Here is a 57,671-nt window from a genome sequence, read left to right as displayed (position 1 = left end):
GAATGGTTTCAGTGTCAACGGTTTCGAAGAAGCCCAAACGGTTCAGACGCGCTTTAGACTGCTCAACTTGCGCAGAGTTTAACCAAGCCCCTTCCATCTGACGCAACTCACGGCGCATCACTTCATCTTTAGTCACTGTATTACCAGTGAAGTTAATCGCCCGCACGTAAACACGTTTACCCGGTTTGATATTGATGTTTAAGGTGACTTCTTTAGTCTTATCATCAATTTCAGGGTAGGTTTTCACTTCAGGGTAAGCATAACCGAAGCGGCCTAAATACTTGCTGTACATTTCTTCGGTGAAAGTTACATCACCGCCGTTGTACATATCACCCGCTTTGATTGGCAGAATTGATTTCATCAACTCTTCACGGCCCATCAAATCACCCGTCAGGTTTACTTCTTTAACTTTATACTTCTCACCTTCATCTACGTTGATGGTGATATATAAACCTTTACGGTCAGGCGTCATGGCCACTTGAGTCGAGGTGACTTCGAAGCGGATATAACCTTTATTGTGATAATAGGTTTTGATGGTCTCGAGATCGGCCTGCAGTTTTTGCTTCTGATAACGACGCTCACCAAACAGATCCCACCAAGCCACATAATCTTTAAGTTCCAACATGCCGATCAGTTCAGCATCGGTGAACTCTTTGTTACCGACCACGTTAATTTGGCGGATTTCGGCCGCTAAACCTTCGGTAAACTTAAATTTCAGCTCAACCCGATTACGGGGTAAGTTAATCACTTGGGCTTCCACTTTCGCGCCGTATTTACCCACGCCGTAGTAGAAATCCTGCAGACCCTTTTCAATACCAGTCAACATAGTACGATCGAGCGACTCACCGACTTTAACGCCAGAACCGTCCAGACTTTCCTGTAACTGTTCGTCTTTAATGTCTTTGTTGCCATCGAATGTCACGGCACTGATAGTTGGACGTTCAGTGACTTTCACCACTAATACGCCGCCATCTCGGCTCACGGAGACATTTTCAAAGTTAGTCGATGCATACAAGCTTTTAATCGCTTGCTGGATTCTTAACTGGTCAACAGTGTCACCTACTTTTACTGGTAAGCTTAACAAGGCAGCACCGAGTGCAACTCGTTGCAAACCTTCAACTTGGATGTCGGTCACTTCAAACGGTTGGAAAGTATCAGCCAACACAGTCCCTGAAAACGACGCACCGACGAATAACATCGAGGCAAAAAGTTTATTCAATCTCATAGAGCACTTCTAATTATTAGTCTGTCCTTGCTCAGAGTCGGGCAAAATCATTGAAAAGCGCAACGCTCATCAACATCAGCAGTATTGCTGCCCCAAATCTGAATCCTATTTCCTGCACCTTTTCAGGTACAGGTTTACCAGTTATTACTTCAATAAAGTAATACAGCAGGTGTCCCCCATCGAGCACAGGTAAAGGCAGCAAGTTAATGATGCCTAAATTGACGCTGATGAGCGCGAGGAACCCGAGAAAATAGACCAAGCCATAGTTTGCACTACTGCCCGCACCCTGTGCGATCGAAATGGGTCCACTCAGGTTTTTCACCGACACATCGCCGGTAAATAATTTACCAATCATCTTAAAGCTCACAGCAACAAGTTGCCATGTTTTATCCGCTGCTATACCGAAAGAATCGATTGGTCCATATTCAAGTTGTAAACGCATATTGTCTGGCCATTGTGCTTGGGTCGGGCTCACTCCGAGCATACCTATCTCTTGGCCATCGGCATTTTTACTGCTTAAGGGTGTCACTGCCACATTAAACTGTTCGCCATTGCGACGCACAGTTAAACTCACAGGCACATTGGCAGAATGTTGAATAATGTCAACAAAAGCCTGCCAATCGGTGTAATTTTTACCATTTATTGCGACTAAGGTGTCACCGACTTTTAGCTCACTATTCGCAGCGGCACTGTCAGGACTAATCGCAGCAATGGTGGGGACGATTTCGGGACGATAAATCCCTAACCCTAATGCCGTAATCGGGGATTCTTTTTCAGGGTCAAAACGCCAATTACGCGTATCTAAGGTGTAAGACCGCGCACTAGAATCCAAACCTTGCAAACCATTCAATGGCATCAGCGATACACTCAGACTTTCATCACCTATGTGGCCGACTAAAGCTAAATTCACTTCTTCCCAGTTACGCACTGCCTGACCGGAAATGGCCGTTATTTGCATTGGCTCTGTGATTTGAATTTGCGCAGCAGCAGTCCCGGGGGTCGTCGAGGTGATCACAGGCTTAAGTGATGGCACACCAATCAGATACATAAAATACAGGGCAACGATGGCAAAAATAAAGTTAGCAATTGGACCAGCGGCCACAATCGCAATACGTTGCCATACGGTTTTACGATTGAACGCTTGATCTTTTAATTCATCGGGAACGTCTTCAACACGCTCATCGAGCATTTTGACATAGCCGCCAAGGGGGATCATGGCTAACACATATTCAGTGCCGTCTTTACCAACACGGCGCCAAATAGCCTTACCAAAACCAATGGAGAAACGTTCGACTTTCACGCCACAACGTCGCGCGATATAGAAATGGCCGTATTCGTGGGCAGTAATTAACAGACCCAGTGCAACGATGAAAGAACCTAAGTTCCATAAAAAATCTAACATCCCACTCCTTACGTTATAAATTTAATCACTCAGCTATTGCTAAGCGATGCTTGCTAATGTCTCACACGCATAGACGCGGGTTTGCGCATCTAAGGCTAAAATATCTTCTATGCTGCCCATAGGACGTTTAGGCACAGTGACTAAACAAGCCTCATTCACTTTTGCAATTTGCGTAAAACCAATTTGCCCCTGCAAGAATGCTTCAACAGCGACCTCATTGGCAGCATTTAATACGGTTGTTGCCTCTTGGCCTTGGGCACACGCCTCCATAGCCAAAGCCAAACAGGGGAAACGTTCAAAATCAGGTTCATAAAAGCTTAACTGTCCGACTTTGAAAAAATCTAAAGGTTCAACGCCCGAATGAATTCTTTGCGGATAAGCCATGCAATGGGCAATCGGTGTGCGCATATCTGGGTTACCCATTTGGGCGATAACCGAACCATCACGGTACTGCACCATAGAGTGGATCACGCTTTGCGGATGAATAACCACTTTAAGTTGCTCAGCCTGAGTGTTAAACAACCACCGCGCCTCAATGAACTCTAAACCCTTATTCATCATAGTGGCGGAGTCAACAGAGATTTTAGGTCCCATGGACCAATTAGGGTGTTTACAGGCTTGGGCAGGCGTCATGGCCGCAAGTGTCGCAAGATCCGACCGCAGGAAAGGTCCGCCAGAACCGGTTAACAAAATATGGGATATACCCGACGCAGCTAAATCGCAACGGCCGAGGTTAGCCTGCACTTCTAGGGGTAAACATTGAAAGATAGCATTATGTTCACTGTCCACGGGCAAGAGCACAGCACCAGAGCGCTTAGTCGCCTCAATAAACAACTCACCCGACATGACTAAAGCTTCTTTATTGGCCAGTAATACTCGCTTTCCCGCCTTCACGGCTTCAAGGGTTGGTACTAGCCCTGCCGCCCCGACAATCGCTGCCATTACAGTATCCACTTCGGCAGCCGTCACTAAACCGAGTAAATCGTTCATGCCAGTAGTGACTTGGATATTGAGCGCAGCGGGTAAAACGGCGCGTAACTGTTTCGCAGCCTCTTCATCCACCATATGCGCGACTTTCGGTTTATGGGCTACACACAAAGCCAGCATCTTATCAACGCTCGCATTGGCCACCAATCCATAGATGCTATAAGCCAATGGATTAGCCGAAATCACGCTTAAGGTACTAGCACCAATTGAACCGGTAGCACCCAAAATCACCATATTTTGCATAGCGTTACATCCAGAATGCAATGTAGATCAGGGTAAACACCGGCAAGGCTGCAGTCAGGCTGTCGATGCGGTCGAGCACGCCACCGTGACCGGGCAAAATAGTGCCAGAATCTTTAATACAGGCCGCACGCTTAAACATACTCTCAGATAAATCGCCCAGCGCTGACACTAAAGCAACAAATAAGGTCACTGCCACAACTAAACCCAGTTCTTGCTCTGGCGAATAATACATAACACCTGCAACCACGAGCATAGTCGTCACTAAACCACCAACTAGGCCTTCCAAGGTTTTAGCAGGGCTCACTGCAGGCATCAGTTTCGTTTTACCTATCGCTTTACCGACGAAGTAAGCCCCAGAATCTGCGGCCCACACAATCAACATCACTAACAGTACTAACACTGGGCCGTAATAGGGAGAAGTTTGTGAACTAATGGATTTGAGCGCGATAAGAGCAACAAAGCAAGGCACTAAGGTTAACTGTCCAAACATGGACTTAAACATAGGATTCTTTTGCCAGAACTTAGCGCTTTTAGGATAAGTTACCACTAATAATAGTGATGCTAACCACCAGAATGCACCAATATAGAGAATGGCCAAATAGATAGGATGTAACTGGTGGCTTAACCAAACGGCATCAATTGGCACAATCAGATTAATTGCCACCAATAAGATACCAACTGTGAAGGTAAAGCTCCACTGAGTGACATCACACTGATTATCGATAATTCTTCCCCATTCCTTTGCTGCAATAAGGAAGACGGCAACTAAGGCCCAGGCGAAGTAGCTGGCAGGGAGCAAAAATATCGCCCCTAAAACTAATGGAACTAACCAAGTTGCTGTTATTATTCGTTGTTTTAGCAAAAAAAATCCCTCATGAGGTTTTACAATGCACGCATCTCATCAATCTGACTTCCAGTCAGACCAAAACGGCGCTGGCGACTTGCAAAAATGGCTATCGCTTCATGAAAAGCCTGTTCATCGAAATCAGGCCAAAGGGTGTCGGTAAACACCAATTCTGCATAGGCCGCCTGCCACAGCACAAAATTGCTGATGCGACAGTCCCCGCCCGTGCGGATCATTAAATCAACTTCACTCTGATTTTGCATGCACAAATGTGCACTTAAGGCTTCTTCGGTGAACTGACTGCTGGTCATTTCGCCAGTTTCGACCTTTTCCGCTAATTTTTGTGCTGCTTGAAGTATGTCCCAACGGCCACCATAGTTAGCCGCAACATTTAGAATCAAGCCAGTATTGCGAGATGTCTTCTCTTGAGCAGCAGCAATTTGCTTCTGTAATCGCGCCGAAAAGCGGCTGATATCGCCAATAATGTTGAGCTTAACCTGATTCTTATCCAGCAATTTAATTTCGCGCTGTAATACGGTAAAAAACAACTCCATCAGCAAGCTGACTTCTTTATCGGGTCTACGCCAATTCTCGCTAGAAAATGCGAATAAGGTTAGCGATTCAATGCCTAATTGGCTTGCCGTGCTTACGGCTCTTCTAACGGCCTTAACACCAGCCTTATGTCCCATCACTCGTGGTTTACCTTGGGTTTGTGCCCAACGCCCATTGCCATCCATGATAATAGCAACATGCTTAGGTAACGACTGTTTCACGAGTTCGGGTAATTGTCCCGGCAAGGTCGTTTGAGTGTATAAATCACTCTCACTCGTCCTAGGGTGCGGATCAAGTTCCACTGTGGATGACATCTAATACAGCCCTTTAAAATAGACAAACGCCGTGTAGTATACCCCTACACGGCGCATCAACTCTAGCTTATCGAACTGAGATTAGACTTCCATCAACTCAATTTCTTTGGCCGCTAAAATCTCATCGACCTTTTTAATGTGAGCATCGGTGAACTTTTGCACTTCTTCTTCACTGCGACGCACATCATCTTCAGTACAAGCTTTAGCTTTTTCAAGCTTTTTCACTTCAGAAATCGCATCACGACGCACGTTACGGATAGCAATACGACCGTTTTCAGCTTCGTTACGCACCACTTTGATGAAGTCTTTACGACGTTCTTCGGTCAGCGCGGGTAATGGAATACGTAATGTCGCGCCAGCTGACATAGGGTTCAGACCTAAATCAGAGCTCATAATAGCCTTTTCAACGGCTTGGATAGCACTACGGTCAAACACAGTCACAGACAGAGTGCGTGAATCTTCAACGCCCACGTTAGCCACTTGGTTTAGTGGCGTCATAGTGCCGTAGTAAGAGACTTGAATGGAATCCAACAGGCTTGGGTGGGCACGACCGGTACGCACTTTTGCCATTTGGTTTTTAGTCGCGTCTACGCATTTACCCATACGCTCTTGCGCATCTTTCTTAATATTCTCAATCACGTTAAATGTCCTTCTTGGTCATTAAATAACTTTTTTCGCTCTGATCAGCGTGCCTTCTTCTTCACCCATGATAACGCGGCGTAGAGCGCCAGGTTTATTCATGTTGAAGACTAAAATAGGCATGTCGTGATCACGCGCCATAGTAAAGGCGGCTAAGTCCATTACTTTTAATTCTTTTTCCAGAATTTCCGCATAAGTCACTTCATCATACTTAACGGCGTCTGGGTTCTTCATTGGATCTTCGGAGTATACACCGTCGACTTTAGTGCCTTTCAATACGACTTCAGCTTCGATTTCAATGCCGCGTAAACAGGCCGCAGAATCGGTCGTGCAGAAAGGATTACCTGTACCGGCAGCAAAAATAACCACTCGGCCAGATTTTAGCAAGCTGATCGCTTCAGCCCAATTGTAATCATCACACACACCCTTTAACGGGATAGCTGACATCAGACGAGCATTAACATAGGCACGGTGCAGGGCGTCTCGCATTGCCAAGCCGTTCATAACCGTTGCCAGCATACCCATGTGATCGCCCACCACACGGTTCATGCCTGCTTTTGCTAGGCCTTCACCGCGAAACAGATTACCACCACCAATAACCACACCCACCTGAATACCCAGCTCAACCAGCTCTTTCACTTCCTGAGCCATGCGATCTAATACTTTAGGGTCGATGCCGAAGCCTTCGTCGCCCATCAGTGCTTCGCCACTTAATTTAAGAAGAATGCGTCTAAATGCGGGTTTTGGATTGGTGCTCATAATTTTTATCCTGGTCATAACAAGACCGCAGCTATTGCCGCGGTCTTGGGGGTATTTAGCGTTGGCGATTAAGCCTTTTTAGAAGCAGCGATTTGAGCAGCAACTTCAGCCGCGAAATCTTCTTCTTTCTTCTCAATACCTTCACCCACTTCTAAACGAATGAAGTTAGTGACTTTAGCGCCTTTCTCTTTCAGAATTTCGCCAACAGTTTTCTTTGGTTCCATGATGTAAGCTTGACCAGTCAGAGAAATCTCACCAGTAAACTTCTTCATACGACCTAGAACCATCTTCTCAGCGATCTCTGCCGATTTGCCTTCGTTCATTGACATTTCGATTTGCAGAGCTTGTTCTCTTGCAACGATTTCTGCAGGAACATCTTCTGGGTTCACGTATTCAGGCTTAGAAGCAGCAACGTGCATTGCGATGTGCTTTAAGGTTTCTTCGTCAGCTTCACCGGCAACAACAACGCCAATGCGCTCACCGTGACGGTATGAAGATAGGTTTGCACCATCGATGTACTCAACACGACGAATGTTGATGTTTTCACCGATTTTAGTTACCAATGCAACGCGTGCATCTTCAAACTGTGCTTTTAAATCTTCAAGAGTCACTTTAGATGCAGCAGCGGCATCTAATACTGCGTTCGCGAATGCTAAGAAGTTTGAATCTTTAGCAACGAAGTCAGTTTGACAGTTAACTTCTAATAGCGCAGCGAAACCTTCGCCATTCTTGATCAGAATTGTACCGTCAGCAGCGATGTTACCCGCTTTTTTAGCCGCTTTAGCAGCGCCAGACTTACGCATGTTGTCAATTGCTAACTCCATGTCGCCGTTAGCTTCTGTCAGAGCGTTTTTACAATCCATCATGCCTGCGCCAGTACGGTCGCGCAGTTCTTTAACTTGGGCAGCAGTAATTGCCATTGTTAAATCCTCTATAAAAAATCGACTAATTTGCAGATATAAAACAGGGGCCGAATGGCCCCTGTTAACCAATCAAAAATCTTGGTTAATAAGGGTGATGATAATCATCCCGCCTTATTATTATTCGGCTTCTACGAAACCGTCTTGCTCAGCTTGAACAGCCAAATCTTGACCACGGCCAGCTTTTGCAGCAGCAGCAACAGAAGAAGTGTACAGGCGGATAGCACGCATAGCGTCGTCGTTACCAGGAACGATGTAGTTAACACCATCTGGCGCAGAGTTAGTATCAACAACTGCAACAACAGGGATACCCAGGTTGTTAGCTTCTTTAATAGCGATATGCTCATGGTCAGCACCAATGACGAATAATACGTCTGGCAGGCCGCCCATGTTTTTAATACCACCTAAAGATTTTTCCAGCTTTTCAAGCTCACGAGTACGCATCAGCGCTTCTTTCTTGGTCAGCTTGTCGAAAGTACCGTCTACTGATTGGCTTTCCAGTTCTTTCAGACGTTTGATTGACTGACGAACGGTTTTCCAGTTAGTCAGCATACCGCCTAACCAGCGGTGATCAACATAGTACTGGTCACAAGACAGAGCAGCTTCTTTGATCGCTTCGCCAGCAGCACGTTTAGTACCAACGAATAATACTTTACCTTTCTTTGAAGCTACGTTGCTGATGAAAGCTAGCGCTTCATTGAACATTGGCACAGTATGCTCAAGGTTGATGATGTGAACACCGTTGCGAGCACCGAAAATGAATGGCTTCATTTTTGGGTTCCAGTAACGGGTTTGGTGACCGAAGTGGACACCGGCCTGAAGCATATCGCGCATTGAAACTGTAGTCATTTCTATTACCTTAAAATTTAGGGGGTTAGACCTCCACGTATCCCATGTCTTCGACCCCTTATATAACAACTGAGGGCACCCCGAAGAATGTGTCGACACGTGTGTGATTTAGTATTTAGACAAATAGCCATGTATAATGACCGCCATCTTTAGTCTTGCAAGTATCAAAGCAGCGCAAAAGCTGGCTTGGACAATTCATCAAGACTTAAACATAACGGCGCGCTTTATACCATAAATAGCCCTAAAGCACAAATTTTTGCATTAGGTTGCGTGGCCAACAGACATTAAAGACACAAGAGAAAACGCAATGAGTATAGTCATCAAGACCGCTGAAGAAATTGAAAAAATGCGTGCTGCGGGCAAACTAGCCGCACAGGTATTAGAAATGATCGCGCCGCATGTTAAACCGGGCGTGACCACCAATGAGCTCAATGACCTCTGCGCCAAATATACCGAAGAGCAAGGTGCGATTTCGGCGCCGCTTAACTACCATGGTTTTCCTAAATCCATTTGTACTTCTGTAAACCATGTGATTTGCCACGGCATTCCAAACGACAACCCACCATTGAAAGAAGGCGATATCCTCAATATCGACATCACAGTGATTAAAGACGGTTATCACGGCGATACCTCGATGATGTTTTTAATCGGTGAAGTGAGCGCGAAGGACAAACGTCTGTGCCGCATTGCGCAAGAAAGCTTGTATTTGGCTATTCGTAAGGTGCGTCCAGGTTTAAAACTGGGTGAAATTGGCAATACTATCGAAAAATTCATCAAAGCAAGTAAAACAGGCCTTGAGAAATATTCCATCGTGCAAGATTATTGTGGCCACGGTATTGGCTCGGGTTTCCATGAGGAACCTCAGGTTATGCATTACCGTAACGGCGATAACACTGTATTACGCCCAGGCATGTGTTTCACCATTGAACCTATGATCAATGCTGGTCGCCACACGACCATACTCGATCGCGATGATAAGTGGACGGTAACGACCTCCGATGGTAAAAATTCAGCCCAGTGGGAACATACCTTACTGGTGACTGAAAAAGGGGTTGAAGTACTTACCCTGCGTGAGGATGAGGATTTCCCACGTATCATCAATCACGAGCGATAGGCCATACTAACAAGCATAAAAACAAGGGACTCGATGAATATAGCTCTGCTCGCTAAACAATCATTAATCGAACAGAATCAGATTCTTTTGGCCAGTTTTAAGGCTAAAACCCCGATTGAAGAGCTCGTCACGCAGCGCTGTCAATTTGTCGATGCCCTTGTCAAGCAAGCTTGGGAACAGCACGGTCTAAGGGAATATGATATTGCCTTGATTGCCGTGGGCGGCTATGGCCGTGGGGAGCTGCATCCCCACTCAGATGTCGACTTGCTGTTCCTGTTTAATGATATCTTGTCACCCGCCGCCGAAGCGGCACTCAGTCAGTTTATTGCCTTTCTGTGGGATGCCAATCTGGAAATCGGCCACAGTGTCCGTACGTTAAACGACACGATTATCCTCGGCCGTGAAGACATCACCATAGCCACCAATCTGTTAGAGGCACGATTGCTCGAAGGGCCCGAATTTTTATTCGATCAACTTTATGATGCGATTCGTCAGAGTGACTTTTGGACTTCAAGCGATTTTTTTATCGCAAAACGGGATGAGCAAAATGCCCGCCATGCCAGAGCCAGCGCCTTCGATTTAGAACCCAATATCAAGAGTTGTCCCGGTGGTCTTAGGGATATTCAAACCATTGCTTGGGTAGCCATGCGTCACTTTGGCGCCGCTCGCCTCGAAGAATTAGTCCAATACGACTTTTTAGAGCCTGGTGAGCTAGAAGAGCTGCTCGAATGTCAGCACTTTTTGTGGAAGATACGCTTTGCCCTGCACATGGTGGTCGGTCGCGATGAAAATCGCTTACTCTTTGATGTACAGCGCCAAGTTGCCGAGCTAATGGGGTATGAAGACGCCACCCAGCTTGCTGTTGAGCAAATGATGAAACGTTACTATCGCACGGTACGCCGAGTGATGGAGCTAAACGAAATGTTGCTGCAGCTGTTTAAACGGGCAACATTAGGCCATACAAAAGCTTTAGAAATTCAATCGATAGATAAACACTACCAGCGCCGTGGCACTTTTATTGAAGCGCTAAGCGATGATCTTTTCGATAGCGGCGAAGAAATTGTCCGGCTGTTTTTGTTAGTCGCTAAAAACTCCAACATCAAAGGCATTTACGCACCAACGCTGCGTTCGCTGCGCCGAGCAAGACGCGCACAATCTCAAGCCTTGCAAGAAAACCCGCTTTGTCGCCAAGCCTTTATGGAAATTCTGCGCCACCCTCGCGGCATTGTTGCTTTGTCTTTAATGCATAAACACGGCGTGTTATCGGCCTATTTACCCGCATGGCGAAATATTGAAGGCCAAATGCAGTTCGACCTGTTCCACGCCTATACGGTCGATGAACACACCCACAGATTACTGCTCAATATCGAGCGTTTTTCCCAAGCCGAACAAAAAGAAGAATTTCCCTTAGGCTCGATTCTCATCAACCAACTGCCTAAAAAAGGTTTACTCGTATTAGGCGCTATCTTCCACGATATCGCCAAAGGTCGCGGTGGCGATCACAGTAAACTAGGCTCAAGCGATGCCCTCGCCTTTTGTAAGCTGCACGGGTTAAACGATCACGATGGCCGTCTAGTCGCTTGGCTGGTTGAAAATCATCTGGTGATGTCTGTCACCGCCCAGCGCCGCGATATTTCCGATCCCGATGTGGTGGCCGACTTTGCCAATAAAGTCCGCGATGCCGTGCATTTAAGCTATCTGTACTGCTTAACCGTCGCCGATATCTGCGCCACCAACGAAAAAACCTGGAACAACTGGAAAGGCTCACTGCTGCGCGACTTGTACTTTTCGACCCAAAGAGTGCTCGCCCGCGGTAAAGAAAAACCCGTCGATATTCGTGCCAGAGTGCGTGAATACCAAGCCAAGGCAAAAAAAGAGCTGCTGCGCCGCGGATTGAAAGAGAAAGATCTCGATGCCCTGTGGCAACGTTTTAAGGCAGATTACTTTTTACGCCACCAGCCAAATCAAGTCGCGTGGCACGCCGAAGCGATTTTAAAGCACAAACAACAGGATGAGCCCTTAGTCTTAGTGTCCAAACACACCACCCGTGGTGGTACTGAGCTATTTGTCTATTGCCAAGACAGACCTAAATTGTTCGCAACTGTGATGGCGGTACTCGACAATAAAAATATCAACGTCCATGATGCCAACATCATGACGTCAAAAGACAATTATGCCCTCGATACCTTTGTGATCTTAGAGCAGGATGGTGAGCCCGTTAGCCAGCTTTCACGCATCCAAAGTATCCGTAAGGCGCTTGAGAAGGCCCTGTCGAGCGACAGTCCAAAACTGCCGCGCTTTAGAAAACTATCGCGCAAGATGAAACCTTTTAATGTGCCGACACAAGTGAGTTTCCTCGAAAGCAGTCGTCATGGTACAAGTATGATGGAGCTTATCGCCTTAGATTCGCCAGGATTACTGGCAAAAGTCGGGGATATCTTTTACCGTTGCAACACAACATTACTCGCGGCCAAAATCACCACCATTGGTGAGCGAGCCGAAGACTTTTTTATGCTGCAGACCAATGACGGCTTGCAACTTAACGAAGCCCAAGAGAATGCCCTCAGGGACGCTTTAATCAGTGCCCTGAGTGCAAAGAATATCGAATCAGTTAATTAACGAGACCAGTGGGAGAAGTAAATGGAGGCTTTACGCCAACGTATTGAAGCGGCTTTTGAAGCGCGCGCCGACATCACACCAAGCACAGTTGACGCAGGTGTGCGCAGCGATGTGCAACATGTCATCAATATGCTCGATAAAGGTGAAGTCCGTGTCGCCGAGAAAATCGACGGACAATGGCATGTGCACCAATGGCTGAAAAAGGCGGTATTACTGTCCTTCCGTATTTTCGATAACGTGGTTATCGATGGCGCCGAAACCAAATACTTCGACAAAGTGCCGTTAAAATTTGCCGAATATGATGAAGCTCGCTTTAAAGCGGAAGCCATTCGCGTGGTGCCTTCGGCTACAGTGCGTAAAGGCTCATTCATAGGTAAAAATACCGTGTTGATGCCATCTTATGTGAACTTAGGTGCCTATGTTGATGAAGGCACTATGGTTGACACTTGGGCGACAGTTGGCTCATGTGCACAAATCGGTAAAAATGTGCATTTATCTGGCGGCGTAGGTATTGGTGGCGTACTTGAGCCATTACAAGCGGGCCCAACCATCATCGAAGATAACTGCTTTATCGGTGCGCGTTCTGAGATTGTTGAAGGCGTGGTGGTTGAAGAAGGCTCAGTGATTTCCATGGGCGTGTATATCGGCCAAAGCACTCGAATTTACGATCGCGAAACTGGCGAAGTGCATTACGGTCGTGTACCAGCAGGCTCTGTTGTTGTTTCTGGCAACTTACCATCAGCCTGCGGCAAGTACAGCCTCTATGCCGCTATTATCGTTAAGAAAGTGGATGCAAAAACCCGTAGTAAAGTGGGTATCAACGAATTACTGCGTATTGTTGATTAACAGTCACAGCATTTGTTCGATAACATGAGTTCCATAAAAAGATGCCTAAGGGCATCTTTTTTATTGTCGGTAAAATTTAGCCTACGGTTGCGCTGTCATTATCAGGCTTAAAAATAAAGTGTTTAATAAGACACTTAAATCAAACGCTCTACTTCACGGAATGCATTTCTCGTCATTGCAATGGCCCGCCAGCCGATAATCCCCAATGGCTGCTGCGCTTTGTTCACCACCACAAGATATTCTGAGTCTAGTAAATTCAACTGCAGTAATGCATCTTCCGATGTGGCCACCTCACTGATAATAGGCACTGAATGCTCCATGATCTGATGAGCTTTTTTATGTAAAGATGCCCTATCCAGTTCACGCTCAGCCGCAGTGCCAAGTAATGGGCTAAACCAATGTTCCAGTAAGCGACTCGTGATCACCCCTAGTATCTTATGTTGCTCATCCAATACCACTGCCACCTTAGCATGGGCAGTCGTAAGTAAACGCTTAATATCAACTAACTCATGGTCGAGTGAAATCGTGACTAAAGGTTCAAGCGGCGCAGCACCAATATGATCGCTAATACTCAACTCTCGATTAATCAAAATCGCTAAACAAGTTTCGACTATCTCAGGATCAAAAAGAGTCCCTTTACCTGCACGCAGCACTTCAGTCATTTTCTCCAGCCCTAACGATGGGCGATAAGGCCTATGGGACAATATCGAATCGGCAACATCGGCGACGGCAATAATTTTCGCCTCATATAAAATCGCCTTATCCTTTAAGCCCGCGGGATAACCTGAGCCATCGAGCCGCTCATGATGCTGTAAAATCATCTCTTTAATGGGCCAAGGAAACTCCACATCCTCAATAATTTCAGCACCATGGAGCGGATGGGTCTGTATTAATGCGTATTCTTCTTTTGAAAGTTTTGACGGTTTTGTCAAGATCTGCGATGGAATCGCTAACTTGCCGATATCATGGACTAAGGCACCAATCTTCAGCCCTTCTAAACGCAGCGGGTCTAAACCTAATTTCTCACCAATCAAATAACTTAATTGCGCCACCGACTTTTGATGCCCTGCGGTATAGGCATCTTTCAGTTCTAATGCCTCAGAAATAGCACTAATAAGCTGGGTTAACGATTGAGATAATTGCTCTTTTTGCGCTTTAATGATTTTGGACTGGCGGGATACCGCGCGCAATGTGCGTGGTAGTTCAATGCTGTGCCATAAAATGCTGGCAAAAGTCAGTAATGATCTCGCATCATTACGACTATAAGGCTCGTTACGGTCGACCACGCACAGCATGCCCACTAAGCGACTGCGAAATAAAATCGGCACCGCCAAGTAACGCCCTCCAAGTAGCAGTTTATCTAAGGGCAAATCCCCTAAGCGCCTTTGGGAGTCGGTTTGATTTTGGATAATCGGCTTATAATCTCGCACACATTCGAGCCATACGCGGCTTTCAAGTTCTGACACTTGGGTATTATCTTCAACAAAATCGGCTTGATTAGCCTCTGCGTGGGGATACTCAGAACGCGCAGCAAGTGTGAGTGTTTTTAACTTTTCGTTATGCAACAGAATAAAGCCATATCGACTGCCAGTGAGCGACATAGCCTTAGAAACTGCGACTTTAAATACTTCTTCTTGGGAGGATTTAATCACATCTTCTATGTGTTGCAACCAAGCATCGCTGGCTTGAATCGCTCGACGATAATCCGAGTGCAACTCCTTCATCTGCGGATCTTCAAAATTGATGTCGGATAGAATCAAGTACCATCCCATTTCAGGCAAAGAATGCAGCGCGAGATGCACACGTATGCCGCGATGATCTTGTAATTGAAAACCGATTTCTTGGCCGCGCCGCCTCACTATATCGGCGCATAGTTCAGCATTAAAAGCACTAAACAATTGGCTAATGGGTTGATTAATGATTTGCGCCGCAGAGCGTTTGCACCTGCTGTAAAAGGCTTGGCTCATCCGTAGCACACAAAACTGCTCATCTAGCTGTGCCCAAGATAAATTCAAACTATCGGGCAAGTCTTTCATTCCAACGATAAGGCTTTGACGAGTTGACATCCAGCACTCCGACCTGTAATTCGAGCATGGGTAATACACTATACCGCTATGTTCACCCCAATGTGAGCACTATAAAATCTCCAATAAACATAATGATAGCTGATTTCATGACAGACGCGGGTTAAAATAAATGCCGCTGAATGTCATGCCATTGCCACGACTCACCTACATCTTAGAAAACGATCGTTTTATTGCCGTACACGACCACTTGTTCGTTGAGCACTAATTGCAGCGCTTTACTCAATACACTCTTTTCAACATCGCGCCCAGCACGCGCCATTTCTAAGGCACTATAACTGTGGTCGACGGGAATCACGTCTTGCTTGATGATCGGCCCTTCATCGAGGCAATTATTCACAAAATGCGCCGTCGCACCGATAATTTTCACCCCGCGCTCCCAGGCTTGGCGATAGGGTGCTGCGCCGATAAAAGCAGGTAAAAAAGAATGATGGATGTTGATGATGCGATTAGGATATTGCGCCACAAAATCTGGAGTTAGCACCCGCATGTACTTAGCCAACACCAGATAATCTGGCTCATATTGCGATACCGCAGCCAACAGTGCTTGCTCGTGTTGAATTCGGTCTAAGCCTTCGTGGCTCACCAGATGAAAGGGGATGTTAAACTTCTCTGCCAATTCACGTAGTGCATCATGGTTGCCCACCACAGCGGCAATCTCGACACTTAAACCACCGTAATAGGCTTTCATTAACAAATCGCCTAAACAGTGCGCTTCCTTTGTGACTAACACCACAATGCGTTTTTTACCCGCGCTAACTAACGTCATATGATTTTGCGTAGGCAGTACGTCACGCAGATCCTGCAATAACTGTTCGCTGTTAAAAATGCCCTCTAACTCAGTTCGCATAAAGAAACGCCCTTGGGCATTATCCACAAACTCACTGTTTTTGATGATATTCAGTTTATGAGTAAAACAAACACTGGTGATTTTAGCGATGAGGCCTTGGGCATCAGCGCAATCCGTCAGTAAGATTTTACGCTCTATGGATGGCGAAGTATTACCGCGAGTTTCAGTCATTTGTTGCAAAGTTGGCTCTCCTATATTGTCCCTACATCGAGTTTGCCATAGCAAATCATGCTGAACAGTATGAAAACCCTATAATGCGAAAATAAAAATGATATTTCAGAGGCTTGAATCAATAAAATGTAAAAATTAAGCAGTTAATTTTGTAAAAACACAATCCTAGCGGCGAGTATCTAAGTAACGCTGCAATACTTTACGCAAAGTTTCGGCCTTAGTGCCGTAAACCACCTGCACACCTTTGCCCATAACGATCACGCCCTTAGCACCCAACTGACTCAAACGCACCTTATTGACTAACTCAGGCTTGTGCACGCTCAAGCGTAACCGTGTCAAACAAGCATTAAGTTCAACGATATTTTCACGCCCGCCGAGCGCCGCAATAATCGCCCGTAAACTTTCTTTGGGTCCTTTGCTGTCATTATGCTCAAGCCTACCGGGAGTTTTCAAATTAAAGGCTAAAATACTCAGCCTAAACAACAGGTAATATATTATGGCGGTTAAAGGCCCAAGGAAAATAAACCAGCTGGCATTACGGGACAATGGAAATAGCAGCGTAAAGTCCACCAGCCCTTGGGAGAATACTATGCTGTGGTGAATATCCAGCATAATACAGACAAAATAAGCGAGCCCAGTGAGTAAGGCGTGAATAATAAATAGAATCGGCGCCACAAACATAAAAGCAAATTCGATAGGTTCAGTCACCCCAGTTAACCAACTTGCCGCCCCCGCCGAGAGCATAATACCCGCCACGCGATTCCGCTCTGAGGGATCAGCACAGCGCCACATTGCCAGTGCAGCCGCCGGTAATCCCCACATTTTAATCAGATAACCACCGGCAAGGTTTCCCGCCTGCGGATCGCCCGCTAAATAGCGCGCCACCTCACCACGAACGACTTCATGTCCCAATAACTGATATTGGCCCACCTCTAAGTAAAAAGGCGCATTCCAAATATGATGTAAGCCAAGGGGAATAAGTAACCGCTCTAATGCGCCATACACGCCAAAAGCAATGGCTGGTTTTTGATAAACCGCCCAGTCAGATACCCGCTCAATCAATAAAGCTAAGGGTGGCCACACATGGACGAGTACATAACCTAGGCTCATCGCTAGGGGAATAATAAGTAAAGATGCACTGCGACGTCCCTCGAAGAAAGAGAAAATCGCAGGCAAGCGAATATATTGACTCCAACGGACTGCGAGGCAAGTGATACCACCGAGCATCATGCCACCTGCAATTCCAGTATCTAAGGTATCCATTCCTAATAAAGGTTGGGTTGGAAGTCGATACAAATCGGCCAGTGCGGCTAACGTCGCCGTCATCACCCCATAACCAAACACTGCCGAAAAGGCGGCAATGCCTTGATCGCGGCAAAAGCCAATAGCGACAGCAACGGCAAATAACATCGGCATAATGGCGAAAATGAGTTTGCCTACCGCCAGCATCAGCACTGTCAGCTCTTCGGGCATAAAAGGAATTGGACTAACGGTTAAGCCGAGCATAACCCCAGCGGCGGGTAAAATGGCAATAGGAATAAGCAGCGCTTGGCTTAAGCGCTGGGCAAATTTAAACCACTGTAGATTGACGAAACTACCTAAGCGACGAGCTCGGTTTTGACGACTTGATTCCAGCGTTTTAGCCATTTTATCGCTTCAACCTCAGGTTCCATGGTTTCACAGGCATCAATTTCAAGTAATTCCACCAACGGCTTAGCGCCAAGTTCACTCAAGAGTGCATTTACAGACTTACCTGCACCGCAGAAAGTCTCATAACTTGAATCACCTAGAGCTATCACACTGTATCTAAGCTCAGGTAAATAGGGTGCTAGATGTTTAAGATTATGGTACCAAGACTGAATATCATCGGGTAAGTCCCCTTGCCCGGTCGTCGAAGTCACCACCACTAACAATTCATCCTGAGGAGGAATAAAGCTTGCTACCTCATTAGGTTGCCACAATGTGACATCATAACCTAAAACTTGCATTTCTTTCTCTAGGGTTTCAGCGGCAAATTGTGCACTACCATATACAGTGCCAAACACCAGATTCACCTTTTTCATGATACACTCCACATCGCGTTGCAAACCTTATTAGGCTGACCTTACTTTATTGTTCAGCGTATGAGCAAGCTAAGGCGCAAATTTTTTATAAATCAAGCCATTGAGCGTGAGAAAATATCTAATGCGACAGTCCACCCGCCAAAAACACCTCAAGCAGCACCACAAAACAACCCATATTCGACGTAAAAACTACTTCCACTCCGCCCAGCAAAATCTCATATTGCCACTTGCACTCACGTCTGGATTCTCAACCTTAGCCGTTATGATGCAAGAGCTGCGGCCACAAACAGCACAAACGCCACAACTCCTCGATTAAGCAATCCACCTCGTTTTAAATTCGATGACTTTAGTTTCAATAACAAAACAAAGTGAATGCTCTTAATTTTATTCACGCGGCTAAGTTGATATCACCATATCAAGCATTGGCCGCTTGCTGTTCACGCCTCTTGGGCGATGAATAACTCTGCTTGCTGACTCAAGGTCGCCTCGTCCCAACCTAGCTCGGCAAACACAGTTTCCCACTCGGACTCGAGCTCGGTTTCTATGCTGAGCCGAGTTTGAGTTATAGGGTGTGTAAAGGTGAGTTTTTTTGCGATAAGCCACAGGCGATTAATACCGAAATGCTCACGAAAAAATGCATTTTGCTTACCATCGCCATGGGTGGTATCACCGACGATAGGGTGGCGTAAATGCGCCATGTGTCTTCTGAGCTGATGCTTACGCCCCGTTTTAGGACTCAAGCGTACCAGTGCGAACCGGCTAGTGGGATATCGACCTGACGGATACGGAATTTCAGTATTGAGTAACGGCTCATACGCCGTCACAGCCTCCTGCGCGGCTTTGTTAGGATCGGCATTCTTATCGCCTAATTCATCCAACTCAACCTTAAGCGCATAATCTAAAACACCGCTCTCATGCATATTACCGCGCACTAAAGCCAGATATTGTTTTTCAACCGTATGGGAGGCAAATTGCTCACACAGAGCATTGGCCACTTCACTACTCTTGGCAAACAAGAGCACGCCGGATGTCGGCCTGTCGAGACGATGTACAGGAAACACATGGCAGCCCACTAAGTCACGGGTCAGCTGCATGGCAAAAAATCGCTCCCGACGCGCTAAATAACTGCGGTGGACCAATAAGCCTGCGGGTTTATGAATTGCCACTAAATGCTCATCTTCATAAAGAATTTCAATCTCAGGCGCCTGCTCTTCTGAATCATCCTCTTGGGATACATTCACTGCATTTTCAGGCGTTTCAAGCCAGATATCATCTTGATTCATTTAACAACATATCCAATTCATTCAATACGCTAATTAAAGTTTGGCGCGGAGGCATATCCTGCCAAACATGTTCAGCCATAGGGGCAATCGCAATTTGCGTCGGCAATGGCGCACCCGTTTCGATTAAAGTCTGCATTTTAGGCAGCAAAATAAACTGCAGCCACTGCTCAAGGGGCATAAGATCACAGGCAAAAGGTGCTGTGCTTGCCATTGCAGCGGCAGAAGGCGCTTGCTCAGACCACAACTCGGCCGCTTGCAGCGCGTGGGTAATCTGAGCCAATTTAGCTTGGGTTTGACTGTATAACATAACTTTCAGATCCATTCTCATATTAGCCCTGTGTGATTCGAAAACTTCCCACAATTCACTGGCCGAATAGGTAGATTAAAGTGCCGCAATCATACCATCCAGACGCACTTCCCCCTATAATGGCGCCAATTTATTGAGCCTCTTTGATTGATATGGCAGCCAAATGACTGAAATTACTACTTTAAGCCAGTTTTTAACCACAGCCAAAACCCAGTTCCAAGTGTATGATCTTGGCCGTAGGGTGCAACATATTGATATGCTCGCGTTTCACCAAATCGAATCTCTGTCAGCCCCTTATCCTTATCCCATTCAAGGGCATGCACAATTTGCTATTGTCTTTTGGGATGCTAGCCAGCAGCACTTTATTTGGTTTCTAAAACTGGCGTTAGATGAGCAAGGATTACTGTCGCCCGCGCCTCGCTCACAATTTATCGAAATGATATTAGCGGCACTAGGGCAAGATCCCACTCAGCCGCTCAATGATGAGCAGCAAGAACGACTCGCAAATAATCCCTTTAATTTCAAGCCAAGCCAGGAAAAACTGGCCGTATTTAACGCACTCGTTCGTAAACAACTTGGCCAACGCGCTTCATCACAATACGAATTTGCCGTGCAATATCTGTCAGGCCAAGTTGCCCCATCACAATGGCAACATATTGGGATGCAAGGCATAGCCGATGTGTGTGTACGCGCAAAAGAATTTGATCATGAGCAGCACTTGGTATCGAGTTTTAATACAGCCGCCATTGAAGTGCAAATCGCCCTATGCCAATGTCTTGAACACTTACTGATTAGCGACACTCTCGCCGATAAGATTCTCGCGAAACTTCAAGAAGCAGCGCCAGAACACCAAGCCTATTTCCTTCGCGCTTTGGCTTCTAGCGCCAAACACAGCCAAAAAGCGTTTGCGCATCTACACGGCCAATCCTCTTTAGATACCAATGCCCTCATCAGCATTGCCGGACGTAACTGGTCGGTATTAAAACAAGATTCAAGTCGCAGTCTTTACTTAGAAGCTCTGGCACTGCAGCCCCAAGCCTTTTTTAATCAGGTCTTTGCTGATATTGTGGCAATTCCTAGTTTGCGCAATCAACTACTAGGCGAATTAAGAAATCCCAATCGAAGTGTTCAACTATCACAAGCCATAGGTGGTTTGTTTAAGGCAGCTAGCAAATGATGTCAGATTTACTGTTAATTATTGGCCTCGTCGTGATTGCCGCATTCTTTTGGCAACTACGCCAAATGGCAGAGTTGAGCCGTATTTTTGCCGAAAAAGAATGTTGGCGACAAAAAGTTCAACTGTTAGCCATTGCCATGGAAACTGCCCGCCCTAGCATTGGCGGCACGACGGGGATCTGCTGGAAGGCGAAATATTTATTTGAATTCAGCACCGACGGCATTAACCAATACCGTGGCCATATTTGGATGCAAGGCAAGAAAATTCAAAAGATTGAATGGCCTATCTTCCCTGAGCCCGAATGGCATGAAGCGCCGACGTCACAGGGTAAGTTTGGCGGGTGTGGTACGCAAAGTGGTTGTAACTCAGGCAAATGCCATTAAGCTTTTATCGACAATGTTGGCTCAAATAAAATGTGAGCCAACATTGAGAATAATCAGTCATTCTCTGGTGCTACAAAATAACTCACTGTAAAAGTTAAAAAAGAAAGGGCGCGGCCCTAAAGCCACGCCCTCCTATTCTCTGTTAAGCTATCCCGCTATTTTTGTGCTCCCTGCACCATCCATGCGTCAATCTGCGTCCTGCTTCATCCCTGCTCAATCCTTGAGGTCCTTGTACTCATGTACTTCCCTATCTCTTGGTCATCCAGTCCCAAGCTTGCTCTTTCCTGAGCGGTTCCATCATCATCCATGAAACGGGTATTGCATCCATTCAATTGCACTCCCTGTGCCATTGCCATCCTATGCAATGAGTCTATCAATCCTTGATAGTCTCCCTTCCTTGGTATTGGCTCTCTTTCATCCTGAAAGGCCTATATCCCTATCTTTCCTTAAGTCACATTCCTTAGTCACTGTTCGATCATCCTGATCGCCAACATCCTGTTGCCCGCAATTCCTTCTACAAGATGAATTCTACGCCAACCAACGAAAGTACTCATTGTGGATTATTTAAAATGTTAACGAAGATGGTGAGTTCAACTGACAAAAAATAGACTAACTTACTGATATAAGTAAAAATAATAACCAGCCACAAGACGTAACCACCCTTTTGACTTACAAATTACTTACATACTTGTGAGAGATATCTTACACGGAGGATGGCAATTCAAATCAAAAGTAAGCAAAGCGCTAGATGTTCTCCCCTGAAGGACTTATGCATAAACCGCTATCGCTCAAAATTCGACAAGCATTCGGCGCATGACCAAAACACAGTCAACACAGAGTAAATCATTGGGCAATAAGAGAAGTAAGACTGGTAAACATGTTTTACGGTGAGAAGTCTTTAAGCAGCGTTAAGATAAAGTCTGTGTGAATAGCGTTATAGCGTGAATAGCGTTATAGCTTGGCAAAGCCAGATTAATGCTGAAAATGAACCAAAGAAAAGGGCGCAACTAAAGTGCGCCCCATTTATCCTTTGTAAGCCGTCCTGCTCGATTTGTGCTCCCTGCACCATCCATGCGTCTGCTTGAGTCCTGCGTCGTCCCTGTAATCCCTTTTCGTCCCTGTGTATCAAACTTACGTGAGATAACACTCAGTCCCTTGACCTGTAAATCCTTTTTACAGAGCCTGTCACTTCCTATGACGTATTCCTATTGCATCCTGCAAAATTTATTTTCCATAGATTAGTACAAGCTGTTCACCCTTATACTTTATCCTTATCTCGACACATCCTGTTTCGAGTTCATGCTTAATCCTTAAGCGTGTCCTGTATTCTTCCTGAAATTCATCATCCTGACGATACAACTCACTGTCCCTAATCATCCTTGAAAAGCAATCCTGCTTTTCCTTAGCCTATCCCAAGCGAATGACAGTTTTCCTACCGTCAGCGATTTCAACCTTGAAATCTTAATTCGTTGCTTCTTGCGTCCCTTTGGCCTGTTTCGCTTTCCTTGCTATCCATTTGCTTTGGCCATGAGTGAATTCTACGTTAACCCTAACTTTTTTGTTCGGCTCAAAGAACGGACTACAAAATTAATTACGGACCAACCAAAGGAAAATAAATACAACCCAATGATTCTATTTAAAATTAAATGTCGCAGAACAAAAAACAATCAAAAAGAAAACATTATGTCCTACAACGTTTGTAAGCGATCTCTCACACGGGCATGGGCATCTCACTCTGGCAATTTTTTTAACGTTTAAAAAAGCGGCGGATCATCTGCGCAAACATCACCCAATCTGCCATCAAACTGTAAAAAGGATACTGAAATGTCGCGGGTCGATTCTTCTCAAATACGAAGTGTCCCACCCACGCAAAACCATAACCAACAATAGGAATGAACCAACATAGCCACCAGGCTTGTGAAACCAAGGCAATGCCAATCAGCAGCAGAACTAAACAACTGCCAACAAAGTGTAATTGCCGACAAATCGGGTGCTGGTGTTGGGATAAATAGAAAGGATAAAAATCGGCGAAACGTTTATAAGAGTTAGTCATCTTGTTGAACCGAATAGAATAAAAGTTGGCCATGAATACTGCCAATACTCAGCTCGCCTATGGATACAAAGTCATGCTGAGTAAACAGTTGCAAGTGGTTCTCCTGAGCGATAAACACACCAATGCCATCCAAATCAGGCTGCTCATCACACCAACTCACCACAGCTTGTACTAACTTATGTCCAAGTCCTTTGTGCTGTTCATTTGGTGCAAGAGCAATAAACTGCAAAATACCGCAGTGCTTACTGGGTAAAAGTTCAATAATACTGGACTCTTTGTTCATTAGCGCTTGAGTCGATTGCCAACCTGTACCTAACAACATCTTTAAGCGCCAATGCCAATAACGCCCTTCCCCTAAAGGCACTTCTTGAGTAACTACACAGGCTAACCCAAAGAGTCTTTCATGGTCGAATAAACCAATGAGGGCTTGTTTTTGTTGCCATAACGTATTGAGTTCTTCCCTGATTGCGGCGCGCAATTTTTGCTCATAAGCGGCTTTGTCTGAGGTAAAGAGTGAATCGACAAAAAAAGGATCATCATGGTAAGCGTTATAGAGAATAGAAGCGGCAATGCGTAAGTCTTCCGCGGTCAAATAGACTGCGCGGCAGTCCTCCAGAATTTCATTGTCCATCGTTAGCATTCCTTGACTTAGCTCACACTTTTTTATGCGTAACTGTTAATCTACCAAGGAAACTAAAAAGTGCAAATTTTAATCATAGATTGCATTTTTCAATCAGGCGCTTACTCTAAACGAAGGCACTATACTGAAAAGGAAATAATGATGGATACAACTCCAGTAGACTTAAGCCACTTGTTTGAGCAACTCGGTTTAGACAGTAGCGACGAGGCCATAGCGCAGTTTATTGCAACCCATGATATCGACCATCACATCCATTTAAGCCAAGCGCCCTTTTGGACCCCTGCCCAAAAGAGCTTTATCATTGAAGGTTTAGAAGCCGATGCCCTCTGGACTGAGCCCATTGAGCAATTAGACACTCAGCTACGTAAACGATAAGACTCGTTGGTTCAGATTTTACCGTAAGCCGTTTCACCCCAACCCACTAAGGCATTGTTGCTCAGCACGATAGGCGTGCATTCATCCTTAGTGGTTTTTCCATCGCCATTATTACGCTGGGTACGATAAAACAACACTAAGACTTCTTTATTGGCTTCACCTTGTTGAGCACTTTGTTGAATATAGGCTTCACTAAAATCAGCGGTGCCCATTAAGATTATCACTTGGTCTTTAGGCATGCCTAAGCTCAGCTTGGTTAAGTTAGTACGATTTTTATCCTGCACTTTCTCCCAAGATTCGCTGCTATCCCAGCCCGATTCTCCATCACCGACATTGACCACGCAGCCGCTAAGACCTAAGCTTGCGAGCCCTAAAAAAGTGATGGCGATAAGTTTGTTATTCAATTTATGGTTCATCATGTGACATCCTGTGTAATTATTATTGAAGCTTAATAAATGGTATTTCGGCTGGACAATAAGCAAAATAAATGCCACAAGACAACACACTGTTTTTAAATGAAAAAATTAATTATTATTTTAAAATTGGTTTAAACAATTCAACAAATTAAGGAATTTTGCTAATTATGAGTCCCCTTGACCAAGTATTAGCGGCCGCACGTTCGCTCGAAGCTTGCGGTAAAGTACCGAGCCTTGCCTTAATTAAAACCCGTTTAGGTAGTAGCCTACCTTTACCGATATTAATCCAAGGCTTGCAACAATTTAAATCTATGCCTAAGGCGGATCGCGAGCGTTTAGCTGAGTTGCAAACTATCAGCCCTACAACTGACGTTCCCGCAACTAACGATACCTTAACCCTTGCAATGCTCGCCGAGCGCCTGCAGATGCAACAGGCGTATTTTGAACGTCATGCTGAGCAGCAAAAAACAGAAATAATGCAATTAAAAAACGAACTGCTTGAACTTAAACAACGCATCAACTTATTAGAAAGCCAAGGAAAAACAGCTTAATGTTTGTCACTGAACTGCGCTTCGAATGCTTCGCCGACACCACGATATCTGCCGCCGAGAAGGCCATTAATCAGCTCCTTGAAGCCTATCGAGCTAATGGCCAAATCTTAGGGCGAGAATTTGCGGTCGCCTTTAATGACGGTGAGTTTAGAGTGCGTTTATTGATGCCAGAGAAAAGCAGTTTAGCGCACAAATATCACAGCCCTTGGGTCAAAAAAGCCTTAGTAGAATTAACCGACGCTAAACTACTCGCGCCGCGGGAAAAGTTTATTGGTCAGGATATCAATTCTGAAGTAAGTAATACCGAAACACCCAGCTGGCAACTGCTATACACCAGTTTTGTGCATATGTGCTCGCCCCTACGCAGCGGCGACAATTTATTGCCCATTCCCCTGTACCGTATACCCGCAACCTTTAATGGCGATCATAAACGTATTATCCGTTGGCAGAGCGAATGGCAAGCCTGCGACGAGCTGCAAATGGCGGCGGCCACTAAGGCAGAATTTGCCGCGCTAGAGGAATTATCGAGTCCTGACAGTGATTTATTTCGCAGAGGTTGGGATTTGCGCGGTCGTATCGAATATCTCACTCAGATCCCGACCTATTACTACTTATATCGCGTTGGCGGCCAAGATTTAGCCACAGAAAAAACGCGACCTTGCCCACGTTGTGGCAGTCATGATTGGAAACTCGATGAACCTTTATTGGATATGTTCCATTTTCGCTGCGAGCCTTGCCGCATAGTGTCGAATCTGTCTTGGGATCATCAATAACACCTGTTTATCCCCTTGCAGAACTCAACCTAAGATAAGCCACGCTTAGGTTGAGTTAATACTTAGGTTGATAATAAAAATGTCGCTCACAGAAGTTAACGTTTACCGAAAAGGTTTTGCCACATACGTTTAAAACTGGCGAAAATACCAGGATGTTCTAATGCGGGCATAGGTAATTCTTCATGTTTAACGGGTGGTGCTATCCGTGGCGATAATGCTTCGATAAACGCAGTCAAACTCGAGGACAATTGCTCAGATTGCACTTCACCAGGGATTTCAATCCATACGCTACCATCACTGTTATTGATGGTGAGCATTTTATCTCCCTCATCTAACAGACCGATAAACCAAGTCGGTGACTGCTTCAGTTTTTTCTTCATCATCAGATGACCAATCAAGTTTTGTTGCAGGCAGTTAAAATCGTCATCATTCCAGACTTGCAGTAACTCCCCAGTGCCCCACTTAGAGTCAAATAATACTGGGGCGGAGAAATAATGACCGTAAAAATCATTGATCTCTGGCCATAAAGTTAACTCCAGTGCATGCTCTACATTGGCGAAACTGCCTTCAACTTTGCGTTTCACTGGCTGCCAAGAAACAGCCTGTTCAAGATCGGGTTGAAATTCGCCTTGAATACACACAGAAGGCTCACCCTGTGGGTAATAACGCGGTAGTTCACCTAAACTCGTTAAGTAAGCTTGATGATAGTTTTGCAAAAATTTATCGAGTGCGGGCAGACAAGACACTTAAGCACAATCCAATTTCAGGTATAATGTGCGCCTATTTTGACATGGAAACAGTATTGATGACACAGAATCACGATCCCTATAGTGATGCGCAAGCGCTTGTTGGCCTGACTTTAGGTAAAGCCACCGACTACCAAGCCGAGTATGATGCGTCGCTGCTGCAAGGGGTTCCACGCTCACTAAACCGTAATGCTATTGCACTCACTGGGACGTTACCGTTTCATGGTGCCGATATCTGGACGGGTTATGAGCTGTCTTGGTTAAATGCCAAAGGTAAGCCTATGGTGGCCATAGCTGAATTTCATTTAAGCTATGAAAGCCTGAATCTGATTGAGTCGAAATCGTTCAAACTATATCTCAATAGCTTTAATCAAACCAAGTTTGATAGCCTAGATTCACTGCAAAAAACCTTAGTGCAAGACTTAAGTCAGTGTGCTCAAGGTGATGTTAGCGTTAAGATTATCGAGCCCAAAAGCTTTGGTATTCAGCGTATTATTGAGTTACCTGGCACTTGTATTGACGATCTCGATATTGAAGTCAGCGATTATAGTTTTAATCCTGATTACTTAGTTAACAGTACAGACGATAAGCAAACGGTCGCGGAAACGCTTAATTCAAACCTGCTGAAATCCAACTGTTTGATCACTTCGCAACCCGATTGGGGCAGCGTGATGATCCGTTATCAAGGCCCTAAAATCGATCGCGAGAAACTGCTGCGCTATTTGATTTCTTTCCGCCAACATAACGAATTCCACGAGCAATGTGTCGAGCGAATTTTCGTCGATTTAAAACGTTTTTGCCATTGCACTAAATTGACAGTTTACGCCCGCTACACGCGTCGCGGTGGTTTAGATATCAACCCTTATCGCAGTGACTTCGAGCAACCTGGTGAAAGCCACAGACTCGCAAGACAGTAATGACCTTCTTAGGCGATTAGATTAACAATCTGAGATAGAAAATAAGGTTTAAAAACTGCAACAAAGCTCTGAATCGCTAGCCCTAGCTGCTCGCTAGATTCAGAGCTTTTTTATTCACAGTGTTTGCACTCGCATTGAGCAATAAACGCCGTAGCCATTGGTGGCTCGGGTTTTGGGTATATTTACTGCTCCACACCATATACAAATCAATTGGCCGAGTTTTCAGAGGCATAGGTAAAATCTGTAAGCCGAACATCTCAGCGTACTGACTGGCGTACCGCAAAGGCGCTATGCCTATCGCCTCACTTTTGCCAACAGTTGCAAACATACTCAATAAAGATGATTGCTCACTGTACATTTTGCGCCTTGGTAACACGCCTTCGGTAAACAAATCCCCTGCAGTAAGATTAAAGCGCCGCATATTTAAAAAGACGTGTTTCTCCTCAAAATACTGCCCATGGGTGATAGCACCTTGAATACGAGGATGCTGCAAACTGACGATACAAACGAGGGTTTCGGTGAAGAGTAATTTACTCGAGAGCAAACTTTGCTGCGCGGGCTTAATGTCTATGGCAACGGCGACTCGCTCAAGCAAAATATCGCGATATAGCTCATCCTCCTGCGGCGGTGACTCGCGGAAAATGACTTCAATATCCGCATTCTGTAACAAAGCCTGCACGCCTGATTGCAGCGCTTCGATAACTGACTCATTAGCATATACATAAAAGCGCCGCAGGCTCGTGTTGGGATCAAAATGCTCAAACCCCAGTAATACGGTTTCAATATCCGCCATGGGCTGCTCAAATTTACGGTACATCTCCCGTGCCACCGATGTAGGCTCAATTCCCCGTCCAACCCGATTAAACAGCGACTCCCCGACCCAAGCCCTAAACCGGCTTATCGCATTACTCACGGAAGACTGAGTTAAATCTAACTCCTGTGCCGCTTGGGTGAATGAACGAGTACGGTAAACCACCATAAACACGCGTAATAAATTTAAATCTAATGGCTTTCGTGTCGGCATAAGGGAGTGCACTCATTCACTATATGAATATTACAACCCAAGCTAACTCGAGTTATCTAAATACACAAGCTGGCTATACTCAAACCATCGACGACACTATCCCACTTTTCGGTAGGTAAAATAATGCAAAAATCTTTGATGACAATGAGTATTATCGCCAGCTTCTCTTTAAGCGCCGTGGCCGCTGAACACGAGCATGAACATATCAGCCTGCACTATCAGGGAAAGCCTGCCACCGAGCAAACCATTGCGGTAAATAAAGCCTCAGCAGCAAGCCTTAATTTTGCTGACAAAAAAGCCTTTGAAGAGTTTTCTAAAAATCTTATTGCTGAACTCGATGAACCAACAGCAGCCATTTTACGTGCCGATTTCAGCTTTATTGGCAACAAAACCCCAGACACAGTAAACCCTTCACTTTATCGCCAAGCTCAATTGAATATGGTGTCTAACGGCTTATACAAGGTCACAGATGGCATTTATCAAGTGCGTGGCACAGACTTATCGAACTTAACCCTTATCCGCGGTAAAACGGGTTGGATCCTTTATGACGTGCTGCTGACCAAAGAAGCGGCAAAATTATCCCTCGAATTTGCGCTAAAACACTTGCCAGAGGGCAATAACTTACCCGTAGTCGCAATGATTTATTCCCACAGTCATGGAGATCATTTTGGCGGATCCCGCGCCATCAAAGACATGTTCCCAAACGTCAAAGTCTATGGTTCCAATAACATCACCAAAGAAATTGTCGACGAAAACGTGCTTGCAGGTAATGCTATGAGCCGCCGCGCCGCCTATCAATACGGCGCAACATTAGAGCGAAACGATCAAGGCATTGTCGATGCCGCACTTGCTAAGGGATTATCCAAAGGCGAAGTGACCTACGTTAAACCCGATGTCACCTTAAATGCCAAAGACAAGTGGGAAACACTCACCATTGATGGTATCGACATGGTGTTTATGGATGCCTCAGGCACAGAAGCCGCCTCGGAAATGGCCACCTATATTCCCTCAATGAAAGCATTGTGGACCGCAGAGCTCACCTACCACGGCATGCACAACATTTATACCTTACGCGGGACAAAAGTTCGAGATGCGATAAAATGGTCTAAGGATATCAACGAATTACTGACTCATTTTGGTAATGATGCACAGGTTATATTCACTGCCCACTCAGCCCCTGTATTTGGTAATACTGATATAAACCAATACTTAAGAATGCAAAGGGATAACTATGGCCTAGTGCATAATCAAACCCTGCGTTTAGCCAATAATGGCGTGGGTATTCAAGATATTGGTGATGCGATTCAAACCACTATCCCTAAGGCTGTGCGTGATACTTGGTACACCAATGGTTACCATGGCACCTACAGCCATAATGCCAAAGCCGTGTACAACATGTACCTTGGCTATTTCGATATGAATCCCGCCAACTTAAACCCACTATCGACAAAAGATGAAGCGACGAAATTTGTGGAGTATATGGGCGGTGCCAAAGCCGTAGTGAAACACGCCAAAGCCGACTATGCCCAAGGCGAATACCGTTTTGTGGCCACCGCACTCAATAAAGTCGTGATGGCAGAACCTAATAATAAAGAGGCAAGACAATTACTTGCCGATACCTATGAGCAACTGGGTTATCAAGCCGAAGGTGCTGGCTGGCGCAACATTTACCTCACTGGCGCCCAAGAGTTACGCGTAGGCATTCAACCCGGCGCGCCTAAATCGGCCTCTGCAGATATTTTAGGAGAAATGGACATATCGACCCTATTTGACTTCCTCGCCGTAAAAGTCGATAGCCTCAAAGCTGCTGAACTTGGGCTAATCAGGCTTAATGTGATTAACCCCGACACCCAAGAAACGCTCTATGTTGAACTAAGCAACGGTAATTTAAGCAATATTAAGGTTGATAAACCGATAGAGGCCGATGCCAATCTTTATATTGATAAACGCTATATTACGGGGATTTTACTCGGAAAAGTCACACTTAAAGAGTTACTGGCTAAGGGTACTGCCAAGTTAGAAGGTGATAAAGATGCCTTCGGTAAGATAGCGTCGACCTTAGTAAAGTTCGATGAAAGCTTTGAAATCGTCCCACTACCAAGCACGAAATAACCAAATCAACGCCCTGAACCTTCAGGGCGTTTTTATGGAAAAATCACACTAGCACTAACCATTCTGACACTTGGCGAGTCGTGTTCGGTAAGCAAGAGTGAAGTACGGATAGCCATTTGCACGGCATGTTCTCTCGTGCAATCTTTAAAGGCCAGATTAAAGTAAGAAAATTAATTCGCAGACTCTGGCGTTGGGACTGAAGTTTTGCACTCAAGCAATAACTGCTGAAAATGCGCGCCTAAGTCTTGCTGGGCAAATTGCTCGCTCGCGGTCACCATTTGCTTAAGGCTTTGTAAGGCTTGATCTAAACCTTGTTGCTCGATAAGACTTTTAGCATAAGCCGCCGCATCGGCGCCCTTTTGTAACAAGCTCGCGACCTGATCAAAACTGATGTCTTGCTCCATTACTTTCTGTAAGTCACCCAGCAGTTCTGCCACCTTAGCAGACTCCACCAGCGAGCCTTCAACATTGACTAACTTACCCAGCGGATCTTGGCTGAGTTTTTCAGCCACACAGGCCGAAACTGTGCCTGCTGCCGCGCTTTGAGCCACAACATCTAAGCCATTGGTACGAATTTGCTCAACCACTTGCTGCAACTGTGGATCTTGGGCTAACCAAGCCTGCTCCAATTGCTGCTTTTCATCGCCACCAAAATAACCACAACCAGATAGCAACACCATCATAGTGGCAGGTATTAGGCACTTAATCCGTTTCATTGTTAAACCTCATTTATTTCATTCAAATTCAAAATATTATGGGCGTGACTATACCCAGCAATGTTTAACCGAAGATGAATAAGACAAGTTAACCATAATCGGCAAGTAAGGCTTCTATGTTGCTCAGTTGCGCCGTTAGCATTATGGAAATCTCGGTGTTACCAGCATGCCCTAAGCTCACGGCAAAACGGTATTCCTCGGTCAAACGCCCAAAATAGGTTTGCCAATACAATGAACTTGCATCAATGGTTTGCAGCGGAATATTAGGATAGACACTCAGCAAAGGCGCTACACCACAGAACGGCATCAACGCTGCATCTTGGCATCTAAGCTCAACCGATCCGGCCACCAATTGCTCGAATGGCTTAAGATGAAAGCCGAAGGATTTAAGCGACTGCGCTAAACCTAGGCCAGTCGCCTTAATATAGGATTCCTTTAACGCCCATAAATCGAAAAAGCGCTGCCGCTGACTCGCTTCATCGACAAGGGTCAACAAAGCCGCAGTTTCTTGGGCGGAAAAATAATGATTTAGGATTGGATAGATATCCGTCTTCGGCCGCGATCTTTCAATATCGACCCCAAATAAACCAGACTCAACACCATGAAACTGAGTCACACCAATCAATAACCAATCGCCGCTATGGCTTAGGTTAAACTCAAGCCCCGTTTGCTGTTGCAATTTTGCCGTTAAACTCGGCTTACCCTTAGCGCCATATTCAAAACACCACTCGTGTGGCGATAAATCCGCATAGCGAGATAACACGGCCCGCAACGCAGCCCTGACCTGTAATCCCTTCATTTGCGCCTTGGGATCGCGATAACGCGCGACCTTAGCGAGTTCATCATCACTTAACCAAGACTGAGCGATTGATGTTTGCGGTGATGAACTATCGCTCAGTGGAATAAAAAATAGATCCACATTCACGCCGTTTTTGCTAGATGTTCTGGAGTAGGTCATTTGAGGGCCTTGCAGGACAAAGCCTTGCGGCTGATGGTTATCATTGTCTGGCTTTTGGGAGAGCACTTAGCAACATTCTTATCTGGGTATTGTCTAGGTTCATCGTTATCTGAGTTCATTATGCATCTTAAATAGTTTCAACTAAGCCCTATTTCAATTCTTAGCCACACTCTAATAAGAGCAATTCTTAGCTGCACTCTAATAAAGCAATTCTTAGAACGACTCTGAACGCCATCCTAAGTGCAAATTTTTTGCTGCAATTGTGCCAAGGTTTTGCGCCCAAATTAACAGGTTTAGCTGCACAGTCTCATTCATGACGAAAGGGACGTAAGCCAATATTGGGCTATTTTACCCCGCGAACTCAAAAAAGCGGCCTTTATCGATCCTAAAAATTTAACTCTTCCACTATCAAAGTATTAAAAAGCCCAAGCGGTCAGCGAAAACCCAACATAACGCACAGAAAATACCATTACTCAACGAAAGCCAATAAATTCCAGTCCCAGATGATTGTATCGACCCGAAACCTCAGGTAATCTGCATCCCCATTAAGTGACACAGATGATAAGCACAGGTTTTACGATGAGTGTCACTATGTTCTTCAAGAGTGTCACAGCTGACTCAGCCAAAATGGCTTCTCAGTCCCAATAGATTATGTCGGATGATAATTATTATTAATGGCAGCTCGCGACTCTCAATCTAAAGCGCCGTCTTACGCCCCCAAAAGCACGACTCTAGCGGCGAAAAAAGACAGCGCACCTCGGCATCGCAACGCCACCACCACGCCTGAAATGCGACTCTTTATCCAGCAATCGGATCTGAGCGTCAGCCAGCTGGCAAAAATTTTAAATATTACCGAGGCAACAGTCCGTAAATGGCGGAAGCGTGAGTCCATTAGTAACAGTTCGAACACGCCCCATCACCTCAATACCACGCTCACGCCGATGGAAGAATATGTGGTGGTGGGATTACGCTATCAACTCAAACTCACCTTAGATAGATTACTTCAGGTTACCCAAACTTTTATTAATCCCAATGTGTCGCGCTCCGGCCTTGCCCGTTGCTTAAAGCGCTATGGCATATCGCGACTCGATGAATTTGAAGCACCGCAAGTTCCCGAACGCTATTTTAATCAATTGCCTGTGACGCAAGGCAGCGATATCCAAACCTATACGGTCAATCCAGAAACCTTGGCTAAGGCGCTCGCATTGCCGAGTACCGACGGCAATACTGTGGTGCAAGTGGTGTCACTCACCATACCGCCGCAACTCACTGAGCAAGCACCAAGCTCAGTACTATTAGGCGTAGACACAGCAAGTGATTGGATTTACCTCGATATTTATCAAGACAGTAATACCCAAGCGACCAATAGATATATCGCCTATGTCCTCAGACATGGGCCGTTTCATTTACGAAAGTTGCTCGTTCGCAACTATCACACCTTCTTAGCCCGTTTTCCCGGTGCCCATGGCACGCCAAAGACAAACGCGGCTGGATCCCAAAACAAGGTCACCGTATCCAGGTCGACCCGTGGAGACTCTTTATGAGCCATACCCCTTCTGTACCTAATTCTGCGACTGAGTCAAAAAAAGATAAACGACTCAACAAACGTTTAAAAGATATGCCCGTTGCCATCGTCGGCATGGCTAGCATCTTCGCTAACTCGCGTTATTTAAATAAATTTTGGGATTTGATCAGCGAAAAAATCGATGCCATTACTGACATCCCAGACACCCATTGGCGCGCCGAAGATTACTACGATGCCGACAAAAGCAAAGCCGATAAAAGCTACTGTAAACGCGGCGGTTTTATGCCTGAAGTTGACTTCAATCCGATGGAATTTGGTCTGCCGCCCAATATTCTTGAGCTGACGGATACCTCGCAGTTGCTGTCGCTGATTGTCGCCAAAGAAGTGCTCGCCGATGCTAATCTGCCCGCCGATTACGACCGTGACCGTATCGGCATCACCCTAGGCGTGGGCGGTGGTCAAAAAATCAGTCAGAGCTTGAACTCGCGCCTGCAATATCCAGTGCTAAAAAAAGTATTTAAAAGCAGCGGCCTGAGCGATGAAGACAGCGAAATGCTGATCAAAAAGTTCCAAGACCAATATATCCACTGGGAAGAAAACTCTTTCCCAGGGTCATTAGGCAACGTGATTGCAGGCCGTATCGCCAACCGTTTTGATTTTGGCGGCATGAACTGCGTAGTCGATGCAGCCTGTGCAGGCTCGCTTGCCGCCATGCGCATGGCGTTGACTGAACTGACCGAAGGTCGCAGCGACATGATGTTAACCGGCGGCGTCTGTACCGACAACTCGCCATCCATGTACATGAGCTTCTCAAAAACGCCAGCCTTCACCACTAACGAAACCATTCAACCCTTTGATATCGATTCAAAAGGCATGATGATCGGCGAAGGAATCGGCATGGTCGCGCTTAAGCGCCTTGAAGATGCCGAGCGCGATGGCGACCGGATTTATGCCGTCATCAAAGGCGTTGGCGCCTCATCGGACGGTAAGTTTAAGAGTATTTATGCACCGCGCCCCGAAGGCCAAGCTAAAGCATTGGAGCGCGCCTACGATGACGCGGGTTTTGCCCCGCACAGCATTGGCTTAGTTGAAGCCCATGGCACAGGCACAGCCGCAGGTGATGTGGCTGAATTTAATGGTTTAAAATCAGTATTTGCCCAAGGCAACGACACAAATCAACATATCGCGTTAGGTTCAGTAAAATCCCAAGTGGGCCACACTAAGTCCACCGCAGGTACTGCGGGGGTGATCAAAGCCGCGCTAGCGCTGCACCACAAGGTATTGCCTGCGACCATTAACGTTAGCAAGCCTAATCCAAAACTAAATATCGAAAGCTCACCATTCTATTTAAATACCGAAACTCGCCCATGGTTCCAGCGCGCCGATGCAACGCCGCGCCGTGCAGGTGTAAGCTCCTTTGGTTTTGGCGGCACGAACTTCCATCTTGTATTAGAAGAATACAAACCTGAGCACAGCCGCGATGAGCAATATCGTCAGCGCAGTGTGCCGCAGACGCTATTATTTGCCGCAGCCAATAAAGCCGCGCTGCTTAGCGAGTTAAAAGCTGCGCTGAGCCAAAGCGTGAACACTAGCGCAAACGCGAATAAGAGCAGCGCTGCGAGCCTGAACGCTATCGCTCAGCAATATCCGCTGCGCCCGCTGGCAGACACAGATGCCCGTTTAGGTTTTGTGGCTAAGGATATCGCTCAGCTGCAAGCTCAGTTGAATCAAGCCATCTCTCATCTAGAAAGCAGTGCGCATTTAGAAAGCGGGCATTTAGAAACTAATGCAAGCGAGGCGTGGCAATTACCTTCTGGCATCAGCTACCGCGCAAAAGCTTTAGTCACTGAAACCAATAGCAAGAATGACTCCAATAAAGTGGCTGCCCTGTTTGCTGGTCAAGGTTCACAGTACCTGAACATGGGCCGCGAACTCGCCTGCCATTTCCCGGAAATGCGCCAACAAGTGACGGCCAGCAATAAGGTATTTGCTCACCACGGCCAAACGCCGTTATCGAACATCCTTTACCCTATTCCGGCATTCGATGCCGATGCAGTTAAAGCCCAAGAAGCGGCGCTGACCAATACCCTGTTCGCCCAAAGCGCCATAGGCGCGGTTTCAATGGCGCAATATTCGCTATTAACGCAAGCGGGTTTTGCACCCGATATGGTGGCGGGTCATAGCTTTGGTGAATTGTCAGCCCTTTGCGCGGCAGGCGTGATTTCCAATGAAGATTACGTCGAACTGGCCTTCGCCCGTGGGCATGCCATGGCGCAAGTGCCGAGCGATACTGGGACTCAAGTTGATTTAGGAACCATGTTCGCGATTATTCTTAAGCAAAAGAATGATATCGATGCGATCAATAGCTGTTTAGCCCAGTTTGATGGCGTTAAAATTGCCAACTACAACGCGCCGACGCAATTAGTCATCGCAGGTGGCACAGAGCAAACTCAGCTGGCCGCGAAAGCCATTAGTGAACAGGGCTTTAAAGCGATTGCCCTGCCTGTCTCAGGCGCATTCCATACCCCATTGGTTGGACACGCACAAAAGCCATTTGCCAAAGCCATTGATAAAGCTAAATTCAGCGCGCCTTCAGTCGCACTTTATGCCAACGGTACGGGTCAATTGCACCCAAGCGATGGCAAAGCGATTAAAGCAGAATTCAAACAACACATGCTGCAATCGGTTCGCTTTAGCGAACAACTGCAGGCCATGTATGACGCTGGCGCCCGTGTGTTTGTTGAGTTTGGTCCTAAGAACATACTGCAAAAGTTAGTTGAAAATACCTTAGGTGAACACTTAAATGAGCTTTGCCTTGTCAGCATGAACCCGAATCCTAAGGGCGACAGTGACAGTCAATTACGCTTAGCCGCAGTGCAACTCGCGGTAGCCGGTGTGGCATTAACTGAGGTTGATCCCTATCAAGCCGTCACGTCACAAGAGATTGCCGAGCGTGAAGCGCCATCAGCGATGAACATCAAACTCACCGCCACTAACCACATTAGTGCTACGACCAAAGCTAAGATGGCCAAATCCCTCGCCACAGGCAGCGTGACTAGCCAAGTGCAATATGTGGATCGCATCGTTGAAACGGTTGTCGAAAAAGAAGTCGAAAAAATTGTTGAGAAAGAAGTCATCGTCGAAAAAGTGGTTGAGAAAATAATAGAAGTGGAAGCGAATCAAGTGGCAGCTGTTGAAATGAAACAAACATCCCCAAGCGTTACGCAAGGCTTAAGCAATCACCAGCAACAAGCGACGGCGCAGTTGAGCCCAAGTACAGCAAGCGTCAGCAGCGATGCGTTAACGGCATTTTTCAGCGCACAATCTCAAGCGGCGCAGTTACATCAACAGTTTTTAGCCATCCCGCAGCAATACGGCGATACCTTCACGACGCTGATGACAGAACAAGCCAAGATGGCAAGCCTTGGCATTGCAATCCCAGAAAGCCTGCAACGCTCAATGGAAATGTTCCACCAGCATCAAGCGCAAACCCTGCAAAGTCACGCCGAATTTATGCAGCTACAAAGCAGTAGCAGCCAAGCGGCCTTGGCGATGTTAAACAATGCACCGATTAACTTTACTCCAGCAGTTGCAAGTCAGCCACGAGCAACTGCGCCGGCTCCTGTTGCTCCAGCGCCTGTGGCTGCAACTGTGCACAATGCCACTCCTACACCAGTAGCGACTCAAGTTGTTGCGACGAGACCCGCTGTTAGCACACCTGTTGCGCCTGTTGTGCAAACGGCTCCCGTTGCTTATTCACCTGCTGTGACTGTACAAGTTGCGCCAGCAGCTCCTGCCGCTCCTGCATTAGTCATGCCTGCTGTAGTGATGCCAGAAGTGACACCTGCGGCACCAGCAACGAGCGGCTTAAGTGCTGCACTTGTTCAACAAACCATGATGGCTGTGGTGGCCGATAAAACAGGCTACCCCACTGAAATGCTGGAACTTGGCATGGATATGGAAGCCGATTTAGGTATCGATTCGATTAAGCGCGTTGAAATCCTAGGCACAGTGCAAGACGAGCTGCCGGGCTTACCTGAACTCAGCCCAGAAGATTTGGCTGAGTGCCGTACCTTAGGTGAAATCGTTGACTATATGCAAAGTAAGCTTACAAAAAATGACAAGCTTCCAGCAGTGGGTTCAATTATCGTAGCGCCTATTACTGCTGCAAATGTGGCAACTCAAGTGGCAACAGCCGCACCTGCCGTTAACGGTTTAAGCGCTGCGTTAGTACAACAAACCATGATGGCTGTGGTGGCTGACAAGACAGGCTATCCGACTGAAATGCTGGAGCTCAGCATGGATATGGAAGCCGATCTCGGTATCGATTCCATTAAGCGCGTTGAAATTTTAGGTACAGTACAAGACGAACTGCCGGGTTTACCAGAGCTCAGCCCAGAAGATTTGGCTGAGTGCCGTACCTTAGGTGAAATCGTTGACTACATGAACAGCAAACTGCCAGCGGCTGGCCAAGTTGTAGTTTCTACAACAGCGCCAACAGCTCCTACCGCTAATGGTTTAAGCGCTGCACTTGTTCAACAAACCATGATGGCTGTGGTTGCCGACAAGACAGGCTACCCCACTGAAATGCTGGAGCTCAGCATGGATATGGAAGCCGATCTCGGTATCGATTCAATTAAGCGCGTTGAAATCTTAGGTACAGTGCAAGACGAGCTGCCGGGTTTACCTGAGCTCAGCCCAGAAGATTTGGCCGAGTGTCGCACCTTGGGTGAAATCGTTAACTACATGAACAGCAAACTGCCAGCTGTAGGATCAGTTATCGTAGCAACTCATGTGACAACTGCCGCGCCTGCCGCCAGCGGTTTAAGCGCTGCGTTAGTGCAACAAACTATGATGGCAGTGGTGGCCGACAAGACAGGCTACCCCACTGAAATGCTGGAACTCAGCATGGATATGGAAGCCGATCTAGGTATCGATTCTATCAAGCGCGTTGAAATCTTAGGCACAGTGCAAGATGAGCTACCGGGCTTACCTGAGCTGAATCCTGAAGATCTGGCCGAGTGTCGCACCTTAGGCGAAATCGTTGACTACATGAACAGCAAATTGCCAGTAGTTAGCGCGGTAGCAGTTGCACCAGCGGCAAACGTTGAAGCAACGCCAGCACAAGTTCCAGCGAATAACGGTTTAAGCGCTGAAAAAGTCCAACAAACCATGATGTCAGTGGTGGCCGACAAGACAGGCTACCCCACTGAAATGCTAGAACTGAGCATGGATATGGAAGCCGATTTAGGCATAGATTCCATCAAGCGCGTTGAAATCTTAGGCACAGTACAAGACGAACTACCGGGTTTGCCTGAACTCAATCCTGAAGATCTGGCCGAGTGTCGCACCTTAGGTGAAATCGTTAGCTATATGCAAAGCAAGCTAGGCCAAAACGCGGTAAGCCAGAATGCCGCGCCAGTTAGCGCAGTCGTTCAGCCTGAACCTACTATCGATTTACCGCCACACAGTGAGGTAGTGCTAAAAAAGTTGCCAGCGGCGGCTGAGCTAACGCAACTATCGCCACAGCAATCGTCAAAGCAATCAGCGCAAAAAGCTCTGCCACGCGTTTTTGCTAAAGATGCCTGCATTATCATTAGCGATGATGGTCACAATGCTGGCGTACTTGCCGAGAAATTGCATGCTCAAGGTCTAACGGTTGCGGTTGTGCGCTCGCCAGAAAGCCTTGTAGCCAGTGCATCACCGCTCAATAGCCACATTGCCAGCTTCACATTGGCGGCGATTGACGATGCCAGCATCAGCGCAGTGATTAATGAGATCAAAAGCTTAGGTACAGTTGCAGGCTTTATTCATCTGCAACCACAACATAAAACCTCAGCAGATACTAAAGGTTTAGTGTTGTCCAGTGCCGCCAAAGCGTCGGTCGAGCAAGCATTCTTGTTCGCCAAGCACTTACAACCCCTGCTAACAACAACAGCAACCGCCAATACTGGTAGTAGTTTTATCAGCGTCAGTCGTATCGACGGTGGCTTTGGTTATCTTAACCACAGCCAAATTGCCCGCAGCGAGTTAAACCAAGCGGCATTGGCAGGTCTGACTAAAACCTTGAGTCACGAGTGGCCAAGCGTGCATTGCCGCGCCTTAGATATCGCGCCAGCACTTGATGCCAAGCAACTGGCCAATGCAGTGATCGCTGAGCTCTTTGCAACCGATAACGTATTGGAAGTCGGTGTTAGCCAAGGCGCAGCCCAAGCACTTGAGCGCGTAACCTTAGTTGCTGGCAAGGCTGATACCCGCCACAGCGCGGCAAACTTGACGAGTGCAGATAAAATACTGGTGACCGGTGGCGCAAAAGGCGTGACCTTTGAATGTGCCTTGAGTCTGGCAAAACGCAGCAAGGCGCACTTTATCCTTGCTGGCAGAAGCAGCCAACAAACCATTCCCGCTTGGGCACAGGGTAAAAATAACAGCGAACTTAAAGCCGCAGCTATTGCCCACATTCAAAGCTTGGGCGAGAAACCCACGCCAAAACAAGTGGATGCCTTAGTATGGCCAGTTCAAAGCAGCCTAGAAATTGCAGCCGCACTAGAAGCCTTTACCGCCGTGGGCGCGAGCGCCGAGTACTTAAGCCTCGATGTTAACAATCCAGACGCAATCGCCAGCACGATAGTGCCGATTACCGAGTTATCACCTATTACCGGCATCATCCATGGTGCGGGCGTACTCGCCGATAAACACATCCAAGACAAGACCTTAGATGAGTTAGCACGGGTGTACGGCACTAAGGTCACAGGCATTAGCAATCTGCTTGCCGCACTGGATTTAGATAAAGTAAAACTGATCGCCCTGTTCTCTTCGGCGGCGGGTTTTTACGGTAATACCGGCCAAAGCGATTACGCCATGTCCAACGACATACTCAACAAAGCCGCACTGCAACTGGCGCAGCAACTGCCAAATGCCAAAGTGATGAGCTTCGATTGGGGTCCGTGGGACGGCGGCATGGTGAATCCTGCGCTGAAAAAGATGTTTATGGATCGCGGTGTTTATGTGATCCCGCTAAAGGCGGGTGCTGAGTTATTTGCTAGCCAATTACTGAGCAACACAGGCGCACAATTGCTGGTCGGTACTGATATGCAAGGCACAGTTCCAAGTGACGAGCAAGCAACTCAAGGTAGCAATCTAAAAAAGCCTGAAGCGGATCTGACCACTGACGCGTCGGATCCGCATGCTTTGGCATCAACACTTGCTGCAATCGCTTTCACACAAACAGTAAAACTGCAGCGCACACTGGACCCTAAGGCAATGATCTTTATTGAAGATCACTGCATTAACGGTAATCCCGTATTACCGACTGTGTGCGCGATTCAGTGGATGCGTGAAGCCGCCTTTGATGTGCTCAAGCAGCCTGTCAAAGTGCAAAGCTATAAGCTATTGAAGGGCATTATTTTCGACACTGCCGTGTTACAAAATGGAGTGTTAGAAAGTGCAGCCCCCATCACGCTGGAACTTGAACTTGCACCGATTGCGTTAACGGATAAAGCCGCGAAAGATTTTGACGAGTGCTTGAGTGGACAATTCAATGCCTTAATCAGCTTTGAAGGTCGTCCGCAATATAAAGCCATCCTAGTCGTTGATGATGCTGTTGATGACGCGGCGAGTGATAACTTAGCCACTAACAGCAAAGCAACTGCTTTTGACGCGCACAGTTTGGCAGGACTTTCTGTCATCACAACCGCGAGCAGCCTTTACAGCGACGGCACGCTTTTCCACGGCCCAAGACTGCAAGGTATTGAGTCGGTGGTGAAGTTTGACGATGCGAGCTTAGTCGCTAAGGTGAGTCTTCCCCATGTTGCGTTAGCGGACTGCGGGGATTTTGTGCCTAATCTCACGCCTAAAGGCTCACAAGCTTTTGCGGAAGATTTGTTGCTACAGGCGATGCTAGTGTGGGTGAGACTCAAATATGGCGCGGCGAGTTTACCATCAAGCATTGGTGAGTTTATCTCCCATGCGCCGTTTGCCTTTGGCGATAAAGGGTATTTAGTGCTCGAGGTGGTGAAACACTCAGGCCGTGCCCTTGAAGCCAATATCACGCTGTATCATCAAGATGGCCGCTTAAGCTGCGAGATGAACAACGCCAAAGTCACCATCAGCAAAAACCTTAACGGTACATTCTTAGCCAACAAAGTTGTTGCTAATCAAACCGCTGCGAATAAATCCATTGAAAGCGTGGAGGCAAAAGTCGAGTGAATTTAGCCCACCCTTTAGCAACGACCCATAGCGGCCAAACTGAAACGTCGATAGCTGACACGGCTATGACTGAAAAGCTTGCCAAGCCACTGCGTATTGCAGTGTTGCTTGGCGATGCCGTCAACCTTGACTCTCACTCAGCCCAAGTATTAGAAACGTTTGCGGAACGTGAAAGAGTTCAGATTTGCGCTGCCGATGCCAACCAATCAACAGTACATGTGCCGACAGCTCATGAACCAAGAGGGCATAAACCGTCAGTGCATGAGCAAAGGTCGCTCACTGCCTTGTTAGGCCAAGCAACAACAGCCATTGAGCAAGGCAAGCTCGTTGAACTTAAATTCAATGATGGCAATCTGCCCCAGCCTTTGACTCAGTCCCTGTATTTGCTTGATGGTTTACGCGCCGCCAAACTGCGTCTTCACGCCCACGCGTTTATTGCTGGCTTTGCCGCTGGTAATGAGACAACAGGTGTTGCTAATGCAGCGGCGGTTGCTAATGCTGCATTAGCGGCGGCAAAGCGTAATCCAGCTCAAACCGTTCAACATCAGACTGTCGCCAACACTCTCAACGAGGCCTTTGTTGCGCTGCGCCAAGGCGTAACCGCCCTCGCTGCGCGAACACAAGCGCCGCTTAAAGGCACTACTGATATAAAACAGACAAACGACACCAATCATCAAACTGGCTATTGGTTTAGCGACCAACATCAAGCGCGGGTTTTATGTCTAAATCTTGTAGCAAAGAATCTAGCGGCAACAAGATCAAACCCAGCAGATACCTTGCTGGATTCAGGCCAAGATATTTGCCAAAGCCTAGTACTGACCCAAGGCACACAAGTTATCGCGCCCAAAGCTCTTGTTGATGAAAACCGGCTGTTTGTGCCGATAAGTGCTGACAATATTGATTCACTCATCGCGCAAGTATTGCAACTAGTTAACACTCTGGAAAATGGCGCCGGCTTGCACGCTGACTTTCGCGCTGAGCAACTCAAACCTTGGTTTGAACGCTATGATGCCAACGCACCACTGGCATTAGTCTTGATGGCAGCATCGATTGATGACCTCAAACTTGAAGCCAAAGCTATGCTTACGGCGCTTGAAAATGATGCAGTGCGTCATCATGGTCAACACTTTAAGACGCCAGCGGGTAGCTGTTTTACCGCGAAGCCGCTAGGGGATGCGGGGCTGACCTTTGTATATCCCGGCGTTGGCACTGTTTACGCCAATATGTTCAATAACTTGCATGAGTATTTCCCCGCGCTGTATCACCAACTGGAGCGTGAAGGCGATTTAAGCGCCATGCTGCAATCACCGCAGATTTATGCCGAGAATATTAAAACCGCAGCAAGCATGAGCTTAAGCCAGCAAGCGATTAGTGGCGTGGGCGCCAGCTACCTATTCACTAAGCTGTTGACCCAAGTCTTTAATATTAAGCCAAAAATGGCGCTCGGTTACTCAATGGGCGAAGCAGCCATGTGGGCCAGCCTAGATGTGTGGCAAACACCCCATGCTATGATCAACGCCACCGAAAATAGCGATATTTTCAACCATGCCATTTCTGGCGAGCTAACCGCAGTGCGCCGAGCATGGCAGCTTGCGGATAATGAATCCATAGTGTGGAACAGCTTTGTGGTGCGCGCCGACAGCAATGAAATCAAGGCATTATTGCCAGAGTTTCATCGTGCTTATTTAGCCATCACCCAAGGTGATACTTGCGTCATTGCAGGCTGCGAAACAAGCTGCAAAGCCCTACTTGCCAAGTTAGGCAAACGCGGCATTGCTGCCAATCGCGTCACGGCAATGCATACTGCGCCTGCCATGTTAGTCCACGGGCAAGTACAAGATTTCTATACTCAAGCGCTAAAACCCGAGGCGCTAAATCCCGAGGCATTAAAACCTGAGGCGCTAAAAGCGGCGGCGCAAGACTCGCCGATCCGCTTTATCAGTGCAGCGCAAACTGCGCCAGTCACCCTTGATAGCACAAGCATTGGCCGCGCGATTGCCGATACCTTTTGTTCGCCACTCGACTTTAGTGCGCTCATTCAAAATGCCACTGAGCAAGGTGCAAGACTGTTTGTCGAAGTGGGCGCCGATAGGCAAACCAGCACACTCATAGATAAAATCAGCCATGCCCATGCAGGCCAAAGCACGGCGAACGAGGCAACAGCAGCCATTGCTTGCAATGCCAAGGGTGCTGATGCGATTACCAGCTTACTCAAGTGTTTAGCTCAGCTGATAAGCCACAGAGTACCGCTTTCGCTCGCGCCGCTTATTCAGCCATTAAGTGCTAATGCAGCCCCTTTATCATCAGCTGTATCACCAAAAGGAGAACCCCTGTGAGTTCTCAGCATTCCCCTACGATTGATAAAACTAACGTGCCTACCATTGCGTCAAACCGCGCATCAAAAAGTGCGTCAAAAATTGCGATTGTCGGTCTTGCGACTCAGTATCCTGACGCCGATAATCCCCAAACCTTCTGGCAAAATCTGCTGGATAAAAAAGACTCTCGCACCCAAATTAACCGTGAAAAGCTCAATGCCAATCCCGCCGATTACCAAGGTGTGCAGGGTCAGTCTGACCGTTTTTACTGTGATAAGGGCGGCTACATTCAACACTTTAAGTTTGATGCTAGGGGCTATCAACTGCCTGAGTCCGCCTTTGACGGGTTAGATGAAAGCTTTTTATGGGCACTCGATTGCAGTCGTAAAGCCCTGCAAGACGCAGGGATTGCCCCAAGCGATGCCGTACTGGCGCGCACTGGTATCGTAATGGGAACCTTGTCCTTCCCCACCGCCCGCTCCAACGAACTGTTTTTGCCTCTGTATCATCAAACCGTTGAAAAGGCGCTGCAAAACAAACTTAACCAAAGCGCATTTCAGCTGGCTGATTTTGGCAACTCAGTTAACGATCTCAATGCCAATAGCCAAGCATTAAACGTCGCCAATGGCGCGGTTGCTCACACAGCCTCAAAACTGGTCAGCGATGCACTCGGTTTGGGTGGCACTCAGTTGAGTCTGGACGCCGCCTGCGCCAGCTCGGTTTATGCGCTCAAACTCGCCTGCGATTACCTAACAACAGGCAAGGCAGATATGATGCTTGCGGGCGCAGTATCGGGCGCCGATCCCTTCTTTATCAACATGGGATTCTCGATTTTCCACGCCTATCCAGATCATGGTATCTCGGCGCCCTTTGATAGCAACAGCAAGGGCTTATTCGCTGGAGAAGGCGCTGGGGTTTTGGTATTAAAACGCTTAGAAGATGCCGAGCGCGATGGCGACAACATCTATGCCGTCGTTAGCGGCATTGGTTTGTCGAACGACGGTAAAGGCCAGTTTGTATTAAGCCCCAACAGTAAGGGCCAAGTGCAAGCCTTCGAGCGCGCCTATAGTGCCGCAAACACACTGCCCGCCAATATCGAAGTGATTGAATGCCATGCCACAGGCACGCCGCTTGGGGATAAGGTCGAACTCGCTTCGATGGAACGCTTTTTTGAGGACAAACTCGCGGGCTCTGCGGTACCGCTGATCGGTTCGGCAAAATCCAACTTAGGCCATTTACTCACAGCCGCGGGCATGCCGGGGATCATGAAGATGATTTTTGCCATGCGCTCGGGTCGACTGCCGCCAAGTATTAACTTATCAGCGCCGATATCCTCGCCTAAGGGCTTATTTAGCGCTAAAAATCTGCCAACAGAATTGCATGCTTGGCCAGATAAAGCCGGCAATGACCGCCGCCACGCGGGTGTTTCCGTGTTCGGTTTTGGCGGCTGTAACGCGCATTTATTGCTGGAATCCTATGTTGCCAATACAAACAAGAAGAATGAACAAGCCGCAGCCGCAGTAAGTTACCAGCACACGCCATTAAATATCATTGGCTTAGCATCGCACTTTGGGCCTTTAACCTCCATTAATGCACTGGATAACACGATTCATGCTCGGCAACATGCCTTTATCCCGCTGCCCGCTAAACGCTGGAAAGGCTTAGATAAACACCCTGAGATCTTAGCTAACTTTGGTTTGCCTGCTGTACCGCAAGGCGCGTATATCGACCAGTTCGATTTTGACTTCCTGCGCTTTAAAGTGCCGCCCAATGAGGATGATCGCCTGATCTCCCAGCAACTGCTGCTGATCAAAGTGGCCGATGAAGCGATCCGTGATGCCAACTTAAAACCCGGTGGCAAGGTTGCTGTATTAGTAGCGATGGAAACCGAACTGGAATTACACCAGTTCCGTGGCCGCGTAAATCTGCACACTCAACTGGCAGACAGTCTTAAAAAACAAGGGATAACACTCACACAAGCCGAGTATCTCGCCCTTGAAAAGATCGCCATGGACAGTGTGCTCGATGCCGCCAAACTGAACCAATACACCAGTTTTATTGGCAACATAATGGCGTCACGTATCGCATCCCTTTGGGACTTTAACGGCCCTGCCTTTACCATTTCGGCGGCCGAGCAATCGGTCGCCCGCTGTATCGATGTGGCCGAAAATCTGTTGTCCCAAGAATCCTTAGATGCCGTAGTGATCGCCGCCGTCGATTTAAGTGGCAGTTTAGAGCAAGTGATCCTTAAAAACGCCGTATCGCCAGTGGCATTTACTGCCACTGACACAGGCTGGAAAGTCGGTGAAGGTGCTGGCGCGTTAGTGCTCACAACAGCGCAATCAAGTGCAGCCCAGCCAAGTAATGCCGCTGACAATGCTAATGCCAATAGCAGCTATGGCGACAGTTATGGTCACATCAGCGGCCAAGTATTTGGCGCGATTTGTGACATACAAGGTAATAGCAACACTGCGCGTATTTGCGATGACTTGCTAACCCAAGCCAAGGTGAATAGCAGCCAGATTAACTTGATTGAAACCAGTATTGCGGTTGAGCAACTTGCCGATTCAGAGCTGGTACTCAATACCCTGTTGCCGAGTGTGAACCAGCGCAGCCAAGCTGCTGATACCCTAGGCCACAACTTTGCCGCTGCGGGTATGGCGAGTATTTTGAGCGCGCTGCTTCAGCTTAAAAATCAGGTGCAGCTTAAAAACCAAACGCAACTTAACAAGCATTCTTCTCAAGCTCAGCAGCACGCGCTCGTTGCCACGTTTAGCCAAGGTAAATGCTCGCAGTTACTGCTCAGCCAAAGTACCACGCAAGCATACAATTTGCAGCAAAGGCTTGAACAAGATTTAACGCTTTCTGAGCAAAAACACTTAATAAAACAAGTAACGCTCGGTGGCCGCGATATCTATCAGCATATCCTAGATACCCCGCTCGCAGGCCTTGATGCTATACAACAAAAAGCCCAAGCCATGACAGCACTGCCAGCGCGCAGCCAACGCAAACATTTGGCCCAAATAGCGAGCAAAGACACGAATAGCTTTGCAACAAGCAGCCCAACCACGGCTCAACAAAAAGAGACATTAAGCAGCATGCCAATGAATGCCCTAAGCACCAATAAAAACGCCACTCAAGCAGAGCTAAAAGACGCGGCATTTTTAAGCAATCAGCAACTCGCCCGTGAAGCCCATTTAGCCTTTTTGCAAACTCGCGCTGAAGGCCTGAAACTGGCCGATGCCTTGATGAAGGCCCAGCTTGCCAGCGAGTTAGCCGTCAATGGCCAAGCTGCGCCAGTACAACAGCAAGCCATTGTTCAGGCATCTGCGACAGCGGTTCTTCCACCTCCGGTGCTTTTTCCCAATCATGCAAAAGTGCCTGAGTACACGCCGCCAACACCGATAAGCAAGCCTTGCATTTGGGATTATGCAGATTTAGTCGAGTACGCCGAAGGTGATATTGCTAAAGTATTTGGCCCAGATTACGCCATTATCGACAGCTATTCGCGCCGTGTACGCCTGCCAACCACTGACTATTTGCTGGTATCTCGGGTAACGAAATTAAACGCCCAGATGAACCAATATCAGCCTTGCACTATGACCACGGAATACGATATTCCTGTGGATGCACCGTATTTGGTCGATGGCCAAATCCCTTGGGCCGTGGCGGTCGAATCGGGTCAATGCGACTTGATGCTGATCAGCTACTTAGGTATCGACTTTGAAAATAAAGGCGAGCGCGTTTATCGCCTGCTCGATTGCACCCTGACCTTCCTTGGCGACTTACCGCGCGGTGGCGACACCCTTCGCTACGACATTTCCATCAATCACTTTGCCCGCAATGGTGATACCTTGTTGTTCTTCTTCTCCTACGAATGTTTCGTGGGCGACAAGCTGATCCTGAAAATGGATGGCGGCTGTGCCGGTTTCTTCACCGACAAAGAACTGGCCGACGGCAAAGGCGTTATTCACACCGAAGCCGAAATCAAAGCGCGCAACCTTGCGCTCAATAATCCCAATAAGCCGCGCTTTAATCCGTTACTTAACTGCGCGCAAAGCCAATTTAATTACAGCCAAATCCATAAACTGCTCGGCGCCGATATCGGTGGCTGTTTTGGCGGCGCCCATGCGGCGCATCAAGCCCAATATGGTTTGCAGCCCTCTTTATGTTTTGCATCCGAAAAATTCCTGATGATTGAACAAGTCAGCAATCTTGAGGTGCATGGCGGCGCGTGGGGCTTAGGCTCAGTTCAAGGCCATAAGCAGCTCGAAGCTGATCATTGGTATTTCCCGTGTCATTTCAAGGGCGACCAAGTGATGGCGGGGTCGTTAATGGCCGAAGGCTGTGGTCAATTACTGCAATTCTTTATGCTGCATATTGGTATGCACCTCGGTGTAAAAGACGGTCGTTTCCAACCGCTAGAAAACGCGTCACAAAAAGTGCGCTGTCGTGGTCAAGTCTTGCCGCAATCTGGCCTGCTCACCTATCGCATGGAAATTACCGAAATCGGTATGAGCCCGCGCCCGTATGCTAAGGCGAATATCGATATTCTGCTCAATGGCAAAGTGGTGGTGGATTTCCAAAACCTTGGGGTGATGATCAAAGAAGAAGCCGAATGCACCCGCTACCTCGCGGATAATCATGCCAGCACAGCTAACAATACAACTAAAAATGTAGCTAAAAATACTGCTTCGGCTGCGCCGCAGGTTTCAACAACACCCGTATCATTAGCCGCGCCGCTGATGGCGCTGCTGCCCGATTTAACTGCGCCAACCAACAAAGGCGTAGTGCCTCTGCAACATGTGCCTGCACCGATTGCGCCTGCGGGTTCAAAGTATGCTAACCGCGTGCCCGATACCCTGCCGTTCACGCCGTACCACATGTTCGAATTTGCCACTGGCGGTATCGAAAACTGCTTCGGCCCCGATTTCAGCATCTATCGCGGCCTTATTCCACCGCGCACGCCTTGCGGTGATTTGCAGCTCACGACTCGCGTCATTGCGATTGACGGCAAACGCGGCGAGCTGAAAAAGCCCTCTTCATGTATCGCCGAATACGAAGTGCCCGCAAACGCTTGGTATTACGATAAAAACAGCCATCACGCTGTGATGCCCTATTCTGTGCTGATGGAAATATCACTGCAGCCAAACGGCTTTATCTCAGGTTATATGGGCACCACCTTGGGCTTCCCCGGCCAAGAGCTGTTTTTCCGTAACTTAGACGGTAGCGGTAAGTTGCTGCGCCATGTGGATTTACGTGGCAAAACCATAGTGAACGACTCACGTTTGTTATCGACTGTGATTGCCGGCAGTAACATCATCCAAAATTTCAGTTTTGAATTAAGCTGCGATGGCGAGCCTTTCTACCAAGGTAAAGCAGTATTTGGTTACTTCAAGGGCGATGCGCTGAAAAACCAGTTAGGCATAGACAACGGCAAGATCACTCAGCCTTGGCATGTGCAAAATGGCATAGCAGCCGATAGCCAAATCAATCTGTTAGATAAACAACATCGCAGCTTTAATGCGCCACAAGGTAAGCCACATTACCGTTTAGCGGGCGGTCAACTTAACTTTATCGACAAGGCTGAAATCGTAAAAGCCGGCGGTAAAGCGGGCCTTGGCTATTTATACGCCGAGCGCACCATTGACCCGAGTGATTGGTTCTTCCAATTCCATTTCCATCAAGATCCTGTGATGCCAGGCTCCTTAGGGGTTGAAGCCATTATCGAGCTGATGCAAACCTATGCGATTGACCAAGACCTTGGCGCTGGCTTTAAGAGTCCAAAATTCGGGCAGATTTTATCGGATATCAAATGGAAGTATCGCGGCCAAATTAACCCATTAAACAAGCAGATGTCGCTGGATGTGCACATTACCAGCGTGACAGACGACAATGGCAAACGCATCATTATGGGCGATGCCAACTTGAGTAAAGATGGCCTGCGGATTTATGAAGTTAAAGATATCGCCATCTGTATTGAAGAAGCTTAATACGCTAAATTCTGTTTATTGAATAACTTAAAAATAATCCTGCAGCTGCGTTGGCTTTTACACCCGAACTTTTTACCCAGGTAATAGCAACGCAGCAGCAATAAAAACGAGACCCAAGATGACTAGCCATACTCTAGATCAATTCAATAGCAATAACGAAAAACTCAGCCCTTGGCCGTGGCAAGTCAACGATGCCGCGCTGAGCTTTGATATCGACTCATTAGGCAAAAAACTCAAAGATTTAAGCCAAGCCTGTTACTTAGTCAATCACAGCGAAAAAGGCTTAGGCATAGCGCAAACTGCCGAAGTAACCACAAGCGACAGCCAAGCGCCACTAGGCTCACACCCCGTCAGCGCCTTTGCCCCAGCCCTTGGCACCCAAAGTTTAGGCGACAGTAATTTTCGCCGCGTACACGGGGTTAAATACGCTTACTACGCTGGCGCTATGGCCAACGGTATTGCCTCAGAAGAACTGGTTATCGCGCTAGGTCAAGCGGGCATTTTGTGTTCGTTTGGCGCGGCGGGGTTAATTCCATCCCGCGTTGAAGCGGCCATTACCCGCATTCAGGCGGCGCTGCCTAATGGTCCCTACGCTTTTAACTTAATTCACAGCCCAAGTGAGCCCGCATTAGAGCGCGGCAGTGTTGAGTTATTCTTAAAACATAAAGTGCGCACGGTCGAAGCCTCGGCATTTTTAGGCTTAACGCCGCAAATCGTCTATTACCGCGCGGCAGGTTTGAGCCGCGACGAACATGGCGAGATAGTCATTGGCAACAAAGTCATCGCAAAAATCAGCCGCACCGAAGTCGCAACTAAGTTTATGGAGCCGGCGCCTGCCAAAATCCTCCAGCAATTAGTGAGTGATGGTCTTATCAGCCAAGACCAAATGGCGATGGCATTGCTTGTGCCGATGGCGGACGACATCACGGCCGAAGCTGACTCTGGTGGTCATACCGACAATCGCCCGCTAGTGACGCTATTGCCGACGATTTTGGCGCTTAAAGATGAAATCCAAGCTAAGTATCAATACAAAACGCCTATCCGCGTGGGTGCTGGCGGCGGCGTCGGTACACCCGATGCAGCATTAGCCACCTTCAACATGGGCGCGGCGTTTATCGTCACAGGTTCTATCAACCAAGCGTGTGTGGAGGCGGGCGCGAGCGAACACACACGTAAGTTACTCGCCACCACAGAAATGGCCGATGTGACTATGGCGCCTGCCGCCGATATGTTCGAAATGGGCGTGAAATTACAAGTGGTTAAGCGCGGCACTTTGTTCCCGATGCGCGCCAATAAGCTTTATGAGATCTACACCCGTTACGATTCGATTGATGCCATCCCTGCGGACGAGCGTAAAAAGCTCGAAGAGCAAGTGTTCCGCTCATCACTCGATGATATTTGGGCTGGCACAGTCGCCCACTTTAACGAGCGCGATCCTAAGCAAATCGAGCGCGCACTGGATAACCCCAAACGTAAGATGGCGCTGATTTTCCGCTGGTATTTGGGTCTGTCTAGCCGCTGGTCGAACACAGGTGAAATCGGCCGCGAAATGGATTACCAAATTTGGGCAGGCCCAGCGCTCGGCGCATTTAACGCTTGGGCGAAAGGCAGTTATTTAGATGACTATAAGGCCCGTAATGCGGTGGATTTAGCCAAACATTTAATGGTGGGCGCGGCCTATCAATCCCGCATTAACTTGCTGTTATCCCAAGGCGCGACCATTCCAGTTAACCTGCAACGCTGGAAACCATTAAATCGTTTTTAACCCCTACGGGACAATAGATACATCAAGTAGGGACTCAACTCCCTGCTTGATGCTGTTTTCTTCTCTACCTCGTTAAATCGAAGCGCCTACGTTATTGCCAATCTAATCCCTTGAGTTATAGACTCTGTTTGTGCCAATACCGCTAAACACTATCGCTCTAGTGGCACGCCGTGAACCCATCCCTGGGGGCTCAACGGAAAAGTCCCTTTTTCCGATGGCCACTGCCGCGATAGCGCTCAGCTGCAACTTATGGCATTAACTGTGACCATCCGCATACGGTCAAGTCTGACTAACAAGCCAATAGAATCTAAAGGGAAAACACCGTAAGATACCGATTCGTTAATCGAATTGTATGTACTGCTAGGATATGGATACCGCATGGCTCATCAAAGCTTAAACGACTTGCCCGTCTTAACCGACGACTTCGGCCTTTACACTACTTTTGTAGAAGGTATCGCTGAAGAGATACGTCAGAGTCAGGCACCTAAAACCATCGCTATTACAGGTTATTGGGGCAGCGGCAAGACCAGCGTTTTAGCGCAGTTATACGCACAGTTATTCGGTGAGAACCCACCTTCGATAAAGGGTGAAGCGGTTCCTACCTCTAACGATGCTACCCCGCATTACCATGGCGTATGGTTCGAAGCATGGCGCTATCAACATGAGCCCCAACCCATTATCGCCCTTATGCATACTATGCGTCAGTCCTTTAGCCAAAAAAGGCAACTATTTGACAAGGTTGGAAAAATTGCAAACGTCAGCATGGTCGCGGGTCTTAGCGTGTTTGATGGAGTGATCAAGACTCTTAGTGCTGGGGCGATTTCAGGCCTAGATAAGATCCAATCTATCGGGGATAAATACGAGAAAGATAATCTGCTGAGCCAACTCTCAACCGATCAGATCAATAATGCCCTCAGTACGGCAATAGACCACTTACTGACAAACAAAGTTGAGATAGGTGAGGCTGATAGAAAATGTATTATTTTTATCGATGATCTTGATCGCTGCGATGCGACAACAGCCAAAAAACTGCTAGAGGGAATTAAGGTTCATCTCAACTTAGAAAACTGCATTTTCGTTATTGCTATCGACCCAGCTCAGTTGGAAGCCAGCTTTCAACTCGAACATGCACAACTCAGAAACACAGCAAATAAGCAGGATATATCTAATCACGATGCAACAGAATACCTAGAGAAACTGTGTCAAGACGCCCACAGGTTGCCCATTGCCAGTCAACAGAATATCGCAGACTTTGTAGCGAACAATCTAAACAAAATATTTAGACATGAACACGACAAATACAGCGACATTATTGCGGCAATTAAAGCAGAGCTCGAACAACAAAACTACCTGCCAGCCAACCCTCGGCGCCTTAAAATGATCTGTAACCGACTCGCAGCATTTATCACTAAAACCACAAATGAAGAACAAAACCAGCTCCATGCCCAGTCCCTGCTTTTCCTTGCTAACACTTATGTAAGCTACAGGGAGGTATACGAGATGCTAAGCGTTTGCCCAGATTCAATTAATGATCTCTATAAATTTGCCAAATCAGGTAAATCTGACATAACTGCTTTGAAGCATCTCACAGCCTTAAATGGTGAAGCACAAGGTGCATTTGTTCACCCCAATAAAATCACCGAATTTCGCTTCGCCAAGTTGCTAACGGACATAGAAGCAAGTGGTCAATTACCCGCTTGGGGAGATTACCTGCATAAACTTATCCAATCCTATAATGCCCCAGCACGTATAGAGGCCTAATAATATGAAGTATTTCCCTGAATTTGAGCCCTCGGATAAAAGCAAATTTATTGACCTTTACCGTGAAGGATTTGACCGTTATTGCCGCCAATTAGCAGACTATTATGGTTGCCTGAATAATCAAGGCCTAGCTTTATTGGATGATGATGCCGATATAGATCAAGACAGTGCCTTTATCGACGATCTCTTCGTGCTGCCAAGCTTTGGCACAAGTGCCACCAGCGCCGAAAACTTCGATACTGCGCAGCAAATGCTGCAGGCCAAAGACAACATCAGCCTAGCCAAGCTGTTAGCTGCAAAACCGCGCCAATTTATATTAGGTGATCCAGGGATAGGCAAAACGACTTTTTTGCATTGGCTGGCAATAAGCCTAGCCCACCATAGAAGTAACTATGTGCAACAGGCCATGGGGCCCTTACTGCCAATTCTTTTAAGGGTGAGGGATTTTCGTGCCTTTCTCACTGTGCCCAATAATACGGAGCAATTTCTCACCAATATAAGGGGCTATTTAGGCTCCCTTGGTGAACTGTTGGATCTAGATAAGCTCACTGAGGCCATGGCCAATGGTCAGGTCTTACTGTTGGTCGACGGATTGGATGAAATCGGTAAGCAGGAAATGCTGAATCTGGGGCAAACTCTAGCAACTCTATTTAGCCAATATCCATCATGCCGATGCATTATGACCGCGCGGGTTGTTGGTTTCGATGCATCCTTACTTTGGCCCTTTGCCAATATTGATAAAAATCAGCCACTAGATTTACACGCATTGAATGAGGCGGATGAATTTGATATTCAGGTTAAAGATGGACTTAACGCTAAGCTAGCCAATCCAAACAGACTTAAGCGTAAGACTGATGCATCCCAACTACATGACTTTGGGCTCTATTATATCCAGCCACTCAATAATGAGCAGCGACTGCAGTTTAGCCAAAAATGGTGCAAAATCTATGTAAACACTAGCGATGCACAAGCGCAGTTTATCGACGATCTACAGGCCGCTTTTGACGGTAACGATGCGCTCAATAACTTATCGCGCACTCCTGTACTGCTGAATATGATCTGCTTTATTCAACAACGCCGTGGTCGCCTGCCCAATGGTCGGGCAGAACTCTACCAGAAAATCATCGAGACCTATTTGGTTAGCATGGACAGGGCCAGAGGCATAAAAAATAACTTTATCGACAGCGAAGATTTCGACTATACCGACATACGCAACTGGCTGGCGAAACTGGCCTATGCGATGCAGTTAGGCAAGCTGAGTGAATTATTAGGTAACACTGGCGACAACAATGTTCAAATTGAAAACCTCTATTTTGATAATGATATTAGCCGCGTCACCAGCCTTACAGAGAGTGAACTGACAAGATTCTTCGCTAAAGAGCTAGAAGAAGTCTATGAAGATAAAGACAAATGCCAAAAAACCGCCAAAAACTTAATCGATTATATCAAGCGCCGTACTGGCTTTTTGATCGACAGGGGACAGGATGCCGAGCAAGGGCACGAGGCAGTATTTGCCTTCAGTCACTTGTCTTTTCAAGAATACTTTGCCGCCCACTTTATTAGTGGGCAATGGTCACAGTTGAGTGGTAATCAGAAATTGGTCGACTCCCTGACCTTAAGTTGCAATAGCCAAAGCTGGTTCGAATGCTGGCAACTGGTATTTGAAGACTATTCCCAAAACGGCAATAGCCGTCAGCAACACAGCCAATTTATCGACAAGCTGTTTGGTACTGTTGAGCAGCTTGCTGAAAAATTCTCCGACAGAAATGACGTGTTCGGAGATAAGGTGGATCATGCACTGCATCTGCTGAGCAAAATCATCCTCAACCCTGCGGTTAAGCTCTCCCCCAACTACCGTCAACAGCAAGTCACTGAGCTGTGGCGTTATAATTTCCGCCAAGGTAATAAAGGTTCGGCATCCATCTATAGCCTGTGGCCCGAGCTTTGCCGCGATTATGACAACGAAGAGAGTTTGAGCCGCAAAGCGATAGCGGCGGCTTTCAAAGATTATGGCCAAGAGAATGCAGTGAGTCTTAATTTAGGTGGCGTACAATCGGCCGATCTACGGCCGCTCAAACTTTGGTCCAATTTAAGAGAATTAAATATACACCATACCCAAGTGAACACCTTGCTGCCATTGAAAGATTGCAAACAGCTGGAAGTACTTATATTCGATAACACTCAAGTCTCAAACTTAGCTCCGTTAGCCCAGCTTACCGAACTCGAATTCCTTTCTCTCTCAAACACTGCAGTAACTGATTTATCGCCGCTAGCAGGGCTAACAAAACTAACATATTTATATATGCTCAACACCCAAGTCTCCACGCTAACGCCATTGGCGGGACTGCAACAACTAAAGTCTCTAATGCTCCATGGCACTAAAGTGACAGATTTATCCCCCATAGCTAACTTGACTAATATTACCTTTCTTGTATGCAACAAGACTGATATTGCAGACTTGACGCCGCTTAGAAAATTAACTCAGCTAACAGTACTCTCTCTAAATAGAACTCAGGTCTCGGACTTAACCCCGTTGGCTAACATGCCTAAATTAGATATATTAAATATTGCCATCACTGCTGTTTTAGACCTAACCCCATTGAAAAAATTGACTGGGCTAAGAGAACTTAATATATCTCACACTCAAGTGACCGATCTCACGCCTCTGGCAAAACTGCCAAGCTTAGTAGAGGTAGATGCTAGCGGATGTGACCAGCTTGATGCGGCAAGCCTAAAAAACTTACCAAAGTACATCAAAGTACATCTTGATTGACGGAGATAGCTTGCTGATTAATTTCAACATATTGGCAGGTAATGACTCCATCCGATGTGCACGGCTGCACTCGCTCGCATTCAGCACACTCGCATGGCGGCACATAGAACAAGGAGGTTTTAATGGCTGCAATCATTGAGTGTCGCGCGTTTTTAACCACAGTAATTGCTTGGCGTTAAAAAGCCCATAGAGAACAAGCCGACACTGATTAATTAATGAATTGATTCACGAATTAACAGTGTCGGCTTTTATTTGTCTTTACTTATGAACGACATCAGCTCACAGTCTTTGATTCAACGTATTAGGCTGAAACTCTTACCGAAGCTTAGGTAAAAATTGCCTACCCCTCTTTTAATTCACTCACACCATTTTAAATAAAATGATTTAAATCTGTCTCTTATACACATCTCCGAGCCCAC

The 57,671-nt window shown here is 47.0% G+C and carries 40 protein-coding genes (1 of these 40 running past the window's edge); 18 read left to right on the top strand and 22 right to left on the bottom strand.

The window, feature by feature from the left end:
* The 9 genes from bamA to rpsB form a co-directional block, all read right to left on the bottom strand.
* Positions 1–1,225: the 5' portion of an outer membrane protein assembly factor BamA gene (gene bamA, locus KFE26_RS07360; RefSeq protein ID WP_212600032.1), read on the bottom strand. The gene continues 1,259 nt to the left of window position 1, outside the view; only the first 1,225 of its 2,484 coding nucleotides appear in the window; its start codon is at positions 1,223–1,225; the stop codon falls past the left edge of the window.
* Positions 1,226–1,256: 31 nt separating this feature from the next.
* Positions 1,257–2,627 (bottom strand): sigma E protease regulator RseP, encoded by a 1,371-nt coding sequence (rseP, locus tag KFE26_RS07355; RefSeq protein WP_168823182.1) that lies wholly within the window; start codon positions 2,625–2,627, stop codon positions 1,257–1,259.
* Between the two features lie 39 nt (positions 2,628–2,666).
* Positions 2,667–3,857: a 1-deoxy-D-xylulose-5-phosphate reductoisomerase gene (ispC, locus tag KFE26_RS07350; protein ID WP_212600031.1), complete on the bottom strand. Its 1,191-nt coding sequence runs from the start codon at positions 3,855–3,857 to the stop codon at positions 2,667–2,669.
* Between the two features lie 4 nt (positions 3,858–3,861).
* Positions 3,862–4,719 carry a phosphatidate cytidylyltransferase gene (locus KFE26_RS07345; protein ID WP_105249720.1) on the bottom strand — a complete coding sequence of 286 codons (858 nt, stop codon included), beginning with the start codon at positions 4,717–4,719 and terminating at the stop codon, positions 3,862–3,864.
* 20 nt (positions 4,720–4,739) lie between these two features.
* Positions 4,740–5,567, bottom strand: coding sequence for an isoprenyl transferase (locus KFE26_RS07340; RefSeq protein WP_212600030.1), 828 nt, complete (start codon positions 5,565–5,567; stop codon positions 4,740–4,742).
* An 81-nt stretch (positions 5,568–5,648) separates the two neighbouring features.
* On the bottom strand, positions 5,649–6,206 hold the full coding sequence (gene frr, locus KFE26_RS07335; RefSeq protein ID WP_012088724.1) for a ribosome recycling factor: 558 nt from the start codon (positions 6,204–6,206) through the stop codon (positions 5,649–5,651).
* A 21-nt stretch (positions 6,207–6,227) separates the two neighbouring features.
* Positions 6,228–6,965 (bottom strand): UMP kinase, encoded by a 738-nt coding sequence (pyrH, locus tag KFE26_RS07330; protein WP_006080981.1) that lies wholly within the window; start codon positions 6,963–6,965, stop codon positions 6,228–6,230.
* Positions 6,966–7,033: 68 nt separating this feature from the next.
* Positions 7,034–7,885, bottom strand: a complete 852-nt coding sequence (gene tsf, locus KFE26_RS07325; RefSeq protein WP_028760606.1) for a translation elongation factor Ts — start codon at positions 7,883–7,885, stop codon at positions 7,034–7,036.
* A gap of 120 nt (positions 7,886–8,005) precedes the next feature.
* A complete protein-coding gene (gene rpsB, locus KFE26_RS07320) occupies positions 8,006–8,734 on the bottom strand; it encodes a 30S ribosomal protein S2 (RefSeq protein ID WP_028760607.1) in 729 nt (242 codons plus the stop codon).
* Between the two features lie 283 nt (positions 8,735–9,017).
* Here rpsB and map point away from each other — a divergent pair, with 283 nt between their 5' ends.
* The 3 genes from map to dapD are packed head-to-tail and all read left to right on the top strand — an operon-like array spanning position 9,018 to position 13,313.
* Positions 9,018–9,848, top strand: coding sequence for a type I methionyl aminopeptidase (map, locus tag KFE26_RS07315; RefSeq protein WP_226058787.1), 831 nt, complete (start codon positions 9,018–9,020; stop codon positions 9,846–9,848).
* Between the two features lie 33 nt (positions 9,849–9,881).
* On the top strand, positions 9,882–12,467 hold the full coding sequence (gene glnD, locus KFE26_RS07310; protein ID WP_212600029.1) for a bifunctional uridylyltransferase/uridylyl-removing protein GlnD: 2,586 nt from the start codon (positions 9,882–9,884) through the stop codon (positions 12,465–12,467).
* A gap of 21 nt (positions 12,468–12,488) precedes the next feature.
* Complete coding sequence (gene dapD / locus KFE26_RS07305) at positions 12,489–13,313, top strand: 2,3,4,5-tetrahydropyridine-2,6-dicarboxylate N-succinyltransferase (protein ID WP_212600028.1); 825 nt, start codon at positions 12,489–12,491, stop codon at positions 13,311–13,313.
* 134 nt (positions 13,314–13,447) lie between these two features.
* Here dapD and KFE26_RS07300 read toward each other — a convergent pair whose 3' ends face one another.
* The 4 genes from KFE26_RS07300 to KFE26_RS07285 form a co-directional block, all read right to left on the bottom strand.
* Positions 13,448–15,379 carry an HD domain-containing phosphohydrolase gene (locus KFE26_RS07300; protein ID WP_168823188.1) on the bottom strand — a complete coding sequence of 644 codons (1,932 nt, stop codon included), beginning with the start codon at positions 15,377–15,379 and terminating at the stop codon, positions 13,448–13,450.
* Between the two features lie 172 nt (positions 15,380–15,551).
* Positions 15,552–16,418 (bottom strand): formyltetrahydrofolate deformylase, encoded by an 867-nt coding sequence (purU, locus tag KFE26_RS07295; RefSeq protein ID WP_105252965.1) that lies wholly within the window; start codon positions 16,416–16,418, stop codon positions 15,552–15,554.
* A gap of 165 nt (positions 16,419–16,583) precedes the next feature.
* Positions 16,584–18,065, bottom strand: a complete 1,482-nt coding sequence (locus KFE26_RS07290) for a PTS transporter subunit EIIC (protein ID WP_212600027.1) — start codon at positions 18,063–18,065, stop codon at positions 16,584–16,586.
* On the bottom strand, positions 18,017–18,481 hold the full coding sequence (locus KFE26_RS07285) for a flavodoxin (protein ID WP_212600026.1): 465 nt from the start codon (positions 18,479–18,481) through the stop codon (positions 18,017–18,019). The genes KFE26_RS07290 and KFE26_RS07285 overlap by 49 nt, the downstream gene beginning before the upstream one ends.
* 121 nt (positions 18,482–18,602) lie before the next feature.
* Between KFE26_RS07285 and KFE26_RS07280 the strand changes: the two genes are divergently transcribed.
* A complete protein-coding gene (locus KFE26_RS07280; protein ID WP_131523808.1) occupies positions 18,603–18,797 on the top strand; it encodes a hypothetical protein in 195 nt (64 codons plus the stop codon).
* A gap of 121 nt (positions 18,798–18,918) precedes the next feature.
* On the opposite strand, the gene truC is transcribed toward KFE26_RS07280, so the two are convergent.
* Positions 18,919–19,764 carry a tRNA pseudouridine(65) synthase TruC gene (gene truC / locus KFE26_RS07275; protein ID WP_131523809.1) on the bottom strand — a complete coding sequence of 282 codons (846 nt, stop codon included), beginning with the start codon at positions 19,762–19,764 and terminating at the stop codon, positions 18,919–18,921.
* Positions 19,751–20,071: a YqcC family protein gene (locus KFE26_RS07270; protein WP_131523810.1), complete on the bottom strand. Its 321-nt coding sequence runs from the start codon at positions 20,069–20,071 to the stop codon at positions 19,751–19,753. The genes truC and KFE26_RS07270 overlap by 14 nt, the downstream gene beginning before the upstream one ends.
* Before the next feature lie 163 nt (positions 20,072–20,234).
* Between KFE26_RS07270 and KFE26_RS07265 the strand changes: the two genes are divergently transcribed.
* Positions 20,235–21,248, top strand: coding sequence for a DUF3549 family protein (locus KFE26_RS07265; protein ID WP_212600025.1), 1,014 nt, complete (start codon positions 20,235–20,237; stop codon positions 21,246–21,248).
* The gene (locus tag KFE26_RS07260; protein ID WP_105249728.1) at positions 21,245–21,631 is read left to right on the top strand and encodes a DUF3301 domain-containing protein; all 387 of its coding nucleotides are present in this window, start codon (positions 21,245–21,247) and stop codon (positions 21,629–21,631) included. The genes KFE26_RS07265 and KFE26_RS07260 overlap by 4 nt, the downstream gene beginning before the upstream one ends.
* A gap of 1,747 nt (positions 21,632–23,378) precedes the next feature.
* On the opposite strand, the gene KFE26_RS07255 is transcribed toward KFE26_RS07260, so the two are convergent.
* Positions 23,379–23,684, bottom strand: a complete 306-nt coding sequence (locus KFE26_RS07255; RefSeq protein ID WP_168823197.1) for a DUF962 domain-containing protein — start codon at positions 23,682–23,684, stop codon at positions 23,379–23,381.
* Positions 23,677–24,315: a GNAT family N-acetyltransferase gene (locus KFE26_RS07250; protein ID WP_131523813.1), complete on the bottom strand. Its 639-nt coding sequence runs from the start codon at positions 24,313–24,315 to the stop codon at positions 23,677–23,679. Before KFE26_RS07250 ends, KFE26_RS07255 begins: the two co-directional genes overlap by 8 nt.
* A gap of 150 nt (positions 24,316–24,465) precedes the next feature.
* Here KFE26_RS07250 and KFE26_RS07245 point away from each other — a divergent pair, with 150 nt between their 5' ends.
* Complete coding sequence (locus tag KFE26_RS07245) at positions 24,466–24,699, top strand: DUF2789 domain-containing protein (protein WP_028760620.1); 234 nt, start codon at positions 24,466–24,468, stop codon at positions 24,697–24,699.
* 11 nt (positions 24,700–24,710) lie between these two features.
* Here the strand turns inward: KFE26_RS07245 and KFE26_RS07240 are convergent, their stop codons facing one another.
* Entirely contained in the window at positions 24,711–25,118 is a 408-nt protein-coding gene (locus KFE26_RS07240) for a DUF3192 domain-containing protein (protein WP_173913131.1), read from the bottom strand.
* Positions 25,119–25,282: 164 nt separating this feature from the next.
* Here KFE26_RS07240 and KFE26_RS07235 point away from each other — a divergent pair, with 164 nt between their 5' ends.
* Positions 25,283–25,666, top strand: a complete 384-nt coding sequence (locus KFE26_RS07235) for a hypothetical protein (protein ID WP_212600024.1) — start codon at positions 25,283–25,285, stop codon at positions 25,664–25,666.
* Positions 25,666–26,439 (top strand): Zn-ribbon-containing protein, encoded by a 774-nt coding sequence (locus tag KFE26_RS07230; protein WP_105249732.1) that lies wholly within the window; start codon positions 25,666–25,668, stop codon positions 26,437–26,439. The genes KFE26_RS07235 and KFE26_RS07230 overlap by 1 nt, the downstream gene beginning before the upstream one ends.
* 95 nt (positions 26,440–26,534) lie before the next feature.
* On the opposite strand, the gene syd is transcribed toward KFE26_RS07230, so the two are convergent.
* Positions 26,535–27,185, bottom strand: a complete 651-nt coding sequence (gene syd, locus KFE26_RS07225) for a SecY-interacting protein (protein ID WP_028760624.1) — start codon at positions 27,183–27,185, stop codon at positions 26,535–26,537.
* A 59-nt stretch (positions 27,186–27,244) separates the two neighbouring features.
* Here syd and queF point away from each other — a divergent pair, with 59 nt between their 5' ends.
* Positions 27,245–28,102 carry an NADPH-dependent 7-cyano-7-deazaguanine reductase QueF gene (gene queF, locus KFE26_RS07220; RefSeq protein WP_105249734.1) on the top strand — a complete coding sequence of 286 codons (858 nt, stop codon included), beginning with the start codon at positions 27,245–27,247 and terminating at the stop codon, positions 28,100–28,102.
* Between the two features lie 82 nt (positions 28,103–28,184).
* On the opposite strand, the gene KFE26_RS07215 is transcribed toward queF, so the two are convergent.
* Positions 28,185–29,126 carry a LysR family transcriptional regulator gene (locus KFE26_RS07215; protein WP_212600023.1) on the bottom strand — a complete coding sequence of 314 codons (942 nt, stop codon included), beginning with the start codon at positions 29,124–29,126 and terminating at the stop codon, positions 28,185–28,187.
* A gap of 123 nt (positions 29,127–29,249) precedes the next feature.
* Here KFE26_RS07215 and KFE26_RS07210 point away from each other — a divergent pair, with 123 nt between their 5' ends.
* Positions 29,250–31,238: an alkyl/aryl-sulfatase gene (locus KFE26_RS07210; RefSeq protein ID WP_212600022.1), complete on the top strand. Its 1,989-nt coding sequence runs from the start codon at positions 29,250–29,252 to the stop codon at positions 31,236–31,238.
* Between the two features lie 170 nt (positions 31,239–31,408).
* Here KFE26_RS07210 and KFE26_RS07205 read toward each other — a convergent pair whose 3' ends face one another.
* Positions 31,409–31,954 (bottom strand): hypothetical protein, encoded by a 546-nt coding sequence (locus KFE26_RS07205; RefSeq protein ID WP_173497096.1) that lies wholly within the window; start codon positions 31,952–31,954, stop codon positions 31,409–31,411.
* An 88-nt stretch (positions 31,955–32,042) separates the two neighbouring features.
* Entirely contained in the window at positions 32,043–32,912 is an 870-nt protein-coding gene (locus KFE26_RS07200; RefSeq protein ID WP_212600021.1) for a 4'-phosphopantetheinyl transferase superfamily protein, read from the bottom strand.
* Between the two features lie 674 nt (positions 32,913–33,586).
* Between KFE26_RS07200 and KFE26_RS07195 the strand changes: the two genes are divergently transcribed.
* From KFE26_RS07195 to KFE26_RS07165, 7 genes are all read left to right on the top strand, one after another.
* On the top strand, positions 33,587–34,456 hold the full coding sequence (locus KFE26_RS07195; RefSeq protein ID WP_212600020.1) for a helix-turn-helix domain-containing protein: 870 nt from the start codon (positions 33,587–33,589) through the stop codon (positions 34,454–34,456).
* Complete coding sequence (locus KFE26_RS07190) at positions 34,453–42,645, top strand: type I polyketide synthase (protein ID WP_212600019.1); 8,193 nt, start codon at positions 34,453–34,455, stop codon at positions 42,643–42,645. Before KFE26_RS07195 ends, KFE26_RS07190 begins: the two co-directional genes overlap by 4 nt.
* Positions 42,642–44,981, top strand: coding sequence for a PfaB family protein (locus KFE26_RS07185; protein ID WP_212600018.1), 2,340 nt, complete (start codon positions 42,642–42,644; stop codon positions 44,979–44,981). The genes KFE26_RS07190 and KFE26_RS07185 overlap by 4 nt, the downstream gene beginning before the upstream one ends.
* Positions 44,978–50,953: a beta-ketoacyl synthase N-terminal-like domain-containing protein gene (locus KFE26_RS07180; protein ID WP_212600017.1), complete on the top strand. Its 5,976-nt coding sequence runs from the start codon at positions 44,978–44,980 to the stop codon at positions 50,951–50,953. Before KFE26_RS07185 ends, KFE26_RS07180 begins: the two co-directional genes overlap by 4 nt.
* Before the next feature lie 118 nt (positions 50,954–51,071).
* Positions 51,072–52,718 (top strand): eicosapentaenoate synthase subunit PfaD, encoded by a 1,647-nt coding sequence (gene pfaD, locus KFE26_RS07175; RefSeq protein WP_212600016.1) that lies wholly within the window; start codon positions 51,072–51,074, stop codon positions 52,716–52,718.
* Between the two features lie 378 nt (positions 52,719–53,096).
* Positions 53,097–54,479, top strand: a complete 1,383-nt coding sequence (locus KFE26_RS07170; RefSeq protein WP_212600015.1) for a P-loop NTPase fold protein — start codon at positions 53,097–53,099, stop codon at positions 54,477–54,479.
* 4 nt (positions 54,480–54,483) lie between these two features.
* Positions 54,484–57,252: a leucine-rich repeat domain-containing protein gene (locus tag KFE26_RS07165; RefSeq protein WP_212600014.1), complete on the top strand. Its 2,769-nt coding sequence runs from the start codon at positions 54,484–54,486 to the stop codon at positions 57,250–57,252.
* Positions 57,253–57,671: the final 419 nt, after the last annotated feature.

It is taken from the genome of Shewanella sp. M16 (assembly GCF_018224605.1).
GTDB classification, from domain to species: domain Bacteria; phylum Pseudomonadota; class Gammaproteobacteria; order Enterobacterales; family Shewanellaceae; genus Shewanella; species Shewanella oncorhynchi.
Note: the sequence above shows the minus strand (reverse complement) of the source record. Positions and strands in the feature narration are given on the sequence as shown.

Coding starts and splice junctions, on each gene's coding strand:
- KFE26_RS07270 (WP_131523810.1), bottom strand. CDS start 20,071: ATGTTATACAGTCAAACCCAAGCTAAATTGGCTCAGATTACCCACGCG.
- KFE26_RS07265 (WP_212600025.1), top strand. CDS start 20,235: ATGACTGAAATTACTACTTTAAGCCAGTTTTTAACCACAGCCAAAACC.
- KFE26_RS07235 (WP_212600024.1), top strand. CDS start 25,283: ATGAGTCCCCTTGACCAAGTATTAGCGGCCGCACGTTCGCTCGAAGCT.
- KFE26_RS07165 (WP_212600014.1), top strand. CDS start 54,484: ATGAAGTATTTCCCTGAATTTGAGCCCTCGGATAAAAGCAAATTTATT.
- KFE26_RS07230 (WP_105249732.1), top strand. CDS start 25,666: ATGTTTGTCACTGAACTGCGCTTCGAATGCTTCGCCGACACCACGATA.
- KFE26_RS07170 (WP_212600015.1), top strand. CDS start 53,097: ATGGCTCATCAAAGCTTAAACGACTTGCCCGTCTTAACCGACGACTTC.
- KFE26_RS07205 (WP_173497096.1), bottom strand. CDS start 31,954: ATGAAACGGATTAAGTGCCTAATACCTGCCACTATGATGGTGTTGCTA.
- pyrH (WP_006080981.1), bottom strand. CDS start 6,965: ATGAGCACCAATCCAAAACCCGCATTTAGACGCATTCTTCTTAAATTA.
- queF (WP_105249734.1), top strand. CDS start 27,245: ATGACACAGAATCACGATCCCTATAGTGATGCGCAAGCGCTTGTTGGC.
- KFE26_RS07215 (WP_212600023.1), bottom strand. CDS start 29,126: ATGCCGACACGAAAGCCATTAGATTTAAATTTATTACGCGTGTTTATG.
- purU (WP_105252965.1), bottom strand. CDS start 16,418: ATGACTGAAACTCGCGGTAATACTTCGCCATCCATAGAGCGTAAAATC.
- KFE26_RS07290 (WP_212600027.1), bottom strand. CDS start 18,065: ATGGCTAAAACGCTGGAATCAAGTCGTCAAAACCGAGCTCGTCGCTTA.
- KFE26_RS07250 (WP_131523813.1), bottom strand. CDS start 24,315: ATGGACAATGAAATTCTGGAGGACTGCCGCGCAGTCTATTTGACCGCG.
- KFE26_RS07260 (WP_105249728.1), top strand. CDS start 21,245: ATGATGTCAGATTTACTGTTAATTATTGGCCTCGTCGTGATTGCCGCA.
- pfaD (WP_212600016.1), top strand. CDS start 51,072: ATGACTAGCCATACTCTAGATCAATTCAATAGCAATAACGAAAAACTC.
- KFE26_RS07300 (WP_168823188.1), bottom strand. CDS start 15,379: ATGTCAACTCGTCAAAGCCTTATCGTTGGAATGAAAGACTTGCCCGAT.
- KFE26_RS07210 (WP_212600022.1), top strand. CDS start 29,250: ATGCAAAAATCTTTGATGACAATGAGTATTATCGCCAGCTTCTCTTTA.
- KFE26_RS07245 (WP_028760620.1), top strand. CDS start 24,466: ATGGATACAACTCCAGTAGACTTAAGCCACTTGTTTGAGCAACTCGGT.
- KFE26_RS07255 (WP_168823197.1), bottom strand. CDS start 23,684: ATGACTAACTCTTATAAACGTTTCGCCGATTTTTATCCTTTCTATTTA.
- dapD (WP_212600028.1), top strand. CDS start 12,489: ATGGAGGCTTTACGCCAACGTATTGAAGCGGCTTTTGAAGCGCGCGCC.
- rseP (WP_168823182.1), bottom strand. CDS start 2,627: ATGTTAGATTTTTTATGGAACTTAGGTTCTTTCATCGTTGCACTGGGT.
- ispC (WP_212600031.1), bottom strand. CDS start 3,857: ATGCAAAATATGGTGATTTTGGGTGCTACCGGTTCAATTGGTGCTAGT.
- KFE26_RS07280 (WP_131523808.1), top strand. CDS start 18,603: ATGCGACAGTCCACCCGCCAAAAACACCTCAAGCAGCACCACAAAACA.
- KFE26_RS07340 (WP_212600030.1), bottom strand. CDS start 5,567: ATGTCATCCACAGTGGAACTTGATCCGCACCCTAGGACGAGTGAGAGT.
- truC (WP_131523809.1), bottom strand. CDS start 19,764: ATGAATCAAGATGATATCTGGCTTGAAACGCCTGAAAATGCAGTGAAT.
- KFE26_RS07240 (WP_173913131.1), bottom strand. CDS start 25,118: ATGATGAACCATAAATTGAATAACAAACTTATCGCCATCACTTTTTTA.
- tsf (WP_028760606.1), bottom strand. CDS start 7,885: ATGGCAATTACTGCTGCCCAAGTTAAAGAACTGCGCGACCGTACTGGC.
- rpsB (WP_028760607.1), bottom strand. CDS start 8,734: ATGACTACAGTTTCAATGCGCGATATGCTTCAGGCCGGTGTCCACTTC.
- KFE26_RS07285 (WP_212600026.1), bottom strand. CDS start 18,481: ATGAAAAAGGTGAATCTGGTGTTTGGCACTGTATATGGTAGTGCACAA.
- KFE26_RS07195 (WP_212600020.1), top strand. CDS start 33,587: ATGGCAGCTCGCGACTCTCAATCTAAAGCGCCGTCTTACGCCCCCAAA.
- KFE26_RS07200 (WP_212600021.1), bottom strand. CDS start 32,912: ATGACCTACTCCAGAACATCTAGCAAAAACGGCGTGAATGTGGATCTA.
- glnD (WP_212600029.1), top strand. CDS start 9,882: ATGAATATAGCTCTGCTCGCTAAACAATCATTAATCGAACAGAATCAG.
- KFE26_RS07190 (WP_212600019.1), top strand. CDS start 34,453: ATGAGCCATACCCCTTCTGTACCTAATTCTGCGACTGAGTCAAAAAAA.